A 57,671-nucleotide genomic window follows, 5' to 3' on the forward strand; every position below is an offset into this window, starting at 1 on the left:
TCACGATATCCAATATTTATCGGAAATAAACTGTCGCTTCGTCACACCCTGTCACCTCCTGCATCAATCCCCCCTTGTGGCTGTCGTATCTTTGATATGTAATTAATAATCAATTAAAAATAGCAAAGTTATGGCATTACAGTATCATTTGGTTCTTAGGAAGAACCTCAGTAAGGATGTAGAGGCAGGAAAGGAGAAACTCTACTATGCACAGACCCGAGCAACGGGGACATGTACCTTCGAAGAGTTATGCGCCCTGGTGGCACAGAGTTCCACGGCGTCGAGTGGCGATGTGAAGGTGGTGATCGATCGTGTGATTGAGTTTCTTCTTCTGTTTCTGGCACGCGGTGAAGTGGTTCAGTGCGGCGAGTTCGGTACTTTCCAGTTGGTACAGACCAGTTCGGGAAGTCCCACGACCGAAGATTTCTCTTCTGCCCTGTTGTATCGGGCACGTCTTCGATTTCGTCCCGGCGAGAAGTTGCGTAATCTGATACAGACGACTAAAGGCGAGCGTTTTAAATTGGAGGAAACAAAATCTTCCGGATCGGATAATGAGGACGACCGTCCTGTTATCGAGTAGTGACTCTTTGAAGAGCATGCGCATGGATAAGCAGTCATTTACCCGCAAGTACCTCCCCGCTGCACGGTTGGCGGGTGAGTTGTACGGACTGAATCCGGTGGTCATCCTGGCTCAGTCTGCGATCGAAACCGGCTGGGGCGAGAGTGCCCTGGCTACCCTCTACAATAACTTTTTCGGACTGACGGGCTATGGTGTCACCAATGCTTACTGGCATGGCGGGAAGACGGATCTGGATAAGCCAGACGGACTGCTGTTCCGCCGTTACGACAGTTTCGAAAACAGTTTTCTCGATTTTGCCCGTCTGATAGCGACAGTCTACAAACAGGCGGCAGCCGTGAGCCATTATCCGGCGGCGTATGCCCGCGAGATTGCCTACAGCCGGTATATCAGTGAAGTAAACGGGGACAACCGGGAGGCCTATTGCCGGATGCTGGAAAGCATTTCCCGCTCGTTGGTTCCCATAGTGTATAATCTAAATAATGAAAAGGTATGAGCGAAAAAGAAAACAACAACAAGGTGAGGACGATCCTCCAGTTTATCATGGATTTGTTGGGTTTCCTGTTAGGACGAAAGAAGTAGTGTCGTCGGTAGGGGCGGTTCGCGAACCGCCCTTACAGCAAAGGGCGGGCAAATCCCGCCCCTACAGGCGTTGCCACAATGAAACAGGCCGTTTCCATATCATTTAACATGAATGTTTGGAGTTTTTATGTATATTTGCCTGTCTTTCTTTCAGAAAGAATTAAATCATACAGAAAATACAAATCAAGTAGACTCTCATAAATGAAAAAATGTAATGAACAGCAAGCAGTTTCCCGTACCCTCACTCTTTGTGGCGCAATGGTAGCCTCATTGTTTCTCTGGGGATGCAGCGGAGCAGGTGCAACAGACGAATCATTCGAACGGTCGGATTATTATACCCGTGGCATTGGCCAGTATCCCGGTAACCCGAAGGAGGATTTTTCACCCGAACTGGCTCCGGACCGTACTAACTACAGGAATATTGCCCTCCGGCGTTCGGCGTTCAACTCATCCAGTCACGATTATAACCTGACGGCACAGTTGGCGACAGACGGTATCGTGACCGATCAGCAACCTCAGTATCTGATCCTTTCTTCCCCGTCGGGCGAAGCTCCGCGGCGTGAGCGTGAATGGATGATCGACGAGGGACCGTACTCACGGAACACCTTTGAAGGAGCGGATACCTGGTTTCAGTTCTCGTTGAATAATTACAGCAAATCAGCCGATGCGCTGAAATTGACAGGAACTCTTATTTATGATGACCAGTTGGCGAAAGCCGGCTACGAGATTATCTGTCAGGGTTCCAACGACGGACAGAACTGGACGGAAGTAGGTAAACTGAGTGGCAAAGACCTGCCGGGCGATGCCGTACGTTATCGCGTGCCGGTTACCGACCCGAACAAACAGACCGAACAGATATCCATGCCGGTCCGCAAACTGAATGAAACTATCTCATTCGATAAAGAAGCGAACTATTCCAATTACCGGGTTTTGTTGAAGATGCCGGGTGCCTATAGTTGGGTATTCATGGCTGTCGACTTTTATAATAAAGGCGGTCTGGTGGAAATGAAACCTTCCCAGTTCTTCAACAGTGCCTGGATGAGTGCTACGACAGGCGAAGAGTGGCTGTATGTGGATCTGGGCAGCCGTTCCGAATTTGATAAGGTGATCCTGCATTGGATCAATAAAGCCGTAAAAGGTAAAGTACAGGTTTCTGATGATGCCAAACAGTGGACGGATGTAGCCGAACTGCCCGGCGGTGAGAGCCTGAAAGATGAAATAGCGTTGGGCGGCAGCAAGAAAGGGCGTTACGTACGTATCCTGATGCAACAGCCTGCCAACGACAGCCGTTATATCCTGAGTGAGCTGGAAGTGATGGGTAAGGGCGGATTGGTTCCCCAGCCTGTTGCCGAGCCTACCGCATCGAAAGGAAAGATCAACCTGTCCGGCGGAAACTGGCAATTGCAGCGGGCTTCCGAAGTGACTGTCGCCGGTGAAAAGATATCTACTCCTGACTTCAAGCCGGAAAACTGGATCGTTGCTACCGTGCCGGGTACTGTCCTGAGCAGTTACAAGAATATCGGGGCTATTGCCGATCCGAACTATGCCGACAATCAGTCGATGATTTCGGAATCGTTCTTCAACTCCGACTTCTGGTACCGCGATGAATTTACCGTGCCGGAAAATTTCAAGCAGGAACGTATCTTCCTGAACTTCGACGGCATCAACTGGAAAGCGAACGTCTATGTGAACGGCAAAAAGGCAGGGCGTATCGAGGGTGCCTTTATGCGTGGCAAGTTCGATGTGACGGATTTGGTCGTTCCGGGTAAGAACGTGGTGGCTGTAGAGATCATCAAAAACGAACATATCGGTGCCATCAAGGAAAAGAATGCACAGAGCACGGACTTCAACGGAGGTATCCTGGGGGCTGACAATCCTACTTTCCATGCAACGATCGGCTGGGACTGGATCCCGACGATGCGCGGACGTAATATCGGTATCTGGAACGATGTGTTCCTGACGACTACCGGAAAAGTGACGGTAGCCGATCCGCTCGTGACTTCCGTATTGCCGTTGCCCGACACGACCTCTGCCACACTGACGGCGGAAGTGATCGTGAAGAACCATGACGCGAATGCCGTAAAAGGTATGCTGGAAGGTAAGGTAGGCGATATCACATTCCAACAGCCGGTAGAACTGGCGGCCGGCGAGGAAAAGGCGGTAGTCTTCGATGCAAAGGATTTTGCCCAGCTGAAGATGGAGAATCCGCGTCTGTGGTGGCCGAAAGGTTACGGCGAGCCCAACCTGTATGATGCCAATTTCACATTCAAGATCGACGATAAGGTATCGGATGCGAAAGACTTCAAGGTCGGTATCCGCCAGATGACATTCAATGAAGATAATCATATCCTGAGCATGTTCATCAACGGCCGTCGTTTCATCGGTCGCGGAGGAAACTGGGGATTCAGTGAATCCAACCTGAACTATCGTGCCCGCGAATACGACATCGCCATCGCTTACCATGCCGATATGAACTTTACGATCATGCGTAACTGGGTCGGTATGATCGGCGACGAGGAACTGTATGAAGCATGCGACCGTCACGGTATCATGATCTGGCAGGACTTCTGGCTGGCGAACCCGTCTGACGGACCTGATCCGTATTATCCGGAAATGTTTATCGCCAATGCCGAAGATTATGTGAAACGTATCCGCAGTCATGCGTCTATCGGTATCTATTGCGGACGTAACGAAGGCTTCCCGCCCGAGCAGCTCGACAAGGCTTTACGCCGGATTGTCAAGGAAGAACACGGGGATATCCATTATATTTCCAGCTCTGCCGATGATGTGGTGAGTGGTCACGGTCCGTATCGTATGCTTCCGGCGAAGGAGTATTTCACGCTGAAAACCGGAAATGACAAGTTCCATAGCGAACGCGGTATGCCGAACGTACTGACCTATGAAAGTATGCTCCGTACCTTCTCTCCGGAGGGTATCTGGCCGCAGGACAACCAGTGGGGTATGCACGACTATACCCGCGAAGGTGCACAGGGTGCCACTTCTTTCAACGAGATCATTGCGAAAGGATACGGAGAACCGCAGAGTGCCAAAGAATTTTCCGAACTCGCCCAGTGGGTGAACTACGACGGTCACCGCAGCTTGTTCGAATCCAGAAGTCAGAACCGTAAAGGTCTGCTGATGTGGATGAGCCACTCTTGCTGGCCTTCCATGGTATGGCAGACATACGATTATTATTTCGAACCGACAGCTGCCTACTTCGCCATCAAGAAGGCTTCCGAACCGCTGCATATCCAGTGGAATCCGGCTACCGACGAAGTGGAAGTGGTCAATTACAGTGCCGGTGCGCATAAAGGTCTGACGGCAAAAGTACAGGTGTTGAATATGGATGCTTCCGTAGCCTGGGAAAAAGAGGTGACGATCGACAGCAACGAAGATACGACTAACAAATGTATTCAGCTGGAATTTCCGTCCAACCTGTCGAAGGTTCACTTTATCAAGATGGCTTTGACGGAGAATGGCAAGGTCGTTTCGGATAACTTCTATCACAGAAGCCTGGAAGAGAACAACTATCAGGAGTTGCGTACGCTTCCGGCAGTGGCTTTGAAGTCGGATGTATCTACTGCTAAAGATGCTGACGGCACATGGAACGGTACGGTAGTCATTGAGAATACAACTTCTACTCCGGCTTTGATGATCCGTGTCAATGTAGTTGGCGAGAAAGACGGCGAGCAGTTCCTGCCGATGTTCTATTCCGATAATTACTTTGCCCTGCTTCCGGGAGAAAAGAAGGAAGTGAGCTTCCGTTGGAAAGACGAAGATACTCGCGGCAATGCGCCGAAGGTGGTTGTTTCGGGATATAATGTGAAGTAAAGAAAACGAACTGATACTAAATGGCACGCAGATGACACAGATTAAACAGATGAACACAGATTATTTATTAATTTCAATTTATTAATCTGTGCTCATCTGTCCGATCTGTCTCATCTGCGTGCCATACTTTTGATTTATAATTGATATCTCTTTATCTGCCGTATAGGTGTTTTGCCGAAGGAACGAATATGACATTCAGTTCGGGGTCCGACATATCCGGATCTAACGGGAACATCGGGCGGATGATATTCTTATACGGAAGTTTCTGGAAATCCTGATCCACTCCTCCGCGTGTCAGAGCCATCACCCAGTCCGCTTTCATATTGTACCATTGGTTGACCAGGTATCCCTGTTTTACCATGACGATATCCATTTCACGGGGATCTATTCCGGTACCCTCCAGGTTAGGCGTAGGGGAAGAGGTTCCTACAACTACATAAATGCTTCCTGTCTTGATAATGGCAATATTGTTGCGTCTTCTGTAAGGAGCATTGTCGTTTGTCTGCGTCTCATCCTGTGCAGGACTGACATATACGACCGTACCCGATAGTTTTACAGGCGGTTCGTAGGAGTTGTCCGTCATAGCGCCTACATATCCTTCAGCCTGACCTCCGACACCGGCTTTCCGTGCGGCTTCGACCATCTCGTCTCCCGGAATGGAACAATAAAGCAGGCTTTTGCCGTTGGACGACTGAAGTTCAGGACGTTTCAACACCCGTGCCAATGTCCATGTAACCTCACCTGATCCGCCACCGCCGGGATTGTCGCCCATGTCGCTGATAAAGAAGGGTTTCTTGTCACTGGCTATAGCCACGTCCAGACATTTTTCGAGCGAATATCCGGGAGCTTCCAGCATAAACTGGCGGCGTACATCCCAGAATTTCTGTGCCAGTTTCTTAGCTCCGGCTTCCACCTGTGCCTTGTCGTCGCCGTATACCATCACTACACCCTGATTGCGGCGGTCGTCTCCCCATACATAACCGATCCAGATACCGGCATCGATCACACCCGGCATGGCTTCCACTTCGGGTACCAGGGCATAGAGCGATTTGGCAGGTTCGGCACGCGTGCTCGACCATTCTCCGGAAACTAATACGGGAACAGCTACCCAGGCTTTATATGCCGGACGTCCTTTGCCGGAAGCCAGGCGGTCGAGCAGATTGACTACGCCACGGCGATGCGATTCGCGGGAATCGTCATGGGGAGCCTTGCGGTAGGTCGTGATCAGGTCCGAGTTGAGGGCTACCAGCCAGGAAGCATTGCCGTGGAGGTCCATCGTTGTCGTAACAAGGACATCGTTTCCGATAAGGCTGCGTACTTTTTCCATAAACTCGCCTTCCGGGTCGGCAACACCTTCCACGCTACAGGCTCCGTGATTGTAAAACCAGAAAGCATCGTAAGGCATGTTTGCCTTTATGATTTCGAGTGCTTCGTTGACAAAGGCTTCGTATGATTCACGTGTAACGGGACCTCTGCCACCGCCCCTGCCCATCAGGGAGGGAAGCCATGTCGCGGCTTGTCCCATAGCAGAATCCGGGCTCAGATAATCCGGCAAGGTAAGCGGTCTCCCGACCAGCGGTTGCCTGTTTGGCATAAATACACTGTTCTCGATTTGTATACCGGCAATGCCGATACGTGGTTTTTTTTGCTGTGCAGCGGCATCGTTGGCAAATGACACTACGAACAGGCAAAGACTCAGGAAAAAGAAAACTTTCTTCATGGTGCGTTTATATTTAAATAGTATGACAAAATACAAGATATGTGTTTTTACTGAAAACTGGCTTAAACTTAGTGGAAATATATGAGAAACCACTCAATGTCGGGTGTAAATTATTACCTTGAAGGTTCGAATGCGAATATAACTCCTTTGATAATCGGATTACAAATAATACCTTTGTAACCAAGAAGCAAAAAGATAAAAATATGGCTGATCAAAAAGTAGTGATTAGTAAGGATCTGAAAGCCGACTTGCAGGAGTTCCTTACTTCATTGAATTACGATAAATTGTTTGTTCTTACCGATACGAATACACAGGAAAAGTGTTATCCGCTGGTGCAGGATGTACCGGCATTAAAGGATGCTCCGGTGATAACGGTCGATGCAGGTGATACGCATAAAGGACTGGAAGCCTTGTCTGCTATCTGGATGCGTCTTTCCAATGAAGGAGCTTCCCGCAATTCTCTGCTGGTAAACTTAGGAGGAGGAATGATCACGGATATGGGCGGTTTTGCCGGGGCGACATTCAAACGCGGGCTGAAGACGGTCAATATCCCGACAACGCTGATGGCTTCAGTGGATGCTGCCGTAGGCGGAAAAACGGGTATCAACTTCAATGGCCTGAAGAACGAGATCGGTTCTTTTTATCCGCCCGAATGTGTGTTTATCGACTGTGAGTTCCTGCGTACGCTGGACCGTGACAACCTTTTGTCCGGTTATGCGGAGATGATCAAACATGCACTGATCAGTTCGATGGATACCTATGCGACGGTGATGCTGTTCGATCTCGACCAGAAGATGGATTATGCTTTCCTGAATAAGATGGTGGCGCAGTCTGTTGCCGTGAAGGAACGTATCGTGGCAGAAGACCCGAAAGAACATGGTATCCGTAAGGCATTGAACTTCGGACACACCATCGGGCATGCTTACGAAAGTCTTTCTTTTAAAAAGAACCGTCCGTTGTTGCACGGACATGCGGTAGCTGCCGGTATCATCAGTGAATTGTATCTTTCTCATAAGCTCTGCGGTTTTCCGTCAAGCAATCTGAGCCAGGTCATCCAATATATCAAAGAATATTATCCTCCTTTCATCTTCGATTGCAAAGATTACGAGACCTTGTACGAGCTGATGACTCATGACAAGAAGAATGAGGGGGGGATCATCAATTTTACCCTGCTTTCGAAAATCGGTGAAGTTCAGATAAATCAGCAGGTGACAAAGGAAAAAATACTGGAGTCATTAGATTTTTACCGCGAAAGTTTTGGCGTATAAAGGAAAAATCTTACCTTTGCAGCCGTAAAACAAAACGGGGTGTAGCTCAGCCCGGTTAGAGTACGCGTCTGGGGGGCGTGTGGTCGGAAGTTCGAATCTTCTCACCCCGACATTGCTGAGCAAAAGGAGTTAAACGATAAGTTTAGCTCCTTTTTTTGTGCCCGTTCCTTGAAAATACTTATCTTTGGGAAAATACGAGAGAGTTATGAAAAAAGTTTATCTGTTATCCGCATTCTTGTTGGCATGTTGTCTTTCCTGTTCAAAAGATGATGGTTTGGACCCGGAGCCTCCTGTTGTTGTTCCCGAACCGGAGCCCGATCCTGATCCGGAACCGATTGTCTGGAAAAATTATATATCTTACCTGGATATAGTGAAAGATAGTGTTTGGGCGGATGGGAAAGGTGAGACTTTTCTGGTGAAGAACTCTTCTTTTTCGGCTTATGTAATAAAAGATTCTTACCGGCTGAAGGACGGTATCTATCCGGGGTTGGTGGTCGATGTCAATCCGGATAGAATTCCTACATTGAAACCTGTTCCGGATGTGGAATATAATCCGATAACTTTTGGCAGCTGGCCTTTTGTTGGTGCTGTTACTACAGAGCATCCTGTCGAGTCGATGTGTACTGAAATGAAAGAAAAAGTGTTGGCAAGTAGCGGCCAGATAAATTCGTTTAGTAGCTCTTCAGGGCGCGATTATCATTCAGCAAAGGAATTATATATGCTGTTTGCCGCTGAAGGAATCAGGATGGATAGTATCATGAACGGTCGGAAATATTCAACCCTGGAGATGAAAGAAAAGCATGGGGTACTTTATAACTTTAAATATACGGCATTTACTATCGATATGGATTTGCCTCAGAATGGGCAACTGCTGAAAAAAGATCCGGAGGATTATACGTCCCTGAAATACGTTAACTCGATAAGTTATGGGGTTATAGGATGTATGACGATCGAGTCGGATAGTACATGTAGTTCCATCAAAGCGCTGGTAAACAAGGTGAAGGATGGGGAAGAACTGACGGAAGCCGAAAAGACACTTGTCAGGAACTTACATGTGCGTACGGCTCTCTTTAATGCGGGAGGTGGTAACGGTACTTTCTCGGATGAAATAGGTCCTGTTTTGCAGGCAACCCAGGGGATGATCAGGGAATTTTTTCATCCCGGAGACCTTAGACCGCATATCGGAATGCTCGATATCCATTTTGCAAATTATAATGATCATGGTGTGGATGATGTTATATTGCGTATAGACGCTCCTGTCTCTTCAAAAGAGTAAGGTTTCGGTATAAGTAATTGGAATGGTTTTATTTACCATAGCGGCAGTCGGTCCAGGATCTGTATTTTCATCTCTGCCTCTGAACTGGCACCGACAAAGCCCAGTCCGCCAACCACGTTCTGTGGGACGATGACCGGTTCCATGAACGTATCGTTGTAGTTTTCCGAATCCAGGCAGTTCATAGCACGCATATAGCGGTAGTCCGCTTTGGTAATACTGAGGATATGGACGATGGCATCTGTCTGGATACGGACGGCTTCATATTGGTGGTTGAAGTCGAAGAAGCGAGCGTAGACATTCAAGGTATAGGAACCATTCTCGAAACGGCTGTCGGTGAATATGTTGCGTACATTTTGTACGGTCATGTCCAGGATGCCGAACTCTTCGTCGTCGGCAGTAGTCATGTGGCCATCGGTCAGTACGATGTCTTCCTGGTTGATGATATCTGTTTGCCTTCTGTCGAAAGGGGGGAATGTGTCTCTGATACCGGTCTTTATATCTGCTGTATAGGACTTTTCTTCGATTGCCAGCTGGTAATAGTTCTTTTCGCCGGGCAGGTCATCGAACGTGATCCTGTATCGCATGCATTCTGTCATATAATATCCTACTTTTATTTGGGTAAGAAGCGTATCTATCCGGATGATCTTTTCGATAGGTCGGGGGATTTCCACTTCTGCCCATGCGTTATACTGGCCGTCTTCGGCTGTTGCCTCCAGGCGTACGCGGTCGCCGGGATGGAAAACGGTTTGCAGGCGGCATACTTTCATACTGTCTCCATTTGAACTCCATAGCGTTATTTGGGATTCAGCCACTTCCTTTTTTTCGTTGTTGACATAGACCGTGACGGAGCCATTGCTTACCAATGTCATATTCTCACTGTCGATTATATATAGCTGCACTTCGTTTTCCTCTTTCTCTGCTTCCAGGATGGCATTCATCAGTAATTGCGGTTTCTGGTACTTGTCGTTGAACGGTATTTCGTTCTCGCAAGCGGAGAAGAGCGTGATGCCGAGTATGAATACGATGAATAAATGCTTTTTCATATCCGATGTCTTTTAAAATTTGAATGTATAGGTTACTGCCGGGATACAAGGCAACAGGGTTTGCTTGATCAGTTTGGTGTTGCGGGTCCATTTGGTCTGCATGATGCCATGTTCGTCCATGTAGTCCTGTCCGATAAGTTCTTCTTCTTTATAGACCAGGTTGGGGGTCATGGCATTGTAAGCGTTATAGACCGACAGGCTCCAGGTTTGTGTGCCCCGGCGTAGTTTCTTGTGGAAATTGACACTTAGGTTTAGCCGGTGGCTGACCGGTAAACGGAAATTGTTTCGATGGGCGATATAGTCTATCATGTTTGCCTGCCAGATTGAGGAGAGTATGCCGGTTCGCTGGTCGGCAATGGTAGCGGTCCCGCCGGTGTTGAATATCCAGGTAGCCCCGACATCGATCCGGGCGTTGAACTGGTGGTTCACGCAGAGATTGATGTTGTGGCGACGGTCGTATTTATAAGGGAAACGTTCGCCGTTGTTGATGCTGCCGTCTTTGAACCGGCGATCGCTTTTGGCGATGGTATAGGCCAGCCAGCCGGTCGTTTTCCCCATGGTTTTCTGTGCCATTATTTCTAATCCGAAAGAGCGTCCGCGGCCCATTTCGACCTTCTCCTGCCAGCCTCCTGAGGTGCCGAAAAAAGAGGCACCGTCCTGATACTCCAATACGTTGTGCATATCCTTATAATATCCTTCGAGTGAGAACTCCCAGCCTTTTACTCCGGTATAATAGCTTCCTGCCGCATATTGATAAGAGCGCATCGGGCGGATCTGTTTGGTTACAGGTACCCACAAATCGGTCGGTAATGAAATAGGCGAGGAGCTTAGTAAATGTACGTACTGCTCCATTTGGGTGAACGAGCCTTTTATCGCCCAATCATCGGTGAGACGGTAACGGGCTGACAGGCGGGGTTGGGCGGAGAGATACCCTTTTCCTTGCGTATAGAACAGGGAGAGATGCACGCCTGCATTGAAGCTTAATTTATTGCCGATATTGAAATTGTCTTCTGCATATAACGAGCATTCGTGACCGTGAAGATAACTGTTTGAAGAATCGTTGTAGACAGTATCCTGTGCTGTCGATCCGTTTTCGGCTTCCTTGACACGGGAAGTCGTGACCTCCGGACGGAATGTATGATAGAGGTAAGCTCCGCCGAATTTGATATGGTGGTTCGGTGCCGGCGTATAATCGAAGTCTGTCTGGAAACTGACATCGTGTATGCCGGAGCGATAATCGGAGTTATATACATAGGATTCGTTATGGTCGGGTTTCGTTTCTTCGTGTTCATTCTTGCCGGTGACTTCTCTTTTGTAACTGTCTGCCATCGACATCTGGTAATGGTTGTAAGCCACGGTCGTATTGCTGAATAGTTTATTGTTGAATACATAGTTCCAGCGTCCGGCAGCGATCGTATTGCCCCAGTTGAAATTGATATCACTGTTGTAGAAATACATGCGCGGGCCGCCGTCATATCCGTCGTATTCCTTGTCCTGCTTGTAATCGTAATGGTCTTTTCCTTTGTAGAAACTCAGGAATAAACGGCTGCGATCAGAGAACTTGTGGTTCACTTTGGCATTGATGTCGTAAAAGTAATAATTGTATTTTTTATCGTTCGGCAGGAACGGGCGGGCTATCAGGTCCAGATACGTGCGCCGTCCTGTCAGGCAGAAAGATGTTTTATCTTTCAGTATCGGTCCTTCCAGATGCAGTTTGCTGGTCAGCAGGCCGACACTGACTGTTCCGTGATAGTTCTGCATATCGCCGTCGTTGGTGCGGATGTCAACGATGGATGATAGCCGTCCCCCGTAACGTGCCGGGAAAGATCCTTTGAAGAGAGTGACTTTCTTCATGGCTTCCGGTGTGAAGATAGAGAATACACCCAGCAGATGGTCGGCATTATAAATAGGAATGCCATCCAGCAGGATCAGATTCTGGTCAGGACCGCCACCGCGCACATATAAGCCGCTGAATCCTTCTATACCCGCCTGTACTCCGGGCATTAACTGGATGGTTTTCAATAGATCGGCTTCTCCCAGGATTGCTGGGGTATTGCGTATCTGCTTCATCGGTATATCTATCGCTCCCATGCCTGTGGAATGGATGCCGGCTTCCCTTTTTTCCGACAGGACGACTACCTCCTCCAGTTGATTGTTCGTCTGTAAGCGAATATTCAGTAACGTATCTTTCTCCAGTCGGAACCGGCATGTCTGCTGTTCGTATCCGAGATAAGAGAAAGAGAGTTCCGTTGCCCCTGCCGGTAGTGTGATGCTGTAAAATCCGAAAGGATTGGTGGAGGTTCCTGTCCCCTGGTGTCGTTCGAATATGTTGGTACCGATCAGTGTCTCGGAAGAAATGCCGTCCGTAACGTAACCGCTGATCGTGTATTTTAGATTGGCAGGTGTTCCCCGTTCCTGTAGCAGAATATGTTTTCCGGTTACTTTGAAAGTGACAGCTTCATTCTCGAATGCTTTCCGGAGGATCTCGCTGACGCTTTTCCGGGACATGTTCAATGTGACAGGCTTTTTAAGATGTATATTCTCCCCATAGATAATGGAAAAGCCGGTAGAGGCTTCCAACTGCTTTACGAATGTATCTAAAGAAGCATTCTGAATGCTAAAGTTAAGCCGTTCTTCTTTGGTTTGCGCATAGAGAGAGCTACTTCCCAGCGTTATCCACAGCAAAAGTAGAAGGCTGATGCGGGAGAAAAAGCTATTCGTGAAATGGTTCATAACTTAGTTAAGTTTACTACTGATAATGATCGTATCGTTTGTCTTTGTGTAATTAAAATGGGCAGCCCCTTTCAATAGGCTAAGTATTTCTTCCAGGCTCTCGCCATTGGAGAAGTTCGCCCGTATGCGGAAACTTCTGAGAGCCGGGTCGGTGATCTCTATTTTCAGATTGAATGCGTGCGACAGCTGTCGGGTAATTTCTTGCAAAGGCAGATAGTCGAATTGGAAATGGCCGTTGCGCCAGGTGATTTCGTTGTCACTTTCCTGGTTTACTTCATGAGCTAAACATTGTTTTGCCCGGTCGTAAACGGCACTTTCATTGGGAGAAAGGATAAGTTGCTTGTTTTCGCCCGGAATACTGACTTCAACGGAACCTTCGAGCAAGGTCGTTTTTATCTCCGGATCGCTGGGATAGGCTTCTATATTAAACCGGGTGCCCAGTACCTCTACGTCGATGGCTTCTGCTTTGACGATAAACGGATGTCTTTTATCTTTCTCCACATCGAAATACGCCTCACCGGTCAGTTGTACTTCCCTCTTATCCCCCCTGAAACGGGTAGGAAAGCGAAGTGTGGAATAACGGTTCAGCGTGACCACGGACTGGTCGGGGAGTGTGATCTCCTGTATTTCCGCTAATGTTGAAATCGTTTGCATGGTTGTGGACTGTATATGGTCGTATGTGTACCAGCCTGCTATACCTATAAGCAGGGAGGCTGCCACACTTCCGGCTATCCGGAGAAACTTTCTCCTGCCCGTTACCGGGAAAAGGCGTTTTTCCAGTATTCTCCAACTGTTTCGGGCTGAGAAACGTCCTCTCGGCGATCGGGTGGAAGCAACTAGTTGATCCAGTACTTTGTCAATATCTTTGTTTGCAGATGTCATTCTTTCTTTATTTGATGATCGGTTTCACAAATAAAGACAGGGGAAGGTCGCAAAACTCACTATGCTTGTTTGGTGAAAAGAAGTTAATGTTCTGAATTGTCTTCGTCAGTATTCAAATAACGTGATAGCATATCCCGCAGTCGGGTAACCGCCTTTTGTAATTGTGCATCTACGGTATTGGTGCTGATCTTCAATTCCCCGGCTACCTGGGCGTAGCTCTGTTTTTCTTCCCGTATCCGGATAAATATTTCCCGGCATTTTTCCGGCAAACGGTCCAAAGCCTTGACGTAATGAGCGAAAAGTTCTTCAGAAATAAGGGTTTCCTCCGGTGAATATTCCTGGTCAGGTGGGGTTTCGGATATTTCTTCTGTTATGTTTCTGCGGCGTTGTTCTTTTTCCAGATAGTTCAGGGAGGCATTTTTTACTGTGACAAAGAAGTAATCTTCGAGGTTGGCAATGGTGTGCAGGGATTCCCGTCTTTCCCAAATTTTCATGAACACGTCAAGTACGATTTCCTGGGCCCACTCTTCTGTTTTCAAATAATAGTAAGCGATACGGAAAAAGCGGTCAAAGCACAAATCGTAGAACTTTCTCAGGGCTGTCTGAGAATCTTCTTCCTGCATTTGTCGTAAATATTTTCTGATCTCTTGCTCTGTCATACGATTTTTACTCTGCTCCGTGGCTGCAAAGATACTTTTTAATCAATAAGTATACCCGACTGTGATAAAAAAAGGACTTATTTTGAAATAAGTCCTTTTCTATTTATTATTTATTCATCTTTTCCAATAAAAGAGAGGCACATTTGAAATGTACGATTGTTCGTGGTGTAAGCTGGATTACATCGCCGTTTCTAGGATTTCTTGCCGGACGGCTTGTTTGCAGACGCGGTTTGAATGATCCGAATCCGGGGATGAAAACACGGTCACCGGCTTTTGTCTTTTCTGCGACCATTTCGGTAAAAGCATCAAGTATAGTTGTTATATCCTTTTTGCTTATAGCTGTTTTTTCTGCTAATTCATTAATTAATTGACTTCTGTTCATAGCTTTATTTTATTAGTTATTAGATGTTTGTTCTATTTGTTTTGTTTCGATCATGCTCTTTCTGTACTCTAAGGGAGACATGCCCGTATGTTTACGGAAAAATCTTCCCAAAGACGATTGGTTGGCAAAATTGGTCTTTATTACAATTTGCTGGATGTTTAGCGTCGAATCCCTCAATAATGCTTTAATTTCCAGGATAATATACTCTAATATCCAGTCTTTGGCGGACTTGCCGCTGACTGTCTTAATCACGGTTGTCAGATATTTAGGAGTGATGCACAACTCTTTGGCGTAGAATGCAACTTCCCGGTTTTCTTTGTAATGCTTCATGATCAGATAAAAGAATTTATCTGCAACTTCTTTTTTATGAGCATCCATGGTCGGAATATGCGGAAGTGAATTTATCTTATATGAATTATATAAATCCAAAAAGAGAATCCGGAGTATATGAATGACTGATTCTCTCGGGTACAAATTGGATGGCGATAAAGCTTTCGTATATACCATTTTATAGTAATTCCCAAAGTTGTAACAATCACTATCTGTTAATGGATAATGAAAGTGGCTTCGCATATAAAAGAAGAAGTGAGGCGAAAATCTGTGGATACCGCTCAGTACGTCATTAAATAAGGACTGGGAGATCGAAAACGCACTTACGGTGAAATCATCGCTTATTGCATTAACAGATAAAAGTTGTCCGGGAAGAAAAATGGCCAGTTCATTTTTTCTCAGAACATGTTCATAATTGTGCACTTTGAATGTTGCGTTTCCTTCGGAGCACAATATGACTATTCCGCATTCTGTGTACGATGGATACGGAGTTATAGGAACTTGTTTGACATTCTCATAGATTATTAAATCATTTTTTATAGAATAACTGGTGTCATTATTTCCTACATATAGTTTGTTTTCATTTAAAGACATCACCCTATTTTATTTCGTGTATAAAAATAAAACATCGTTCCTTATGATATTTGGATTGTGGAATTTTGGTATGACAATGAAGAAATATGGCACATATATTGACATTTTTTTATTGATAGTGCCTTGTTGAACAATATAAACCAGTATATATAGGTTTTTGTTCATGTATGATATCCTAAAAAATGTTGTTGTAAGATATGCCTTTTCCAACTCTTTATTCAATGCGGCGGAGTAGGAAGAAAACCGGGTCTTTTGACGAATTTGAAGATTCTATGAAATTAAAGGCTTGAAATTGTATGAAAATAAGAAGATGTTTGTATATTTAAAGCTGTAAAGAAACAGCAGGTACAACTTACTTGTTCGTTCAGTAGTTATTAATAAAAAGCAAGTATAACTTTAAAGTCAAACATCATGGGAAAAAATCTGATTCACAGCAATGAGCTGCATCTTATCGACAAGAAAGAAATTCACAATGCAGCCAAAAAAATGGTAGAGTCTTTAAACCTGGCAGCCGGATCGACTGGTGGTTTTGATATCTATAAAGTAGTTGAAACCTATTTTACCGATTTGGACAAAAGACACGAAATTAATCAGCTGATAGGTATCGGTGAAGACTGTGCTTATTATGGTGCACAAGAACAGGCAGCTGAATGCGAAAAGGCAGAAGCTGCCAATGGGTAAGCGAATGTTTATTTAAAAATAGAAGGAGATACTTTTTAGAAAAGCATCTCCTTTTTTTATGTTGTGTTATAGAGCGTTTACCATGTCAGCGCCGGCAGGAAACTGGAAAGAACCGCTTTGAGTTCTTTGATGTTGATCGGTTTGGTCACGAATCCGTTACTTCCGGCCTGACGTGCCGATTCCATATCATTTTCAAAGGCATAGGCCGATTGCATAATCACGGGGATATCCTGATCGAACTTTCTGATCTCCTTCAGGGCATCTATACCGTTCATTTCCGGCATTTTGATATCCATAAGGATCAGGTCGGCATGTTCTTTCTTATATATCTCCAACAATTCTTTTCCGGTCTTTGCATGAAGAACATTACAATGTTTCTTCAGTATAGTTTTTAGTAATAAGAAATTGCTTTCTTCATCCTCTGCGATGAGAATTGTTATGCCTTTGTCTGTTGTATTTTCTTCCATGATATTTATATTGGAGTAATATCAACAAAGTTCTGTAATTAATTTAAATTACGCAAGCAATAGGTGCTAAATATTATATGAAAATCAACAAATACATGCGTTGGGGACAAAGATGGGCCGTATCGGGTTGGTTATAAAGAAAAAGGAGCTGTTTTTGAAAACAGCTCCTTTTATATTTGTTATCAGTAAGACCTGATTATTTGCCTGAAAGTTTTTCTTTCAAAGCAGCCAGTTCTTCAATGTCACCCAGTGTAGTTTTTTCAACCGGACCAGTTACCATTGCAGAAGACTCTTCGTTCTTGTTGTTGCGTCTTGCAGCCGGCTTTTTGTCACCTGCAGGAGCATCTTTCTTAGCACCCTTCTGTTCATCTTCGAAGATACGGCTATGAGAAAGGATGATACGTTTTGCTTCTTTGTTGAATTCGATTACCTTGAACTGCAGTTTTTCGTCAACAGCAGCCTGAGAACCGTCTTCTTTTACCAGGTGTTTCGGAGTTGCGAAACCTTCTACACCGTAAGGCAGAGAAACTACAGCGCCCTTATCCAGTACTTCAATGATTGTTCCTTCGTGGATTGAACCTACTGTAAAGATAGTTTCAAATACATCCCAAGGATTTTCTTCCAGCTGTTTGTGGCCTAAGCTCAAACGACGGTTTTCCTTGTCGATTTCCAGAACCTGAACTTCGATTTCTGCACCGATCTGAGTAAATTCGCTCGGGTGTTTGATCTTCTTAGTCCAAGAAAGGTCAGAGATGTGGATCAGTCCGTCTACGCCTTCTTCGATTTCTACGAATACACCGAAGTTAGTGAAGTTACGTACTTTTGCTGTGTGGCGTGAACCAACCGGGAAACGAGATTCGATATCTTCCCATGGGTCAGCTTTCAGCTGTTTGATACCCAAAGACATCTTACGTTCGTCACGATCCAAAGTCAGGATAACTGCTTCGATTTCGTCACCAACCTTCATGAAGTCCTGAGCAGAACGCAGGTGCTGAGTCCAGCTCATTTCTGATACGTGGATCAAACCTTCTACGCCCGGAGCGATTTCGATGAATGCACCGTAGTCAGCCATAACAACTACTTTACCTTTTACCTTGTCACCAACCTTCAAGTTAGGATCCAAAGCATCCCAAGGATGCGGAGTCAGTTGTTTCAAGCCCAAAGCGATACGTTTCTTTTCATCGTCGAAGTCAAGGATAACAACGTTGATCTTCTGATCAAGCTGAACGATTTCTTCCGGATGAGAAACACGGCCCCAAGAAAGGTCTGTGATGTGGATCAAACCGTCTACGCCACCCAGGTCGATGAATACACCGTAAGAAGTGATGTTCTTAACAGTTCCTTCCAGTACCTGTCCTTTTTCCAGTTTAGAGATAATGTCTTTCTTCTGTGCTTCAAGCTCTGCTTCGATAAGAGCCTTGTGAGATACAACAACGTTTTTGAATTCCTGGTTGATCTTCACGATCTTGAATTCCATTGTCTTTCCTACGAATACATCATAATCGCGGATCGGTTTAACGTCGATCTGAGAACCCGGTAAGAATGCTTCGATACCGAATACGTCAACGATCATACCGCCCTTCGTGCGACATTTGATGTAACCTTTAATAATTTCGTCTTTTTCAAGAGCTTCGTTAACACGATCCCAAGAACGTGTAGCGCGAGCTTTCTTGTGAGAAAGGATCAGCTGTCCTTTTTTGTCTTCCTGGTTTTCGATGTATACTTCTACTTCGTCACCAATTTTCAGATCCGGATTGTAACGGAATTCCGCCATTGATACAACACCGTCTGATTTGAAACCGATGTTCACTACAACTTCACGTTTGTTCATTGCAGTAACGGTTCCCATAACGACTTCCTTATCCTTTACAGTGTTCAGGGTTTCGTCATACGTTTTTACAAGGTCGTCCTTGCTTACGTCACCGTAAGTTTCCCCTTTTTCATAGGAGTCCCAGTTGAAATCTTCAACCGGCTGAATGTTCTTTAAATTTTCCATTCTCTAATTGTTAATACTTAAGTTTGTTTTAATTAGTAAGTTAGACATTATGTTGTCATATCTCAAAAATCGGGGCAAAGGTAACGCTTTTTTTCTGATAGACAATAGTTTTACTCCTGAAAATACGTTTCCCTTATCTGTTATTTCTCTTTACGGAATGCCTTCCTGAATTTATAATCGAGGAACAGGAGTAACAATGCCAATATACCGATATAGAAATAGAAACCAAAGGCGGAGATATCAATTTTCGGCCAGTTCATCTGCATCCCGGTCGTTTCCGGTAGCCCTATATAATAAAGAATAGAAATGACAGCCATCCCCAGCATCCCCAGCGAAGCAGCAATGACTGCCGCCAGCCCGAATCGTTCGTTACGTTTCCTGGCTTTAACCGTTTCGCCGGCTATCTGTTGCATAATTTTCAGACGGAAGGAAGCCGGCAGTTCTTCTTCCGGCATTTGCCTGAACAGTTTCTCCAGTATATCCGGGTTCTTTTTATGATTGTCCATCTTTATTTTTCCTCCATTCCTTTGATTAATAAAAATAACTTTTTCCGTATGCGGTGCAGTTTCACTTTGATGTTGGATGCACTGAAACCGGTAATGACGGTTAATTCTTCCACCGTCTTTTCTTTCATATAAAAAAGTAGTATCAATGCTCTTTCGTCCGGTGGGAGCAGGGTCAGGGCTGCTTCCAGCCGGTCGAGTTGTTCGGTCGGTGATACGCTCCCCAGCAGTTCGCTGACAGCCTCTTCCGATACGTTGCTGATCTGTGGCTCTTCGATGGCAACGAATTCCTGCTTCTTCCTGCGGAGTTCCGATATAGCCGTATTGTAAGCTATACGGTAGATCCAGGTGGAGAAGCTGCAATCGGCTTTAAACGACGGCAAGTTACGAAATACTTTCATAAATACATCCTGCGCCAGTTCTTCCGCATCCTCCTTATTACGTACCATTTTAAGGATTAACGAATGAACCGGACGGCTGTATTTATCCAGAAGGCAGGCAAAGCAACCTGTATCTCCCGCAACTATTCTTTCTATGTAATATGCGTCGCTATACAACTCCATCCTACCTAATGGACGCAAGTTCGGCAATTTGGTTACAACTTACAACAATAAAAATATTAAAATCACCATTCATTATTCATTTTTGTGATTTATCTTTCTGATAATAAGAAGATTCATGGTATGGGTCCCAAAGAAAATTAAGGAAATGGATAGTCTTTCACTGATTGCCGGTTATGGACCTTTAAAATGGGAAACATTCATTCGATAAAGGATTGAAATATTGTTTGTTATCCTATCGAATGAATGTTATAAATGATTTTTCTGCTTAAACTTTTATTTTTTCTCTTTGACGATCAGTAACCAGCCTTTTTTGCTGCCGACCGGAATACTTTCATTGATACCGAACGTATGTTCTTGCTGGAAGTCTGCTATTTCAGGAGCATATAGTATGGCTTTTGACGGATCGATACCCAATGTTATCCAGTTGTAATCCAGCTTGATGGTCTGATCTTTCGTATCAAAATTACCAATAGCCAGTAATGTTTCCTGAGGTTTTACATATACCGTGACTTTAACGTCCGGATGGTTAGAGCGTACCGGGCAATCATTGTCCCAATAGCCGAGCATATTTGCTTCGGTGATACCGAAGGATTTCCATAAAGCCCATACCGGCGCAGGTGAGAACTGACCGTATGAATGGCGGGCTGTTGTGCCGTAAACCATACCGAGATACCGGTTGCCTCCATCTTGTAACATTTCGCTCATTTGTCCGAAAGGAATACCGGAGAAAGTTACGAACCATTCGTCGGGGCGCATCTGGTTGTATTTGAAGCTCTCGCCAAACCAAAGACGATCCACATACGGGAAGAAGTCTGTGTACTGGTTGGCTGGTCCGATTGAATAACCGGTATTTGAGTGGAGGTCTATCAATGCATTAGGACGATATTGTGCCATGATCTTTTTCATTCGTTTCATTACAGTACGGTCGAAGGACACATCATCCATATAGATTCCGTCTATCTGATAGTTTTCGAACATCCAGCGCAATCCTTCCAGATAATAATTTATCCAGCGGGAGAAACCATTTAATACGAGGGCAGCATCCGAGTGTTGTCCGGGCAGTTCCGTATACCAGGCAGCCTTGTAGTCGTCGATCAGATGTTCGCAATGCCAGGGGAGGCCGTAACCGACTCCTGCAACGAATATTTCGTGGTTCAGGCTTTTTAATGCATATATTTCGGTAGCATAATTAGTCAGTTCCCGGATCGTGTAGTAAAGTTTCACTTTCCGATTTGCTTTATGCTGCTCATTAATATATTCTATAAGGGAGTCGCGGACAATGAACGGATAGTTAATTACCGGGTTCAGGTTCTGCGAGTGGTGGATGTTGGCAACGTTGGCTCCTTCGGTGGCAGCCTGTGCGAAACCGTTCGGGTTGGCATGATAATACCTTTCGGAGAAATGTTTGGACGGGTTGACGGGCTTGACCGGAGTGACCAGTAATGCGAACTCAAAGTCTTTTGGAACCGAGCCGAGCGTATCTTTTCCAGTCTGTGCGATGACTGTTGTTCCGTTGACGAGAATATGCCCGTTCCCGTTGTTTGACCATACCGGGGTAGCTGCCGGTTTATAGTCGTTGATCAGCGGACCGTGGTAAGTGCCGCCTCGGAATTCTACATGTAGTCCGGACTTTGGACCTCCCATCCAATAACTATCCCACGGACCTTTCCAGTCCCATGTATAATGTTCCGGGTGTTTTCCGCCACTATAACCGGTTCCCATGAAATATTCCGAAGAAACGGAGGCATAATCGGTTATCAGTTTGATGTTGTTTACGATCATTTCGTGTGCGGCAGAGACTTTCAGGTGGTAACGGATGTATCCGTCGTATTCCATATAAGCCTTACAATCGAAGCTGATATCGTTCTGAGTGGAGGATGCAGTCCATGAAACCAAGCCATCTGCTTCTTTTTTTAGGCGGATGTTTTCACTGTTAAAGGTAACGGGACCTTGTGATGTCTCGACGATGAAACTGAATGGTTTTCTTATGATCGGTCGGTTATTTATTTCGATTGCTTCCGGCAGTCCGTTCCCGTCTATTGTCAGATATTTATCAGTAGCGGTGATTCGGTTGTCGGTTACCTGCATTGCTGTGTAAGGTGTTACCGGCAGATTGTCGGTTCCGATCGTGGAGTTCAGCCATCTGAGGCGTGAATGACGCCAGAGTTCTCCATCTCCTTTGTCAGTCAGGAAATCATTAGTTACTTGAAGGTTTATCCGGATTGTCTGGGGGGCTGCATTATCGGAGGTCAGGGTTACTGTACCCTGATAATTCCCTGGACTGGCATTTTCCGGTATTTGTAGTCCGCACCATAGTGCTTGTATATGACCGGCGGGAATATTTACCGTGAATCGGATCGGATTACCGTCCCAGTTGATGCCTTCCTGGTTGAAACAGGTTGCTTCCGATGCCCGGATGATATGGCTGCCGGAAGCGAAATCACTGAAGGAAAGCCGGATATTGTTCAGCTCTTTTTGTGCTGCCCAAACACCAATTTGCCAGGTATAGTATTCGTTTTTGATTGCCATACCGGAGAATTCGGAAGAAGAACCTTTTTCTATCCATCGTACCGGAAGCCTTTTGGACAGGCGGATCGGAAATGCTCTGTCTTCCGGAAAGATAAGGAAGCCGTCCTGAGCTTGTTTTGCTAAGACTTGTTCCTCTTCGCTGGTAGCGATGAGTCCCATCGGGGTGAAAAAATCGAATTCCGAACGGCTTTCGAATTGTTTGACTTTAACCTGCGGGAGGGTTGATTGGTTTTTATTGACATTTGCTTTCCAGTCGGCATCGGCAATCTCTTCCGGTGGCAAATAATCGTTCCAGGGTTTACCATAACGGGCATCGTCAGATCCTTTCCTGAATTTATAAGGCAGATAATAGATATAGTATTCGCCTGCTTCCCGAGGTTGAAAAGCTATTTTCCCTGTTTCCGGAGTGAGTTCCAGTACGGTAACGTTCCGGATGTTTTCTCCTGTCCGGGCATTGGTGACAATAATCCGTTTGGTTTCCGGCCGCATATCCGGTCGCCGCCAGGGGAGGGTTGCAATGACAGCGTCGGCTTGTATGTCACTGACCAAAACGACGGCGCGATGGTTTCCGGATCCATCCACATCCCAGGGTGTTTGTGTGATGACAAAAGGAATACCGTCTGGCGAAAATTCCTGGTACTGGCTTTTCCCATCCGGGAAGGATGCCCGATTCGAGCATCCTCCCAGTGTGGTGATCAATGTGATCAATAAAAGAGTTTTTTTCATAGGATTTATTATTAAGTGCATAGATCTACCAGAGATGATAGGTATTAATATCTTTCAGAAAATCGATGTTGAAGAGTTCTTTCTTTGCTACTTTTACATCTGATTTCTTCATATGTTCGATCAGTATATCCCGGGTGGTGTACGCTTTATCTATTTTGTTGTCTTTGATGACGACATTCCGGCAACCATCCAGCAAGAAAGCGGATTGTTGCCAAGCGTAGGGCTTGTAAGTATATGTCTTTATGATTTCATTGCCGGTGAATGAAAGATTTCTTACGGAACGAGCACGTACGAGCGGTGCGTCGAAGACCTTAAAGACATTATCCCGGATGTAAATGTTCTTATGATACGGTTCGGCTTGGGCATCTTGCGGCTTATGGGAAGGTGTGATGGTAATAACCGCTTCCCCCCATTCGCCACGGCTTCCGTGAGCATTTCCGGAAGTGAGGCAGTCTTCGAATACATTGTTTCGTATCTGCATATTGTTGTTTGCTCCCGATTCGTACCAATAATCCATGTCACCTTCAATAAGAATAGCTGTTCCTGCACTGCGGAAGTAGTTGTTCTCTATAATGACTTCTTTCGGTGTCGTTACGAGAATCCCTCTTGCCCGGTGTCGTTTTAGTATTTTGCAGTTCCTTAACTCCAGACCTGCTACCCAGGTTTTATTCTCCGTGAAGTCACCAACCTGGATACCTTTCGGAATAGGTTGGGTAAACGAAATCTGAAAGCCGGTGACTTTACCGTCTTCTTTGATCGGGGTGATGGATTCTACGATACGGACTTCTTCCCGTTGGGCTGTTTCGTGTTTAATAAACCACATCTCATCGTTCGGGGTGGTATATCGTCCGTCTGTTTTTACTTCGATTGTCTTTTCATCCGGAATGTTCATGATAATGACACTACGGCCATGCACGTTGATAAAGTCGTCTCCCTGCCCGGTATGTGCACAATTCTCCACTTTAATAACTCCCTTACAGTTGACGAAGTGTGAAGCGTCAGCAATAATGCTGAATACACGACCTTTGGCATCGTTTACCATCATGGAGGCATTATCCATTGTAATATTTTCCGTCCGTTCTCCCAATACGCCGTGGCTCAGACAATGATAAATCTGAAGGTCTTTCAAGACAATGTCCCGGCTGTTCCGAATATGGAATCCGACGATGGCGTAACGGGCATGAAACAGGGAAACGAAGGTACCACTTTCGGGTTTCATAGGTGTTTTCCCGTGAAAGCGTACGATTCCTCCCCCCAGTTCTTCGGCTTCCTGTTCGAATATATTACCAAGCGGGCTATCCCAACTATTGTAGACGATCTCTTTGTTTGTTTTGTCGTATAGATTATTGTATACGTTCAGAACCGGAAGCTTCCAGCCTTCGCCGAGGAAAAGAATTTTTTTGTTCTCGATCACATAAGGATAGCTTTTTCGGTCTATTTTTACATCCAGATATGTATCTGTCGACTTAGTAATTTCCGCTTGGGATATCAGTGGCCTGTCCCAGTCGACCGAGAAGTTTTTGAATAGGATATTGAAACAGGAGTCGACATGGGCTATTTCCATCCAGCCGTGGAATATGAACTCTGAACCATTCCCGTCTATTGTCAGGTCATTCATCTTTTGCAGGTCGAATCCGATACTGTCAGTCTTGTCTGCATAGCGGGTAGGCCAGAAATCATAGCGTCCTTCGGGAAAGCTGATGACTATGTCTGATTTATCTTTACAGTATTCCAACGCCTGTTTTACGGCAGGCATTACATCGGTCTGTGAGTTTGGTATCGCACCGAAACGAGTGATTGGTATTACTTCCTGTGCTGATGCCGGGATGGTGGCCAGACTGATCAGGAGGAACCATAAGAATTTGAGTTTCATGATCGTAAGTTTAATGAATTTAGCAAAGAAGTTGCCTTAAAGGTAGTTATGTTTCTACAGAATAAGGCAACTTCCGGTGTGATATTAGAATTTTATCAGAAAGAAACCGATATTGTCCAGGTCTGTTTAGTAGTACGGTTTCCGGCTATGAGCGTGTAGCTTACCGGACTGGAAAAATCTGTGTAGGTTCCCATGATCGGCTCGATCACAACACCTTCTGAAACGGCGGCGCGAGGAACGAGCCTGTTTAGGCTTGTTCCCGGAGTTGCCTTGACGGTGATGGTACCGGTTTCGCTGTCTATTTTACTTTCTATGACTACGTTTTCCCCTTTTTCATTCAATAAACTGAAAGCGGTGATATCAGTCTTGTTACTGTCGCTGGAAGGATATGCATACAAATCTGTTTTGTCGCATGACGTGCCCACGACAATAAGGAATAGCATGATTATATACTTGAAGATTTTCATAATTCTAAGATTTAAATTACCAACCTGTATTCTGTGTCATATTCTTGTTATTCCGTAATTCGACTGCGGGGATCGGCCACAGGTAATATTGCGGATAAGTAAGATATTTTGTCTGCATTAGGATCGATTCCTGTCCGAATGTTTCACGGCGATATCCGTAAAATTCAGCACCATACGGCATTGTCCGCTCATATTCATGCCAGCGTTTGTAATCCCATACCAGTACATGTTCGGCCATCAGCTCGATTTTCCGCTCATGCTTGATGATCTCCAGCATCTCGTTTTTATCGGAGCAGGCGATAGCAGGCATGTCGACTCTTTCTCTGACCATATTGACATATTTGACGGCTTCAGCCGTTTTGCCGGTTTCATTCAGTGCTTCGGCATATAGCAGGAGCATGTCGGAATAGCGTACGAGCGGGTAGTTGTTGTCGCTGTTTCCGTAATAGTAAACCGGGTTGAAATTTGTCGGGTCTACCAGCTTTTTAAAGAAATAACAGTCGTTTTCCCAGTCGGGAGCAAAGCTACGGTTGGCAGCTGCCCAATATTCACCGGGCTTTTGTAAAACCCCGTTATCGTCTTTATAGATATTGGCATTGAAGAAAGTCGCATTGAGGCGCGGATCTCTGTCCTTAAATTCCTGTTGAGGGTCATAGTCCGGACATTTACCTTCCAGCGGACTTCTCTGCATTTTGGTATTCCTGTATTCGTTCATCTCCTTGAAACTGATACCATGTGCCTGGAAGCCATGTTTACATTCATACATATCGATGTAATTCTGTTGTGCCTGCTGACCTTTCCAGCCAGGTCCGGCAAATGAGGTACTGATATTGTTGGGATGTTTGTCTTTCATGAACTGGTAAGAGAAAATGACTTCCTTGTTATCCGTTCCTTCATTGGCTGCCCAAAATATTTGGGTAAAGTTCTCTACCGGGTCCGCATCTTTCTTGAAAAGTTCGTATTTACCGCTTTTAACAATTTCCTTTAAAGCATCGGCGGCAACCTGATAATAGTCTTGCTTTCCATAAAATCCGGCGTAATGCATGGCGGCTCTGGCTTTATAGGCGTAGGCAACATATTTATCAATACGTCCGTGGGCTCCGTCCGACTGTTCTTCCGGTAATTCGCTGATAGCCTTGTCCAGTTCATTGATGATAAACTCCATGATCTGGTCGGTTGCATCCCGTGCCGGCCATTCGTCGGCAGAAAGTGTTTGGGTGATCAGCGGGACATCGCCGAAACCTTGTACGAGACGAAGATACAGGAATGCACGTATGACGCGTGCCTGACCACAATAATCGTTGTATGTCTTCTCTGCCAGCTGGTCTTTTACTTTTTCTACATTCTCAAAGAAGAAGTTGCAGTTACGGATGAATTTGTATTTCTTTTTCCAAAAATCGGCCACCCAACCATTGTCAGCTGTCAGTGTTCCGGTATTGAATGCATTAAAGCCGAACTCCCAGGGAGCTTTCAAGTACATCAGATCCGTACATAAATCCATGTAGGGAGCACCTCCGGGTTTAAATTCCCCGCTTCCGTCAAGCTCATAAAAGCATTCGTATAAACCATTTACGGCATATTCGGCATCACTTCCTTTTTGCCAGTAAGATGATTCAGACAAAGTAGTAAGAGGCCCTTTGTTCAGAAAATCGTCGCAGGAAGCCAGCAATATAACGAAGAAGAATAAAAATAATCTTTTCATGACTTGTACCAATTAGAAATTAACATTAAGTCCTATCGAATAAACTCTCAGAGTCGGATAGATATCCGGTTTCATATCTCCTTCCGGATCGTATCCGTCTAGAAAATCGGGAGCAATGGTAAACAGGTTGGTACCTGATACATACAGGCGCAATGTCTTTACCCGTATTTTAGAGGTGAAAGATTGCGGGAAGTTATATCCGATCTGTAAGTTTTTCAACTTTATATAAGATGCACTCTTTACCCAAAAGCTTGACATCGGATCGGTGTTGTGGCTGTATTCTTTCCGTAAACGAGGGTACAGGGCATCTGCATTCCGATTCTCTTCCGTCCAGCGATCCAGCTGGTTGGCATCAGGCGACCAGAAATTGTGGAAAGAGGTTCGGGTATTGCCGGATATCTGTTTATCCACATTAAAGGCTCCCTGGAAGAATACTTGCAGGTCGAATCCTTTATAGCCGAGTCCAAGATTCAAACCGAAACTGTTCTTTGTATTCCAGTTGCCTAGTTTTACGTTATCCAGGTAATCCAGTCGACCGTCTCCGTTCTGATCTTTATACATCAGGTCTCCAAGGGCTATCTGCGGAGCTACGTTTTCCAGTTTTTTGTATTCGTCCAGTGTTTTTTCGTCGTTGATGATACCGAGACACTCGTATCCGTAATAGTTACCGAGTTCCTCGCCTGGACGATATTCCGTACTGAATGCGGTTGCACGGTCTTTCAGGTCGATCACCCAGCTGTTCCAGCCTGTCAGTGAGAAGCGGGCGCTGTAGGTGAGGTCTTTCGTGAAATTACCGTTTGTTCCGACTGATAAATCAAATCCGTGACTGCCTATCTTGCCGGCGTTGACCGTTAGGTTAGCATCCGGTGCACCGATCGTTGTGGAAATAGGGACTGTTAGTAATACATCGTCTGTATTTTTCTTCCATAAGTCGATTTCAAACGTATATTTACCGTTTAGGAAGCTACCGTCCAAGCCTAGATTGTAGGAAGTGGTCGTTTCCCAGGTCAAATCTTTGTTGGCAAATTTTGCTGGTCGGGTTCCAAATACCAGTTTATCGTCGAAATTGTAATAAGCTCCGGATTCAACGCCAGGGAACCATAGGTACAGTCCTACTTTCTCTGCGTTACCTAACTGTCCCCATGAAAGACGGACTTTCAGATTGTCGATAAAGTCGTATTTACTCAGGAAACTTTCCTTACTGATATTCCATCCTAGAGAGAAAGAAGGGAATAATCCCCATTGTTTGCCTGGTGCGAAACGGGAAGAACCGTCGTAACGCAGGTTCGCTTCGAACAGATATTTGTTCATAAAAGTATAATTGGCACGACCGAAGAAAGAGACGAACGACCATTGGTCGGCTCCACCTTCATTGGTCTGGGTAGAAGCGTCGCCGGCATTCAGTTCCCATAGAGAATCATTGATAAAATTCTTTCTATAGCCTTTTATAAAGTCGCTGCGCAAGTTCTCCTGTGAGTAACCTCCCAGTATTTTGAAGAAATGGTCATGAATCGTCTTTTCATACGTTGCTGTTAATTGCAGATCGTATTTCATTTCTTTATCCCAGTTCTCCTGTAAAGAGGCTGGTCCTGACTGGGCTATCTCCTGTTTTAACGGGTCCCAAGAGGTCCAGCTACGGCTGTAGCTCTGGCTGTCCGACCATGAATAGCGGTAACTTCCCATCGCTTTGAGCGTCAGACCGCTTATGGGCTGGTATTGCAGGCTGGCCATTGTGTTCAATGTGTTCCAGTAGGTTTCTACCGGACCATATTCATTGATACTTTTTACCGGGTTACCGGTATCCCAAAGGTAACGTCCGTCTGCAAAGATCATGCTTCCCCAATTTCCGTCGGAATATTTTTCCTGTGCTGTGCTGGATGCAGCCAATACATTTGAAAATGTTCCCGACAGACCTCCGTTATCTTTATGGGTACGGATATAGTTCGACATGAACTGGAATTGTATTTTCTTGGTAATGTCGCTGGTGATGTTGGCACGCAGGTTCATACGGTCGTAATTGTCTATTTTACGGACCATCCCTTTTTGATCGACATATTCGCCGGAGACATAATAACGACCTAGTTTTCCGTTACCACTAACACTTAGATGGTTGGTAAAGATCGGGGCAACTTTCAGTAAAGTACGGTCTTTCCAGTTTGTATTCCCGTGGAAGTCGTCTGTCTGTCCATTCTTGAACATTTCCAGGTCTGTGTCACTATAGACATTACTTTTACCGTCATTCCGGTGTACTTCATTGACCAGGGTGGCGTATTCGTAAGCACTCAGTGTCTTTGGAAATTGTGCCAGTGTTTGGAGACCGACGTAACTGTCGAACTGGATCATCGGCTTGTCATCATCGATACGTCCTTGTTTGGTGGTTACCAGAATAACACCGTTGGCAGCTCTGGCTCCATAGATGGCAGAAGCAGCTGCATCCTTCAACACGGAGATTGACTCGATATCGAAAGTCGACAGATGCGACAGGGTTCCTGATGGGCTGCCGTCTATAAGAATTAGAGGTTCGGTTCCTCCATCGATTGTTCCCAATCCGCGGATCAACAGAGAGGCTGCCTTATCCGGTTCACCGGAACTTTCATTGATGGTCAAACCCGCAACTCGTCCTTGTAGTGCTGAATAGATACTTGGGCGCGGAATATTTTGCAATTCCTTGGTATTGACATTGGTCACAGCGGCAGTCATACTGGATTTTCGTTGGGTTCCATAACCTACAACGATAACTTCATCAAGCTTACCCATGCTTTCCTGCAGTTGAATAGAGACTGATGTTTGGTTGCCGATGGGGACTTCCTGCGATGTATATCCGATATAGGAGATTAGAAGTGTTGCGTTAGCTGGTAGGGAAAGAGAGAATTTACCGTCCAGGTCTGTTATTGTCCCGTTAGTAGTACCTTTTTCTACGACATTTGCTCCGATAATCGGATCACCGTTCGGATCGCTGACGGTTCCTGTTATTTTCTTTTGGGATTGCTGCAGAATTGAGGGTTGCGTTCCTTTACTCTGTTTCGACAAGATGATGTAGTTGTTTTCAAATTCATATTTTACATCTGTATTTTTAAAAACATTACTTAAAAGCTCTGTGACTTTACTGGTCCCGGCTTTTATATTTGCGACTCTCTCTGTTTCGATTTCCCGGTTGCTGTATACAACCAGGTACTCAGTCTGTTCTTCTATCGCTTTCAGAAATTGTCCGACGGTGATATTCCCTGATGCAATCTTTATTGTAACATTTTGTGCATTAGAGTTTATGGACATAAGCTGAAATGTACAGACAAATAATAGAAATAAGGAAATTTTCATGATTTTAGACCATTTGTTATGGTTTATTCTAAATAACAATAGTGCTAACAAAGGATTTCTTTTCATATCTTTGCTCTGTTAAGTGAATACTAAAATTAAAACTCGTGTTTGCTTTTCGCAACCGGCGGGTGCTGCTACACTTGCCAGTTTTTCATTTGTCATTTCTTCATAGGCATTCTTTTTAATTGTTTATACTATTTACTTGTCACCTGGAAATTATAATTGTATTCTTTTCCGGTTCTTTCTTTATTTTGAATTTATGTATTTTTTGGATGATTCGTAGAATCTCATCGACTCCGTCCAGCTGACGGAATTTACCGGTATATTCCCTGGCTTCCAAAGAAGTGTCGCTGACTATGATGTTTATGTCGTAATACAGTTCCAATCTTTTTGCTATGTCTCCGAAAGGTTCGTTTTCAAAATTGTATATTCCATCTTTCCAGAGAAAGTCTGACGGGTTCTTTATTTTTTGAACCCGCATGACACCATTTTGGTAATAGACCTGTTCATTTGGATTTAATCTGATATTTTGTGTTTCTTTTTCCGGTTCATAAACAAGAATGGAGCCTTCTATTAAACTAGCACACACATAATTTGTTTTCGGATAACAGTAGACATTGAATTTAGTCCCTACAGCCTTGATGTCTATCCCTTTTGTAGATACTATGAATGGCTTGTCCCTATCTTTGGCGATATCAAAGAATGCTTCTCCTATAAGAGTGACTCTTCTTTCTTTCCCTTTGAATTCAGCCGGGTACAGAAGGGTTGATCCGGCATTTAACCAGACATCTGTCCCGTCATTCAATGTGACACAAGCCCTTTGTCCTGAAGGTACATATAATTTATTGGGATTGACGGAGGATAGCGATTCATTGTAGTAGTAGGAACCGAACCAGCTTCCAGTAAGCATACATATAATTACGGCGGCGTAGCTGGCATACCGTAAAATTGTTTTTCGTATTATATGTTTTTTCTTATAATGTCGGAATTTCTTGTAGAAGCTGATGCCTGCTTTTTCGTCATCTTTTTGGGGTGTGATACTGAACAATGCGTGTAAGTTCTGCAGTTGGATAAAATCTTTTTTTAGTGATTCATTCTCTTTTACCGCACGCAAAAGCTCTAACCGTTCATACGAAGTCAGTTCTCCCTGGAAATATTTCTTTATTTGTTCGTTCATTTTCTGCTGATATATAAGAAAACGGGCGAGCTAAATATTTCCGCTAAAAGAAAATTTGATTTTTTGTTATTTCCTGATTACAACTTTATAAACTGCAAAGAAAAAGTAGTAAGGGAAAGTAGTCTTTCAACTCTTCCCGTAACTTTTTATAAGCGATGCCGATTTGAGTTTCAACAGTGTTGACAGAAATGTTTAATTCCAGGGCAACCTCTTTCTGCTTTTTCCCTTCAATCTTGCTTTTGATAAAGATTTCCCGACATCTTTCCGGCAGTGAAAGAATGGCATTATTCAGAATGGTTTCGATATCTTTTTCATTAAACATATTATGGTCAAATATTTCCAATGAGTCGAACTTCATCTGCATGGTCAGCCGATATTCTTCTTTGAGCTGGTCTGAAGTTTCTCTTACGACTATTTTATGGCGCAGATAATCGATACACTTGTTTTTTATTGCAGTGAAAAGAAATGCCAGAATATTTATGTGATAGGAAAGGACCTCTCTGTGTTCCCAAGCCTCCATAAAAACATCATGGACAATGTTTTCCGCATCTTCTTCCGATTGAATATATTCCAGGGCAAATCGTTTCATTTTTGGGGAATAGGTGATGTATAGCTGCTCAAAGTTCAATTGATTTTCCATTTTTATCGTATTATCTGCTTTTCCGTATGCAAATTTAAATAAATATCTTTATGAATATGTATTTCTTTTTTCTTCTCAGACTGTAACCTTTTTTTCTTTACTGCGTCAAACTAGTAAACGAAATTAATTAACAACTAAAAAATTACAGTTATGATGAATTTTATAATGATTCCGCTTATTATCGGAATAATTTGTGCCGGTATTTATGGTTTGTTTGAATTGTTTGTACGGAAGAAAGAACGTTTGGCTATTATTGAGAAGATAGGAGATAAGCTGGAACCTTCTGCCTTTGATGCTAAAATAGGTTTGCCCCGTTTGAGTACTAATTTATCTTTTAGCTCGTTAAAAGCTGGCTGCCTGTTGGTTGGAATCGGCTTGGGTATATTGTTCGGATTCTTCTTGTCGATATCTACGGTGGCATGTGATAATTATGAAATGCGAAGTGCTGTGTATGGAGCATCGGTCCTGCTATTTGGCGGTCTCGGACTAATTGTTGCTTTTATTTTAGAAATGAAACTTTCGAAGGACAAAGATAAATAATTTAGGGAGTTGCAATCAATTGTTTACTTTTGATAAATTATTCATCCTTGATCTGAGTGATTATGAAGAAATAGTAGAGAATAACATTTATCTGCTATTCTCTACTATTTCTTATTTGATAATCATAGTCTCTTTTATAAGTAAATCTCCCCGAAAAACTCCGGACGATGGAAATTCGGTGCCGAAACATCGATCGGACTCCAACTTACGAAATGCGGAAATTCTGTATCGTCTGCGCATTTATAGAAGTTACCCAGTATTTTTTCCGGCAGGTTATTCGGATCGAGCCCCATCAGCTGGAATGGGATGGCAACTACCAGTTCCCAGGAGTATACCCCTTTCTTCTCGGCAAACGGTTTGTGCTCCAATGTGGAATATCTGCGGATGGATGCATACTCGTCGGAGTTCAGCGATCTTTTGATATCGCGTGATTGGCGGCGTGCTGCATCACAGGTGCCGATACAATTGAATTCAAAATTCATATAGTTGTGATCTTCTATGGTTTTCATAAAAAACTCTACACAACTATCGGTATAAACAGGTGATCCGTCTGTGCTGTGTACAGCTTTCAGGGAATTGCCTTTTACAAAATAACGAATATATAAATTCGTGTCTGTTCGAGCAATATCAAAGGCTACAATTGGTTTGTAAGGATATTCTTCCCAATTGATCACATCGATATACTCTCGCTGGGCCTTACTCTCCAGCAGATATCCTGCGGATGATAAATCCAGTACATCCAGCGTCACTAAATACGGTACTTTAAGCTTCTTCATGTTAATTATAGATTTGGAGCAACGGCAAATGGAAATATGAGGTGAGGAGCACGGATAATACTCCTACAATAGCCAAAACAATGATGATTGTCCCTACAATCCGATTCAATAACCATATTCCTCGTACATTAAACCATTTTTTCAATTTGGCAACTATATATGTGATTCCGAACCACCATAAGACGGCACCTACACCAATGCATGCAATCCCCCCCAATAACATCCAAACGGAATGATCTGGTAGCACAAATCCAAAGCGTGCAAACAAGCCTATATATAGAAGCACGATTAAAACGTTGCTAAAGGTAAGAAGAAAAGCTGTAATAAAATCCTGTGTGAACGATAACTTTTTTTCACGTTGCTTTTTTAAGTTTTTTACAGGATTGGATTGGTATATATAGTAACCGAAAAGTCCTAAGACAATACTGCCCATTAGCTGGAGAGGAGCCTGGTTGGCTTCTACGAAGTTAACGACAACTCCCATGCCCAAACAGGTAAGAGTTGCGTATATGACATCTGATAGGGCTGCTCCCAGACCGGTAACGAATCCGTGCCAGCGTCCTTTATTCAATGTTCTTTGTATACACAGCATTCCGATCGGACCCATAGGGGCTGATACGAGTATGCCTATCACAATTCCTTTACTAATAAGTCCCAGCATTATCTTTTATTTTCTGCCCAATTGACTGCAAAGATAGTGTCTATTCGTTGATAAAAAAAGGTAAAAACATAAAAATGGTCTGGAACAAAAGTCCCAGACCATTGATTTATAATTTGACCGGGTTATCCGGATTATTTAGGTTTGACAGTATTGTTACGTACTCCTTTCAGAATTCCCTGCAGTTGATAAACGATTTCCGGACGTTTTTCTGCCAGATTATCCTGTTCGCCGACCTGAGTCATGTCGTATAGCTGAGGGGCTTTCGAGTAACCAGTCTCGATCTTTGGTCCCCAGGGTACCATTTTCGGTCCGTCGCTGGTTTCAATATACTTCCAGTCTTTCGTACGGACTGATAAAGTATGGTCGGATGCCTGTTCGATAACCCATGGGCGATCGGCATTGTCCGTTCCCAGCAAGGTTCCCAAATAATTGTAACTGTCAGGAGCAGCGCCTTTAGGAAGTACAGAACCTGTCAATGCGGCGAGTGAAGCGAACCAGTCTACCTGTGACATTAAAGCATCTGATACTTTCCCTTTTTTTACTTCTTTCGGCCAGCTGACGATTGCGGGAATACGTGTTCCGGCTTCGAATGCGCTGTATTTTCCTCCGCGTAACGGACCACCTGGTTTGTGGTCACCCAACAGTTCTTCCGCCTGGTCTGCATAACCGTCATCTACAACCGGACCATTGTCGCTGGAGAGGATAATCAATGTATTTTCCCTTAACCCTAATCTTTCCAGTTCGTCCAGTATTTGTCCGACACTCCAGTCGAACTGTACGATGGCGTCGCCTCTGAGTCCCATTGGATTTTTTCCTCTGAAACGTTCATGAGGGAAACGGGGTACGTGTACGTCATTTGTGGCGAAGTACATGAAGAATGGTTTGTCTTTATTCGCCTTGATGAAGTCGAGGGCGTGGGTAGTGATGGAGTCTGCCAGGTTTTCATCTTTCCACAATGCCTTGCCTCCGCCTTTCATATAACCGATACGTCCGATTCCGTTGACGATTGCCATATCGTGACCATGACTGTGTTTCAGATTATAAAGCAGTTCCGGATGGTCTTTACCCAACGGCTCGCCTTCAAAAGGTTTCTGATAGCTGACTTCGATAGGTGCAGACGGGTCGTAGTTGGCTACTTTTCCGTTTTCTATGAATACACAAGGAACACGGTCGGCTGTAGCAGCCATGATATAGGAATAATCGAATCCAAGATCAGCCAATGCGGCAGGCAGAGGGGCATTCCAGTCCTGTTCGCCTGTTTTATCTCCCAGTCCCAAATGCCATTTGCCTAAGGCAGCAGTCGTATAGCCTGCGCTTTTGAACATATCGGCAATGGTATACCGTTCCGGACGGATGATCATTCCGGCATTTCCGGCAGCAATGTCTGTTCCCGGCCTGCGCCATGCATATTCTCCGGTAAGCAGCGAGTAACGCGAAGGCGTGCTGGTAGCCGCTGTTGCGTGAGTGTTCGTAAAGCGGATGCCACTGTTTGCCAGTTTGTTGACATTGGGTGTTTGTACGCGGGTCGCGCCGTAACATTCCAGGTCGCCATAACCCAGGTCGTCAGCGTAGATGAAAATGACATTCGGAGTTTTTGTCTCTTTTGCCTTTTGAGCATGGGAGGTGGTCGGGGAGACAAGGAATGCTCCCAGTCCGAAACCGATTAGTACGTTTGATTTCATGATATTTTTAGTCTATGTAAGTTGTCTTTTTTTGTTTAGCTCATAAATATCTGCATTTTTTTAATAATAGCCTTACTATCTTTTGCTTTTTTACGGATATAGTCTATTTATTTAAAATGGCAGACTGGATTTCCTGCTGAATTTTAGGATGCTTTATCCTTGGATCATTGTATTTTTCTCCATACTTATTTAATTGGGAGGCTAATTCTGAGACAACCTTTCTATATGCCGGATCCCGATAATGATTGATCAATTCATCCGGGTCTTTTTTCAGATCGGTCAGCCAGGGAACATCCTGTTCGTTCTCGGAATAAGTTAGTTTATAGTCGGGAGTTACAGCCGATATCCATAAACTACGGTTGCTGGTAGCCGGATCATCCCAGTCTCCTTTTATAACCTGCGTAGTCGAACGCATGAAAACAATATCTTCAACTTGCTTTGGAAGATTTTCTCCTTTCCATAATGGGGAGAGATCCCGTCCTTCAAGTTTAGCCGGTGAATGTATTCCACAGAAAGATAAAATACTGGGGGTGAAGTCGACTACGGACATGACATGGTCTATTTTATGATTTATTTTTACTCCTTTCGGATAACGTACGACGAAAGGTACACGGGAAGAGCCGTCAAGTGGAACGCCTTTGTTTATCAATCCATGTTCTCCGCACATGTCTCCATGGTCGGATGTAAATATGACGATTGTTTTTTCCAGGATGCCTGAATCGGAAAGTGTTTGGATAAGTTTACCTATATTATCATCGATACATTTGATCATACCGAAGTACTGTGCCATATCTTCCATCCGGTCTTGGGGCAGGTTGGCTCCGTGTGACCATGCGGGTAGGTTGGTCGTATCTTTTTGCGCTGTTCGAGGTTGTTGGAATGTAAAATGTTTGTACATCGTATCATAAGGTGACCTGACCAGATTCGCGCTATGGGGATCCGGCAAACTTAATACACAGCAGAAGGTTGTATCTTTGTGTTGCTGTATATAATCGATTGCTTTGCCGGTCAGATAATCGGTTGGGAAATTTGTCGAATCGGTCTCGGACATATCCGCTTTAGTGATAAACTCTGGTCCGTTTTCGGTCTCTATGATCTTTTTCCAGTGTCCCCGGTTATACATAAACCGGTTATCGTTGAAGCCATAATCTTTGTGAGGATGCCATTCCGGACGTCCTTTGCCGTTTAAATGTAGTTTGCCTATATAACCGGTGTCATATCCGTGTTCTCTCAATATGTCAGCGAAGGTCGGTACGTTAAGAATCATGTCGTTTGTTAATACTCCGTTATTCTGAGGAAAATATCCGCTGAGGAATGATCCCCGACTGGGGGAACTGACTGGCGTAGTGGCATAACAGCGCATGAAAAGAACCCCGTTGGATGCCATGGCATCTATATTTGGTGTTTCTACCGCAACCTCTTTTCCCCATGGGAAAGCCTGGTCTTCGGATAAATATTGCCTGTAACAACCTAGTGTACGGAAATTTTGTTCGTCCGTATGGATAATTAAAATATTGGGTTTCTCCTGAGCCGCAATATTTATCGCTCCTGTTATTAAGAGCGGAGATATGAAGGATAATTTTCTGATATTTTTCATACTTGCTTATGTATAAAAGAAGGTGTTACAAAATACGGCCTGTTCCCGTGATAACCAGGGAACGTATTGGGGTAGGTCATATTCTTTTTGCAACACCTTCATAAATTGATTATCTTAAATTCGGATTGATGTCTTGTTCTGATTGAGGAATAGGCCATCTATAATCCTGATTGTTGCGGAAGGCACGTGTGTTGACATACCATCTTCCATATTTGTCTACTTCCCCGTTTTTGTTCGGGCTTGTCCTAATGGAACCGGGGAATGGTGCTCCATAGATATCACCTTTTAAAACTTCATGGGCAATACCCCAGCGAAGCAAATCCCAGTATCTGATTCCTTCCATTGCCAGTTCGATCCGACGTTCATTGCGTAATATCGGGCGGAGTCTATCCGGATTTGTTTCCGTGACCGGAGGCATGTTTACTGAAGCTCTCCCTCTAATCTGGTTGATAGTTGCATCCAGAAGGGACTGGCTGATCGCTTCGCCAGCTTCCAGCTTAGCTTCCAGATAACTGAGCAATACCTCTGCATAACGTATGATAGGCAGATCTCCACCATAACTAAGTACATTCCCGGTGTAGGTTTCATCCATATATTTTCTCATCAGGAAACCGGTTTGCGTAGTTTGCCCGCTGCCGATACGATCGGATCCTAATTCAGAATCAGGGTGACAGTTGTAGATGCCTCCCCTGAAAGGTGCACCGTTATACAATATCGTGTAATCCAGTCTGGGATCGCGGTTCTCTCCCAAATTATCAGGGTTGTATAGCGGGCTGTCATAACTGAATGGTGTGCCATCTTTAAAAGGATAAGCTTCAAACAGATCGGCTGTGATATTGATCAGGCACCAACCTCCTTCTGTCCGGGAGAAGGCATGCTGCGGCAGTGCACTTCCTGCCATATCCTGTAAGTACTGCATAGAAAAGATATTTTCCGAGCTTCTTTCATTGGACTGAAGGAAAATGGATTGATAATCCGGGTCGATTTTATTATCCCCGTATGAGATGATCTCTTCGTATGCCTTTGCCGCTTCCGGATATTCTTTTGTAGCCAGGAAAGTTCTACCCAGAAAGGCTAAAGCAGCCTGCTTGCTTGCACGTCCGGCCTCGTCCGATTTCAAATCTTTAAAACGGGGCAGATCGGCGGCGGCTTCTTTAAATTCCTGTGTAATAAAAGAAAGGATATCTCTTTGGGAAGTTTTTTCTACAATATTCGCTTCATCACGTGTCAGCACTTTGGTAACTAAAGGTACATCTCTAAAGAATTGTGACAGGTAGAAATATTGGGTCGCCCGTAAAAAGCGTGCTTCGGCTTTGAATCTGGCTACGATTTCCGGGGCGGAGTTCAGGTTATCTATTCCTTCCAGAAAATAGTTGCAACGGGTGATTTTGGAATATGAGTTACTCCAGTAGTTTTTGATAAAAGCATTATTAGGCATAAGGGTTCCATCTGTCATTTTATGAAAATTGGAACTGGAGCCGCGTCTGTCGTATGCATTATCAGTCGGAAATTCAAAAAAGAGCAAACCGCCGTAAGACCACCAGTCGCCGGGACTATACTCAGCAGCATTGAAACTGATACTTCCCCGATATAGTCCGGTGAGAGCCAGTTGAGCATTTTCTTCATCTGTCCAGAATGCGTTCTCTGCATATTTATCTAACGGATTTCTTTCCAGATCGCAGGAAGTCAGTAAAGAGAATACTGCTATTACATGTAAAATTATATATTGTATGCGTTTCATATCTATTAGAAATTAAAGTTTACACCAAATGTATAAGTCGCCAGGATCGGGTAATATTGACCTCCGGTATTGATTTCCGGGTCCCATCCTTTTCTGTATTTATTCCATGTTAATGGATTTTCAGCCTGTACATAGATTCGTAATCCTCCGAGTTTTGCCGCTTGCATGAGTTTCTTTGGCAACGAATAGCCCAATTGGATATTTTTTAACCGGATATAGGAAGCATCTAATATCCAGAAATCGGATGTTTGGATATTCGGACCGATCGTATTACTTAACTCTTCCAATCGCGGGTAAGCCGGATAACGTGTCGGATTAGCCGGATCGAAACGTCCTTCGGCCTGCCATACCTGAACATTTCCGTTCTGTCTGAAAGCATAACCTGCATAATTTTCCAGCAATCCTTTTACGCCGGCTACTCCCTGGATCAGTACTGAAATATCAAAACCTTTGTATTCTGCTCCTAGATTCAGGCCGAATGTGAATTTAGGAATACGTGAACCTAATGGAACACGGTCGTAATTCGGATCGATCACGCCGTCGGGAACTCCGTCCGGTCCGCTTATATCCTTATAACGGATATCGCCTGGTTGAGGTTTCGGAGTTACTTTACTCTGATCATACCACGCATCAATATCTGCCTGGTCGAGGAATACACCGTCAGTCAAATATCCGTAATACATTTGTATAGGCTGACCTATAAATAAATTACTACCGTTACCGACCATACCATTCAACTGTTCGACGTTACCTACGCCAAGGGTTAACAATTTGTTCTTAATGACTGTCAGGTTTGCATTGACATTATAGGATACTTCACCGATCTTGTTTCGGTGGCCTATTTCAAACTCCCACCCCTGGTTTTTTAGTTTACCGGTATTCATCTCCGAAATCTCAAGTCCCAGGATAGAAGAAACACTTCCGCTGGGTTTATATAGGATATCATATGTCTTTCTGTAAAAATAGGATACGTTGAAACTTAATAAACCATTCCAAAAGATACTTTCAAATCCACCGTCGATCGTCTCAGTCTCTTCCCATTTGATGGTTGGATCAGTAGCTGTTTTAATAGCAGCACCCTGGCTGAAACTTTCACCGAACGGAAAATTCTGTCCTAACTCATAAACAGACTGGTACGGATAGTTGCCGATATTCTGGTTTCCTAACCGTCCCCACGACACTTTCAGTTTCAGATTGGAAATCCAGTCGAGTGATTCATGGTCTTTCATAAAATTTTCTTCAGAAATTCTCCAGCCTCCGGCTATGGAAGGGAAGAAGCCATATTTTTGATTTTTAGGGAATCTGGAAGAACCATCATAACGTAATGTCGATTCTATTAGGTATCGTTCATCAAAATTGTATTTAACACGACCAAATATAGACTGTATAGCCCAAGCGTTACCTCCACCAGATGATTTTTGATTATCCGGTGAGCCTGCATTTAGGTATGGTAGGTCGTTTCCTGGAAACTTGTCTCTTGATCCTTGTAAATCAGTGTAATCCTGTTGTTCCCATGAATAACCTGCTAAAACTCCAAAACTGTGTTTATTGATTGTTTTATTATAGTCAGCAGTTGCCTGAAATGTTTTATAGATGGTTTTTGTCATTTTATGTGTCAGCATAGAAGGACTAACTGATAAATCATCTGCAAGTTTCATTGTAGAACGATAGGTTCTCTCTTCTCCGTTTGTATATGTGTAGGCTCCTATAGCTGATACTTTTAAATCGTTTATCGGTGTATAATCGAGCCGGATGTTGGCATTGACTGAAAACTTAGGATTTGTGTAGAAAGATGAACTTTTGATCCAGCCGGGAGGTGTTCCGTTCAGGTCACGTCCAACCCCGAATGTGCCGTCTGATAAGACGCTAGGCCAAATGCCCGGATGACGAAGGGCAAATTCTATAATTTTCATCATATTATCTGTTCCGTCTGTTCCGGGTCCTGTCGGCTCATTTCTTTCTCCGTACACTCCGGATAGACGGGTAGTCAGTTTCAAACGGGGGATGATCTCATTGATCAGATTGACGCGTGCATTGTATCTACTATAATCATTTTTTTCTACAAGTCCATTCTGACGCATGTAGCCGAAAGAAACCATATATTTATTTTGTGCATTCCCTCCGTTTAAAGTCAGGTCATGCCCAGTCTGAAAACCTTTTCTGGAAAAGACTTCATCCAGATATCTGCTGTTTGAATAATGGTCCGGATCACTTCCGTCTTTTAATTTCTGTATTTCGCTGGCAGTGTAGACTTCTCTTCCTGTCGCTTCATTGTATAATGTCGCATATTGCCAGGTGTCGATAAATTCCGGTAATTCAGTTGCCGTATTGAAACCGGCATATCCGTTGTAGCTAACTGATATTTTACCTTCTTTACCTGTTTTTGTCGTAACAAGAATAACGCCGTTGGCAGCTCTTGAACCATAAATGGCAGCAGTCGAGGCATCTTTCAATACGGATATGCTTTCCACATCTTCCGTATTAATGTCATTCAGTGAACCGGGTATTCCGTCGATCAGGACCAGCGCATCCGATTTGTTGTCTTCTCCTCCGAAAGAGCCTACGCCACGTACACGGATTTCTCCGCCACCTTGGCCGGGACGTCCCGAGCGTTGGATAACAGTGACACCTGACATTTGCCCGGTCAGTGCATTGGAAAGCATCGGACTTGAACGATTCTGCAATTTTTCACCGTTGATCTGGGCGATGGAACCGATTACATTTACTTTCTTTTCAGTGCCGTATCCAACAACAACGACCTCGTCCAATGCTTGTGAATCTTCGTTTAACTGGACTGTCAGGTTGGTTTTGTTACCATCAACTGTTATTTCTTTTGTTTGATAGCCTATATAAGAGATTTGCAGTCTGCTTCCCGGAGGAACTTCCAGTGTGAAAGAACCGTTCAGGTCTGATATAACCCCGTTCGTGCTTCCTTTGACAATGACATTGGCACCGATGATAGGCTGGCCTGTTTCATCCAGAACAATACCTGATATCTTTTTAGATTCATTTTTAGAGGAAGTCGCGGCAGATGTGATGATGATATAGTTTCCTTCAATCCGGTAAGTAAAATTCGTACCTTTTAAAATGTCAGCCATGACGGATGACAGATTTTGATTGTCGAAATTCTGCCCAATTTTCCTATTGACATCTAATTTTGTTTGATTGTAGGAAATACTCAAGCCACTTTGTTTCTCTATCTCCCCGAATACATTTAATAATGTTTTGTTATTTCCGGAAATCGTGATTTTCTGATTCTGCCCAATACATATCATTGTAGTAGAGAAGGTTAACAAGGCTAAAAGGAATACTCTACGGAATTTTGTGAGCATTTTATAACTCTTTTGATTGTTTATTTTCATACATTTGTAAATTAATCAATGAATATTAAATTTAAGATCCCTAAGATTTTAAGTGTTGAGTTCTTGATTTCGGGGGTCCGGGAATGGTGTCGCAATTATTCTCCGGTCCCTTTTTTTGCATCTTATTTTGCTCCTTTCTTCTTTAGTGAATTGATAGTGATTATATTGTCTTCTATATGATAGTTCAATCCGTCCACAGTCAGAGTTAGAATCTTCATAACCGTATTAATATCTTCATTCTGACGGAACTTTATGGTGTATAGATCCTGGGTAAACAGATGTGGATTGATCACGAAATCTATCGCATAATTTCGTTGGATACTGGCCAGTATCTCTTTAAGTGGCTGATTGATAAAAACTAGTTCTCCTTTTATCCAACTGGAATAATGAGTGGCATCGATATGTCTTTTTTCAAACATGTCTGTTTTACTGTTATATTCCAATTGTTCATCAGGGGATAAAAAGAATGCATTTTCTGTGTTATCAATTTTATTGACCTTAACAGCCCCGTTTTCAAGAGTCGTTGTAATCCTGTCACTTTCAGAGTAAGCCTGTATATTGAATTTTGTACCGAGAGCTTGTACTCTCAGGTAACTTGTACTGACAATGAAAGGATGTTTGGGATCTTTTTTTACAGTGAAGTTCGCTTCACCTATTAGAAAGAGAGTACGAGTATCTCCTTTAAACTCTTTCGGATAGATAAGGATACTTCCCGAATTAATATTTACTTTTGAACCGTCGGGGAGTGTCAGTTCCTGCTTTTCCCCTTCCGGTACAAAGCATTGGATCAGTTCCTGATCTGATTTGTTGTGCTGGATATACAGGTATGAACCGACCATGGATAATAATGGAATGATCAGGATTGCGGCAATTCTCAATAGTTTATATGACAGACTATACTGTTTCTGTGGAGACTTCTTTAATCCTATTTTTTCTTGTGTCGCTTTCAGTGAGCGGTAAGTTTCTGCCGTAGCTTCCGTCGGATATTCTTCCCAAATAGAAAAAAGTACTTCTTCCTTTTCTTTCTTTTTGGAAGGAGCGATCAACCAGTGCCATACCTTATTCCGGAGTTCCGGATCGAAAGTGTGATTGACCAGATTATGTAATATTTTATATGTTTTCGACATGTGTGTATGCTTTCCGTTTACTATAGGATACGTGAAGCGGGAAACACACACGGTCAAAAAGAAACTTTTTTCAAAATAATTTTAGATGATATTTCCCCAATAAGTGATTATAAAGAAACCGATAAGCTTGCGGATGTCGGCCAGTGCCAGCGTGAGGTGATTTTCGACAGTCCGTTTACTGATTACGAGCCGTTCTGCTATTTCTTCGTTGGATAATCCTTCCATACGGCTCATTTGGTAAATCCGTTTTCGTTGAGACGGCATTTTTTCAACAGCAATAGAAATGAGGTATTCCAGCTCCTTTGCATATATTTCTTCTTCAATGCTGTCATTATTAGTAGGGAATAATAAGGAACGCTCGGTCTGCTGTTCCTGATAGTCTTTAAATAACAGACTACGTTCGATATGGCGGAAAACGGTATTTTTTGCTATGCGGAACAGATAAGCGTTCAGGTTATCGATACAGGTTAACCGCTCCCTGTTTTGCCACATGGATACAAAGATATCCTGCGAAATATCCTCAGCCTCTTCTCCGTTTTGCAGGATTCCGCTGATGAATCCTTTTATTCGTGGAAAGTAATGCAGGAACAATGCTTTGAATGCTTGTTCATCGCCCTTGCTGACAGCTTCTATGTATCCTTTTTCGGTGGCAGAATCCATTATGATGTTTGTGATTTCTTTCTTGTGACAAATATACGATAAATATTGGTAAGGCAACTTTATATTTTTTTTAGGAATTTGTTTTGTGATTGAATAATAAGGTGTACTTTCGTGGATAACTATAATATTATGGATAAAGACTTCAATTACGATTTACTGCCGCATGATTTTGCACATTGTCTGAATAACACGTGTAAACTGGCCAATGAGTGTCTTCGTTGTAGAGCAACACAGTATATACCGGCGGAACGCAGAACGGTTACTATCATTAATCCGGCGCAAACTAATCCTGCAAGTGAAGAATGTCCCTTCTTCAAGCTCGACCAGGTACAGCAATTTGCTTTGGGTATGACCAATTTGTTGGCACATATACCCCATAACGATGCGGTTGTTATCAAACAGCAGATGCTGGCTTATTTCGGACGGACACATTTTTACCGCCTTTGGCGTAAAGAACGTTTTTTCACTCTCGAACAACAGGAATATGTTCGCCAACTATTCCTTAAACGAGGTCTTCAGGAGGCTCCGGTGTTTGATGAATATGTTGGACAGTACGAGTGGTAAAAACTAGATGCTTAAAAGTGTTTCACCCTAATGGAACAACTGTTTCTTCGTAATGAAACAAGTGTTTCACTAGGGTGAAACAAAAAGGTAGTGTAGTTTAACGATTTTAGTTGACTACTTTCTGTCCAATCTATAAAAAGGGTTGACTCGGTTTATAGTTAGTAATAAAAAGGGTTGTTCCTTTGGCTGTAATAGTATTTTCCTTTCTTGAATAATGAGCATGAATGATGAATCTTAAATAGAGAAAAGATACGGATGTAACATACGACAGAGTTCTCTAAGAACTGTGTCGTATGTATATTTACCATTATACTGTTTCTCTGTCACTTATAATGACTGCTCAATAACAACAAACCTGTTTTTGACTAAATTTTCATTTAGTTTGCACAATCTTTTATTATGCGTAAGTTAACATATATTGTATCGACAAGTAGGGATTAAATGCTGTATTTGTATTTAAATTGTTAAAATATTAGCTTTTTATTGCTTTTTTGACGTAAAATAACGATATATAATAAAATATTAATACTTTTGTCGAAAGTGTTTAGTAATAGAGTTCTTAGAGAACTATGTCTAAAGATTTAAGAAACGCCAAATTCTAAGGAACTTTTACTAAGCTTTGTATTAGAAAGAGTGTAGATTAATTTAATTTTTGTGTGTTTATGGTGAAAAAATCAAAAATGGCAAAAGTTCTGCTGCTTTCCGTTTTGTTTGGAACGACGGGATTAGCCAGTGCAGCAGTAAATCCATTTATTTCTGCTTCGACGATAGCACAGCAGAATGGAAAACTAACAGGAGTTGTGAAAGACGACATGGGACCCGTTGTTGGTGCATCCATCGTTGTTAAAGGTACTACAAATGGTACAATCACAGATATGGATGGTAAATTCTCTCTCGATGGTGTGTCTAAAGGTACTGTGTTGGAGGTCTCTTTTGTAGGTATGGCTACGCAGACAATCACTTGGGATGGTCATAGTGCGTTGAACATACAGTTGAAGAGTGACACTCAAGATCTGGATGAGGTTGTTGTTGTTGCTTATGGTACAGCAAAAAAGTCTTCATTTACAGGTTCCGCATCAGTTGTCAAGGCCGAGCAGTTGGAAAAGATTTCCGGTTCCGGCTTTGTTGAGTCGTTGCAGGGTATGAGTGCTGGTGTAAATGTGTCTAATAATGCAGGAACCCCAGGTGCCGATCCGCGAATCCAAATCAGAGGTATCGGTTCTATGTCCGGTAAGACAGTGCCTTTGTATGTTGTTGACGGTATGCCCTATGATGGCGCATTGAATTCGATTAACCCTTCAGATATTGAATCTATGACCGTGCTGAAGGATGCTGCCGCTTCTTCCCTTTACGGTTCACGTGCTGCAAACGGTGTAGTTGTTATCACTACGAAGAAGGGGAAACAGGGAAAGCCGACAATCAGTTTCCGTGGATCCTGGGGTACTTCCGACCTGGCTGTGCCGCATCCAACCAAGGCTGATCCTTATCAGCAGATGACTACTGTTTGGAGATCTATTTATAACGACCAATATTATAAATATGGTAAGAGCATGCAGGAAGCAGGAGATTTTGCTTCTCAGACTATGCTTTCGCGCCACGTCGTACCCCGTATAAATTCAAAAGGAGAGACTGTTTATGTCACACCGTTTAAATGGATAGGTGATGTTTCCAAATACGTGTTGCATGATGGTCAGGGTAATTGCTGGGCCAATCCTGATTTGGAGATGGTTTGGGACGAAAAGGACTACGATTGGTATGATGCTGTTTTCGATAAGAAACTTCGCCAGGAATATGGCTTGGATTTAAGCGGGTCAAGTCAGAATGGCAAAACGCAGTATTTTACTTCTCTTGGTTTCCTGGATGACAAGGGATATGCGAATAATGACTTTTATAAACGTTATTCATTCCGTGCGAATGTAACTTCAGAAGTCAACAGCTGGCTGTCGATGGGAGGAAACGTAGCCTACTCGTATGCCCGTAAGAATACGAGGGGATACGGACGTGCTTTGGTATTCTCCAATACGATGAACTCTCCTTGGTTGCGTAATGCAGACAACACAGCTTGGTGTGTTTCAGAGAAAACAGGTGAACGCATGTATGACTATGCTAATAATAACGCATATTTCTTTGGAGAGAATCCGGTAGGTCGAGGTGATTACTGGAATAATTCGAATGATGAAAGTTTTAACAGCAGCGAGTTCTCAACGGTGTCTGCTAAATATTTTGCAGAAGTAAAACTTCCATTTGACTTGAAGTTTCGTACAGGTGTTAATTTGGATGATAACACAATGAATGAATATGGATATGATTCTGCTATTCATGGTGACGGCGGACAGCTTGCCCCTTATGGCGTGACAGTCAAGACAAACGGTGGTTCGGCTACGCGTAAAACAACAAAGACAACTTCCATAACATGGAATAACCTGTTGACTTGGGATAAGACATTCGGCGATCACAATCTTAATGCGATGCTTGGCCATGAGTATTACCACTTCAATCAGCAGTATACGGAAGCTTACGGTGAAGGCATCATGCAATTGGGACAATATGAATTGGCTTCAACCACAATGAACTGGAGCAATACTTCAAACCGCATACGTTATGCATTGCTGTCATTCTTCGGTAAACTTGATTATAACTATGCGAATCGTTATTATCTGTCTGCTTCTTACCGTCGCGACGGTTCTTCCCGATTCAGCAAGGATAGTCGTTGGGGTGACTTCTTCTCTGTTGGTGGTTCCTGGCGTATCTCCAAAGAAGCGTTTATGGAAGGAACGAATGACTGGTTGGATAACTTAGCGTTGCGAGCAAGTTACGGTACTACCGGTAATGATAAATTGTATAGTAGTGGCAATGAGATTTGGTATGCTTATCAGGCTTATTTTACAAGTGACAACCTGTATGGTATGCCTGGCTACAAGCCATCGACGATTGCTACTCCTAATTTGAAGTGGGAAAGAAACAAGCAATTCAATGTTGCCGTCGACTTCAGTTTCTTGAGTCGTTTGAGCGGTACCGTTGAGTTCTACACTCGTAATTCTGCCGACTTGCTTTATTATAAAGAATTGCCTCTTTCTGCTCAGGTAGGTGATGCAAATGGTATCAATACTAATTTGGGCAATGTTAGGAATCAAGGCGTTGAAATTACCTTGAACGCTACTGCAATAAAGAATCGTGACTTCGAATGGACAATCGATTTCAACTTCTCAACTTTGAGCAATAAGGTTACTTATTTGCCAAGCGGTCCTTACAATTATTCATCCCGTGCGGGTTATCGTATGGAAGAGGGTAAATCATTGTATGAATTTTATATGCCGAAAAATGCAGGTGTCAATCCGGAGAATGGTAATATGCGTTATTGGATCAGAGATGGCAAGGACGGCTGGAAAACAACCGAGAATTTCTCTGATGTGACTACTGACGATTATCAATGGTTGGGCTCTTCCATTCCTAAAGCTTTCGGATCTATCACCAATAACTTTAAATGGAAGGACTTCGATGCTTCCATGATGTGGTATGCTTCTTTCGGAGGAAAGATTTTCGACTATGGATGGTTAGAGGGAACAACTGTTCGTAATGGTTGCGGTCTTTTCTGGGATCAAGTCGAAGGCAAGGTTTGGGAGAAACCGGGTGACGAAGCATTGTTCCCCCGTTGGTCAGGAGATGATTATTCAAGCACACGTAAAACAACGGATTTTTATCTGTTCAAAAACAACTTCTTCCGTTTGCGTAACCTGACTGTCGGTTATACTCTTCCAAAAGCATTGACTGAAAAATTACATTTGTCTCATTGCCGTTTGTATTTGACGGGCGATAATTTATTTACATTAGGTTCTGCGGCTAAACGTCATACGGATCCTGAAACAGAAATAGATGGAGACAACTACAATGGTAACTCAGGCGGTATACAAACAGCAAGACGTGTATTCATGGGTGGTATTCAAGTTTCATTTTAATTAAAGTAAGATTTCGATATGAAAAAGATATATAAAACATTAGGGGTTCTTCCTTTAGCCTTCTTGATGTTGTCGTTAGGTAGTTGTAACGATCAACTTACGACGGATGATGCTCAGAGAGTTTCTTCAGAAACTGTACTTTCAAGTACGACAGGATTGAATATGGTGTTAAGGTCGGGGTATTACGGACTATTGTTGGGTGGTAGTTCTTATTACGACCAGGTGACAGCTAACTATACAGGTATGCCTGGTTTGGCTATGCATTATGATGTAGGCGGTTCGGACATTCTTTGTACTGGTAATTATGGCGGTGCTCCGGATGCATCTTATAAATATCTTCAGGATCGTACACTGGCTACAGGTCATGCTCACTATTTGTGGAGTAAAATGTATAAGATCATCAATGAGGTGAACCAAATACTTGATGCGCTTCCTGACGCTACAGGCAGCGAAGAGGAAAAGAACAAGATTGAGGGACAGGCGTTGGCTATGCGTGGTATCAGCTATTTTAACTTGATTGTCAATTACCAGCAGACATATGCTATTGCTAAAGACAAGCGAGGGGTTATTTTGCGTACTTCAGCCAGTGATCCGGATGAAATGGGATTTTCCACCGTGCAAGCATGTTATGATCAGATCGTAAGTGACTTGAGCGGGGCTAAGGCTGCTTTGTCAGGTTTTAAGCGCAGTGAAAAATGGGAAATTGATGCAAATGTGGTTTCCGGTATCCTGGCACGCGTTTATCAGGTTATGGGAAATTGGCAAAATGCGCTTGCCGAAGCTTCGTCGGTTTATCAAAACTATGGTACACTTATGACGAAAGAGGAATGGTATGGCGGCTTCGACGACTTGGTGGCTAATAATTGCCAGGAGTTGGTTTGGGGCGTTAAGTTCACCAACTTGAGTAACTTGTCTACTTGTACATCATTCAATTTCTGGTATAATCAAGACCCCAGTTATGGTGAAGGTATGCAAGACGGTCCGATCTACAACTTTATAAATTTGCTGGTAGACCAGAAATATGTGGATCTGTTTGATGAAACAGATTACCGTGGAGCACGTTGTGACAAGACGGCTGGTGTAACAGATGAAGATGAAAAGGCTGTGATGTTTTGGCATCGCACAGGTAATGCCGATCCTGAAATAAATACAAAATGGGCTTACAATAAAATAAAGTCTTATGGTGATGGCGGTGGTGCAAAACAATCGCATTCATACGATATTGATTTTCCATTGATGCGCGGTTCGGAAATGTTGCTTATCATGGCTGAGGCAGAAGCCAACTTGGGTAATACGGGACAGGCTTTGACTTATCTGAATACGCTTCAGGCAGCTCGTGAAGCCAAACTGACTACTGCTGCCGACAAGCAAACATTACTAAATTCTATCTATGTGGAGCGTAGAAAAGAGTTACTGGGTGAAGGTTTGACCGGTATATACGACCTGCTTCGCTTGCAACAGCCTTTGGTTCGTTATGGTTCTTCTGCTTCTAATCCGGGAGGACACTTCGCTTCCGGTTTGGGTAATTTGGATGGTTATAATGGCTCCGATGTGGAACCGAAAGGTACATTGCCTTCAAACGATTATCGTTTTATCATACAAATTCCTCATAAGGAGTTTTCTAACAATTCCGTAATCAGTGAGGCTGATCAAAACCCGTTCAGTGGGCAATAAAGTACATGGCAAATAGCATGCTCGCTAACTAATATAAAAGGACTGTCTATGAAATATTGGGCGGTCCTTTTACTTTAAAAATATCCGGAGAACAAGTATTGACTCATTTCCTCTCTGATTTTGGATAGAGGAGTCCAACTTATTTCGTATCTTTGTGCTCTGTTAGCGAGAGGGTAACTTCTCCGCGAATTATAGGACGGAAATCCGTCGCGACACAAAGAATACTTAAATAAATCGACGATATGATTCTATTCTTTCAATCTCCAACAAAGACGGTGCTGGCTGTTGAGGCGGCACATGCTTTCTCTCCTGAAGATGTTCAAAAGCTCGTTTGGTTGTTTAGTGAAGCAACTCCCGTTCAATCGGAAACATTGGATGGCTGGTATGTTGGTCCCCGCCGGGAAATGATCACCCCGTGGAGTACTAATGCCGTGGAAATCACCCAGAACATGGGATTGAGCGGTATCTCACGTATCGAAGAATACTTCCCTGTATCTTCCGGTGAGGCAGACCACGACCCGATGCTGCAACGCATTTACAACGGACTGAACCAGGATATCTTCACGATCAGTAAACAACCGGATCCGATTGTTTATATCGAAGATATTGCAGCTTACAACCAACAGGAAGGGCTGGCGCTGAGTGCTGAAGAGGTGTCTTACCTGAACGAAGTAAGCCAGAAGCTGGAACGTAAGCTGACCGACAGCGAAGTGTACGGTTTTGCACAGGTAAACTCGGAACACTGCCGTCACAAGATCTTCGGCGGTACATTCGTTATCGACGGAGAAGAGAAAGAAAGCTCTCTCTTTAACCTGATTAAGAAAACATCGGCAGAAAACCCGAACAAACTGGTTTCTGCTTATAAAGATAATGTGGCTTTCAACGAAGGTCCGGTGATCGAACAGTTTGCTCCGGCAAGCGGCGATCAGCCTGATTTCTATGAAACAAAGGAAATTAAATCGGTTATTTCCCTGAAAGCTGAAACACATAACTTCCCGACAACGGTTGAACCGTTCAACGGTGCTGCTACCGGTTCGGGTGGTGAGATCCGTGACCGTCTGGGCGGAGGTAAAGCTTCATTGCCTATCGCTGGTACAGCCGTTTACATGACTGCTTATCCGCGTACGGAAGGTGCCCGTGAATGGGAAAAGATACTGGACCCGCGCCCTTGGTTGTATCAGACACCGGAGCAGATCCTGATCAAGGCTTCCAACGGTGCTTCCGATTTCGGTAACAAGTTCGGTCAGCCACTGATCTGCGGTTCGGTACTGACTTTCGAACATGAAGAGAACAATAAGAAATATGGGTACGATAAAGTGATCATGTTGGCAGGCGGTGTTGGTTATGCCAATATGCGCGATGCTTTGAAGGGTGATCCTCAGCCGGGTGAAAAGGTCGTACTGCTGGGTGGTGATAACTACCGTATCGGTATGGGCGGTGGTGCCGTATCTTCTGTAAATACAGGACAGTACACCAGCGGTATCGAGTTGAACGCCGTACAGCGTGCCAACCCGGAAATGCAGAAACGTGTATCGAACGTGATCCGTGCGATTGCCGAATCTGACAACAATCCGGTAATCTCTATTCACGACCACGGTGCAGGCGGTCACCTGAACTGTCTGTCTGAGTTGGTGGAAGCTACCGGCGGACATATCGATATGAGCCAGTTGCCTGTTGGCGACCCGACGCTTTCTGCTAAGGAAATCGTAGGAAACGAGAGCCAGGAACGTATGGGCTTACTGATGAAGGAAGAAGACGTTGCCCGCGTACGCCGCATTGCCGACCGCGAACGCTCTCCGATGTATGTAGTAGGTGAAACGACCAACGATATGAAATTCGTATTCGAGCAGGCCGACGGTGTGAAACCGATCGACATTAAGCTGGAATATATGTTCGGTAAACCGCCTAGAACAATCATGACAGACCATACAGTGAGCGAAACTTATGCTCCTGTGGTTTACAAAGATTCAGAAATACATCATTACCTGGAAAACGTACTTCAGCTCGAAGCTGTTGCATGTAAAGACTGGTTGACCAACAAGGTAGACCGTTCCGTAACAGGTAAGATCGCCCGTCAGCAGTGTCAGGGTGAATTGCAGTTGCCGTTGAGCGACCTGGGTGCCGTAGCATTGGATTACCGCGGAAAGGCAGGTATCGCTACTTCCATCGGTCATGCTCCGCAGGTGGCCATGGTCGATCCGGCTGCCGGTTCGGTAATGGCTATTGCCGAGTCGTTGACCAATATCGTATTTGCTCCGCTGGCCGATAAGTTGGCCGGTGTTTCTCTGAGTGCCAACTGGATGTGGCCGTGCCGCAACGAAGGGGAAGACGCTCGTCTGTACACGGCTGTTCAGGCTGCTTCTGATTTTGCCTGCGAACTGGGTATCAATATCCCGACAGGTAAAGACTCTCTGTCGATGACACAGAAGTATGGCGACGATAAGGTGATCGCTCCGGGTACGGTAATTATCTCGGCAGGTGCTGAGGTAAGCGATATCCGCAAGATCGTTTCTCCGGTATTGGCTCACGAAAAGAATTCTTACATATATTATATAGACTTCTCGTTCGATACGATGAAGCTGGGCGGTTCTGCTTTTGCACAGGCTTTGAACAAGCTGGGTAATGAAGTGCCGACCGTGAAGGATAGCGAATATTTCGCAGATGCGTTCAACGCCGTACAGGATGCGATCGAGAAAGGTCTGATCCTTGCCGGACACGATATTTCTGCCGGTGGTATGATCACTACCATGCTTGAAATGTGTTTCGCAAACGTAGAAGGCGGTCTGGAAGTCAATCTGGATAAGCTGTCTGAAACAGACATCGTGAAAATCCTGTTCGCTGAAAACCCGGGTATCCTGGTACAGGTGAAGGACAAGAAGGCGTTCGAAAAGCTGATGGAAGAAGCCGGTGTCGGTTTCGCTATCATCGCCAAGCCGACTGCCGAGCGTCATATCCTGGTGGAAAAAGAAGGTGTTCAGTATCACTTCGGCATCGACTATATGCGTGACGTATGGTACGAATCGTCTTACAAGTTGGATATCAAGCAGAGCGGTAGCGTATGTGCAGGTAACCGTTTCGAAAACTATAAGATGCAGCCGCTGGAATTCAAATACGGCAAGAACTTCACCGGTAAGCTGGCTGACTACGGCCTGACTGCCGACCGCAAAGGTAAGAGCGGTATCCGTGCTGCTGTGATCCGTGAAAAGGGTTGCCAGTGCGAACGTGAAACATCTTACGCATTGTATCTGGCCGGTTTCGACGTGAAAGACGTTCACATGACCGACCTGGCTTCGGGACGCGAAACACTGGAAGATGTGAATATGATCGTTTTCTGCGGTGGTTTCTCCAACTCCGACGTTTTAGGTTCTGCCAAGGGATGGGCCGGTGGTTTCTTGTATAACGAAAAGGCTAAGAAAGCATTGGATAACTTCTATGCACGTCCCGATACGTTGAGTCTGGGTATCTGTAACGGTTGCCAGTTGATGGCTGAACTGGGTGTGGTTTATCCGGAACACGAAAAGAAACATAAGATGTTGCATAACGACTCTCACAAACTGGAGTCTAACTTTATCTCTGTAGAGATTCCGAAGAACCATTCGGTGATGTTCGGTCCGATGAGCGGACAGAAGCTGGGTATCTGGATCACACACGGAGAAGGAAAGTTCAGCTTCCCGTACGAAGAGAAAGAATATCATATTGCTCTTAAATACAACTATGAAGGCTATCCTGCCAACCCGAACGGTTCGCCCTGGTCGGTTGCCGGTGTCTGCTCACACGACGGACGCCACATGGCTATGATGCCTCACCTGGAACGTGCTTTGTTCCCATGGCAGTGCGGTTATTATCCTGCTGACCGTAAAGGTGACGAAGTAACTCCGTGGATCGAAGGTTTCGTAAATGCACGCAAGTGGATTGAAGAAAACAAGAAGTAAGAAAAAGATATACTTCATAATAAGAATGAGAGAGTGGATTCCGGTTAGAGGAGTTCACTCTCTTCGTTTTTAACTGGTAATGAATTTACTCAGAGCATCAGTCCTATCCTCCCGGGCTTGTCCCGGGACAAAAAAAGGTGAAACCTTATTCTATAACTTTTCTATCTCTTCTACCGGCAGACCTGTACATTTTGCGATATCGGCAGGCCCTATTCCCATACGTTTCATGTTAGCCGCCGCTTGGCGTAGAGCTTCGACCTTTCTGGCTTCCCCTTCGGCAAGTCCTTTAGCCTCACCCTCTGCAAAACCTTTAGCAAGACCTTCAGCTTTCCCCTCAGCGAGGCCTTCCATGCGGCCTTCCCATTTGGCTGTGTCGAGGACGTCGTTCTGGATCATGATTGTGTCCAGATGTTTATCGTAGGCATGACGTTCTTGTGTAGACATGGAATAGTATTTCAGTTTCTCTCGCGCTTCACGAAGGCCGGGCGCCGTCGTGTCGGGACGGATCGTACCATCCTTCAGGTACGTGATCCATTCGTCGAGCGGCGTGGTGGCCACTTTGTCGAACTCGTTCACCCGAACCAGAATGTATTCGGGGAAGATCTCAGCAGGCAGGCGGGTAACGACGGCGTCGCGGTCGCGGGTGTTGATACGCAAGCGGTCGCCGGTATGCACGCCGATGAAATGGTTCTGGCCATGGTAGATATAGTCCGATCCCACACCCAGGTCAAAATAGAGGATGCTGATGGAGTAGACTTTCTTTACTTTCTGATAGCCTTCACCCAGCGAGATATGCTCGGTAATGGCTTTGGCTACGCCGTAGAGGATACGTTCGAGGTAATGCACTTCGCGGGTATTCTGGATCTCGACGATGATAATTTCGCCTTTACTGTTCAACGCTTTGATATCGACACGATTGAACTTGTCGTCGGCACTCTCCTGATTGCCTTCGCTTTCGAGTATTTCGAGGATCTTCACCTCTTCCCGCAGCATGACGGTCAGGAAACCGTTGAGCACACCGAAGTTAGCCTTTTGGCGCAATAAACGCTTTACGGCCCAGTCAAATCGAATATATCGATCTTGCAACTCTTGTTTTTCAGTCTCTGCCATAGCTTTTGAATCTAATTCTTTCATAATTAAGTGTTTTATGTTAGTAACTTTGCAAATATACATAATTAATATAGGAATATACATCGTTAGTTCACTATTTATCAGATTTGAATATTACTTTTCCATCAAGGGAAAAGTAGGTTCAAAACTTTCTACTTCCGAGCGCGAAGCCCAATTGTCAATTAAAATAATCTCCTTTCTTTTTTGTCCGACAGAAATATTCTTTATCTTTGTCGCACCGCCTGTTATTGGGCGGCAGCCAAAATATATAAGCTATGGGGAAATTTATCAATCCCTTCACCGATTTCGGTTTTCACCGGATTTTCGGGCAGGAGGTACACAAAGAGTTATTAATCGATTTCTTAAATCAGCTGCTGGAAGGCGAACGCCATATCACCGATATCACCTTTCAAAACCCGATCCTCCAACCGGAAACGATCGAAGATCGGGGAGTGATATTCGATATTCATTGCAAGGATGACAAAGGCGGTTGGTTTGTAGTCGAAATGCAGAACGGAGCCCAATCCTATTTTTACGACCGGGGTATCTACTACTTATCGCGGGCAATCAGTAACCAGGGGGAGAAGGGTAAAGACTGGAAGTTTAACCTGTGCCCGGTATACGGAATCTTCCTGTTAAACTATAAGATGGGAATGAACTCCAAATTCCGGACAGATGTTATATTGGCAGACCGTGATACCGGACAGATGTTTAGCGACAAGATCCGGCAGGTATATTTGGAGTTACCCTGGTTCACGAAAGAAGCTGATGATTGCGAAACAGATTTTGAACGTTGGTTATATTTATTAAAGCATATGGATACATTAGACAGAATGCCTTTCAAGGCACAAAAGGCCGTATTCGACAAACTGCTCGAAGTGGCGGATGTGGCTAATCTGAGCAAGGACGAGCGTGTCTTGTATGACGAAGCCCTGAAGCGTTACCGCGACTATAAGAATACGATCGACTATGCCGAGGAGAGAGGGATAGAAAAAGGACGTAAAGAAGGACGCAAAGAAGGTATCGAGATAGGAATAACCAAAGGACGCAAGGAAGGCGTCTATTCCGTGGCAAAAGCTATGAAAGAGAAAGGTCTTTCTCTCTTGACAATTGCAGAGGTAACCGGCCTCAGCGAGGCGGAGATAAAAGCATTATAATATTCATAATAAATAGGTTACTAAATAAGGCTGCTTCATTCGAGGCAGCCTTGTTTACGTTAGAAATCGGTTCAATTCTTTCTAATCTTGATGCATATTAATCCGCCAACGGGAATATAGTAAAGTCTTGTATGTGGAAATGAACGACACTCATCGGACACTTTCCCTGGAAGGCTTCCATTTTATAGGCTGCTGTGTATCTTGTCGTGTTTATCCCCAAAATCGGGGAATATGTTGCATAAATAGTGCTGTTTTGTTCTATAACCCATGTATTTTGGAAAATTATAAGCGTTTTCTCTTGTCGATTCGAAAAACCTCTTTACCTTTGCAACAGATTCCGTGGCGGGCAGCGGCTCGCAATATGCGGATTCGATTACATATTGTAAGCATTTTACGAAGATTATTTCTACTCTGAAAATCTGGAAAATTTTTGAGTCTAGTGGGATAATGGACAGTAAATGCTTGCGCCGACTACGTATAAATGTTTCTACCATTTTGTATGGGAGGATTGTATTATATAGTATAAGCGCGAGCAGTTGTTCTATCATTACTAGACGGGCTATTCCAGATGCCTCAGAGTAAATGATAGACAACGCTCGCGCTTTTATTATGT

General features: G+C 44.0%; 38 protein-coding genes, 1 tRNA gene and 1 pseudogene. 13 read left to right on the top strand and 27 right to left on the bottom strand.

The window, feature by feature from the left end; all coding sequences use genetic code 11:
• Positions 1-130: 130 nt before the first annotated feature.
• The 3 genes from DXD68_RS22515 to DXD68_RS22525 all read left to right on the top strand — a co-directional run bounded on the left by DXD68_RS22515 (position 131) and on the right by DXD68_RS22525 (position 4,990).
• The gene (locus DXD68_RS22515; RefSeq protein WP_122363703.1) at positions 131-580 is read left to right on the top strand and encodes an HU family DNA-binding protein; all 450 of its coding nucleotides are present in this window, start codon (positions 131-133) and stop codon (positions 578-580) included.
• Positions 581-602: 22 nt separating this feature from the next.
• Complete coding sequence (locus DXD68_RS22520) at positions 603-1,073, top strand: glucosaminidase domain-containing protein (RefSeq protein ID WP_122363793.1); 471 nt, start codon at positions 603-605, stop codon at positions 1,071-1,073.
• 287 nt (positions 1,074-1,360) lie between these two features.
• The gene (locus DXD68_RS22525) at positions 1,361-4,990 is read left to right on the top strand and encodes a glycosyl hydrolase 2 galactose-binding domain-containing protein (protein ID WP_122363704.1); all 3,630 of its coding nucleotides are present in this window, start codon (positions 1,361-1,363) and stop codon (positions 4,988-4,990) included.
• A 151-nt stretch (positions 4,991-5,141) separates the two neighbouring features.
• On the opposite strand, the gene DXD68_RS22530 is transcribed toward DXD68_RS22525, so the two are convergent.
• Positions 5,142-6,710 (bottom strand): M81 family metallopeptidase, encoded by a 1,569-nt coding sequence (locus DXD68_RS22530; protein ID WP_122363705.1) that lies wholly within the window; start codon positions 6,708-6,710, stop codon positions 5,142-5,144.
• A 203-nt stretch (positions 6,711-6,913) separates the two neighbouring features.
• Between DXD68_RS22530 and aroB the strand changes: the two genes are divergently transcribed.
• The 3 genes from aroB (at position 6,914) to DXD68_RS22545 (ending at position 9,254) form a co-directional block, all read left to right on the top strand.
• Positions 6,914-7,978, top strand: coding sequence for a 3-dehydroquinate synthase (gene aroB, locus DXD68_RS22535; protein ID WP_122363706.1), 1,065 nt, complete (start codon positions 6,914-6,916; stop codon positions 7,976-7,978).
• A 35-nt stretch (positions 7,979-8,013) separates the two neighbouring features.
• A tRNA-Pro gene (locus tag DXD68_RS22540) sits at positions 8,014-8,088 on the top strand.
• A 95-nt stretch (positions 8,089-8,183) separates the two neighbouring features.
• Positions 8,184-9,254, top strand: coding sequence for a hypothetical protein (locus DXD68_RS22545; RefSeq protein ID WP_122363707.1), 1,071 nt, complete (start codon positions 8,184-8,186; stop codon positions 9,252-9,254).
• 32 nt (positions 9,255-9,286) lie between these two features.
• Here DXD68_RS22545 and DXD68_RS22550 read toward each other — a convergent pair whose 3' ends face one another.
• The 6 genes from DXD68_RS22550 to DXD68_RS24770 form a co-directional block, all read right to left on the bottom strand.
• Positions 9,287-10,297, bottom strand: a complete 1,011-nt coding sequence (locus DXD68_RS22550) for a DUF4249 domain-containing protein (protein ID WP_122363708.1) — start codon at positions 10,295-10,297, stop codon at positions 9,287-9,289.
• Positions 10,298-10,309: 12 nt separating this feature from the next.
• Positions 10,310-13,030 carry a TonB-dependent receptor gene (locus tag DXD68_RS22555; RefSeq protein WP_122363709.1) on the bottom strand — a complete coding sequence of 907 codons (2,721 nt, stop codon included), beginning with the start codon at positions 13,028-13,030 and terminating at the stop codon, positions 10,310-10,312.
• A 3-nt stretch (positions 13,031-13,033) separates the two neighbouring features.
• A complete protein-coding gene (locus DXD68_RS22560) occupies positions 13,034-13,912 on the bottom strand; it encodes a FecR family protein (RefSeq protein ID WP_122363710.1) in 879 nt (292 codons plus the stop codon).
• Between the two features lie 83 nt (positions 13,913-13,995).
• Positions 13,996-14,571 carry an RNA polymerase sigma-70 factor gene (locus DXD68_RS22565; protein ID WP_122363711.1) on the bottom strand — a complete coding sequence of 192 codons (576 nt, stop codon included), beginning with the start codon at positions 14,569-14,571 and terminating at the stop codon, positions 13,996-13,998.
• 106 nt (positions 14,572-14,677) lie between these two features.
• On the bottom strand, positions 14,678-14,953 hold the full coding sequence (locus tag DXD68_RS22570) for an HU family DNA-binding protein (RefSeq protein WP_122363712.1): 276 nt from the start codon (positions 14,951-14,953) through the stop codon (positions 14,678-14,680).
• A 12-nt stretch (positions 14,954-14,965) separates the two neighbouring features.
• Positions 14,966-15,877 (bottom strand): helix-turn-helix domain-containing protein, encoded by a 912-nt coding sequence (locus tag DXD68_RS24770; protein WP_122363713.1) that lies wholly within the window; start codon positions 15,875-15,877, stop codon positions 14,966-14,968.
• A gap of 411 nt (positions 15,878-16,288) precedes the next feature.
• On the opposite strand from DXD68_RS24770, the gene DXD68_RS22580 reads away from it, so the two are divergent.
• Positions 16,289-16,558 (top strand): hypothetical protein, encoded by a 270-nt coding sequence (locus DXD68_RS22580; RefSeq protein ID WP_122363714.1) that lies wholly within the window; start codon positions 16,289-16,291, stop codon positions 16,556-16,558.
• 77 nt (positions 16,559-16,635) lie between these two features.
• On the opposite strand, the gene DXD68_RS22585 is transcribed toward DXD68_RS22580, so the two are convergent.
• The 11 genes from DXD68_RS22585 to DXD68_RS22635 form a co-directional block, all read right to left on the bottom strand.
• Positions 16,636-17,025, bottom strand: a complete 390-nt coding sequence (locus DXD68_RS22585) for a response regulator (RefSeq protein ID WP_122363715.1) — start codon at positions 17,023-17,025, stop codon at positions 16,636-16,638.
• Positions 17,026-17,221: 196 nt separating this feature from the next.
• A complete protein-coding gene (gene rpsA / locus DXD68_RS22590) occupies positions 17,222-19,021 on the bottom strand; it encodes a 30S ribosomal protein S1 (protein ID WP_122363716.1) in 1,800 nt (599 codons plus the stop codon).
• Positions 19,022-19,161: 140 nt separating this feature from the next.
• Positions 19,162-19,527 (bottom strand): hypothetical protein, encoded by a 366-nt coding sequence (locus DXD68_RS22595; protein ID WP_122363717.1) that lies wholly within the window; start codon positions 19,525-19,527, stop codon positions 19,162-19,164.
• A gap of 2 nt (positions 19,528-19,529) precedes the next feature.
• A complete protein-coding gene (locus tag DXD68_RS22600) occupies positions 19,530-20,087 on the bottom strand; it encodes an RNA polymerase sigma factor (protein ID WP_122363718.1) in 558 nt (185 codons plus the stop codon).
• 273 nt (positions 20,088-20,360) lie between these two features.
• Entirely contained in the window at positions 20,361-23,342 is a 2,982-nt protein-coding gene (locus DXD68_RS22605) for a glycoside hydrolase domain-containing protein (protein ID WP_122363719.1), read from the bottom strand.
• A 25-nt stretch (positions 23,343-23,367) separates the two neighbouring features.
• Positions 23,368-25,215 carry a right-handed parallel beta-helix repeat-containing protein gene (locus tag DXD68_RS22610; RefSeq protein ID WP_122363720.1) on the bottom strand — a complete coding sequence of 616 codons (1,848 nt, stop codon included), beginning with the start codon at positions 25,213-25,215 and terminating at the stop codon, positions 23,368-23,370.
• 95 nt (positions 25,216-25,310) lie between these two features.
• On the bottom strand, positions 25,311-25,682 hold the full coding sequence (locus tag DXD68_RS22615; protein ID WP_147383023.1) for a DUF5018-related domain-containing protein: 372 nt from the start codon (positions 25,680-25,682) through the stop codon (positions 25,311-25,313).
• 16 nt (positions 25,683-25,698) lie between these two features.
• Positions 25,699-27,384: a RagB/SusD family nutrient uptake outer membrane protein gene (locus DXD68_RS22620; protein WP_122363722.1), complete on the bottom strand. Its 1,686-nt coding sequence runs from the start codon at positions 27,382-27,384 to the stop codon at positions 25,699-25,701.
• Positions 27,385-27,396: 12 nt separating this feature from the next.
• Complete coding sequence (locus DXD68_RS22625; RefSeq protein ID WP_158585926.1) at positions 27,397-30,657, bottom strand: TonB-dependent receptor; 3,261 nt, start codon at positions 30,655-30,657, stop codon at positions 27,397-27,399.
• A 250-nt stretch (positions 30,658-30,907) separates the two neighbouring features.
• Positions 30,908-31,879, bottom strand: a complete 972-nt coding sequence (locus tag DXD68_RS22630; RefSeq protein WP_122363724.1) for a FecR family protein — start codon at positions 31,877-31,879, stop codon at positions 30,908-30,910.
• 85 nt (positions 31,880-31,964) lie between these two features.
• Positions 31,965-32,519, bottom strand: coding sequence for an RNA polymerase sigma-70 factor (locus tag DXD68_RS22635; RefSeq protein WP_122363725.1), 555 nt, complete (start codon positions 32,517-32,519; stop codon positions 31,965-31,967).
• A gap of 150 nt (positions 32,520-32,669) precedes the next feature.
• On the opposite strand from DXD68_RS22635, the gene DXD68_RS22640 reads away from it, so the two are divergent.
• The gene (locus DXD68_RS22640; protein ID WP_122363726.1) at positions 32,670-33,059 is read left to right on the top strand and encodes a DUF6249 domain-containing protein; all 390 of its coding nucleotides are present in this window, start codon (positions 32,670-32,672) and stop codon (positions 33,057-33,059) included.
• A gap of 134 nt (positions 33,060-33,193) precedes the next feature.
• On the opposite strand, the gene DXD68_RS22645 is transcribed toward DXD68_RS22640, so the two are convergent.
• The 8 genes and pseudogenes from DXD68_RS22645 to DXD68_RS22680 form a co-directional block, all read right to left on the bottom strand.
• Positions 33,194-33,835, bottom strand: coding sequence for a carbohydrate-binding family 9-like protein (locus DXD68_RS22645; RefSeq protein WP_122363727.1), 642 nt, complete (start codon positions 33,833-33,835; stop codon positions 33,194-33,196).
• Position 33,836: 1 nt separating this feature from the next.
• Positions 33,837-34,496, bottom strand: a complete 660-nt coding sequence (locus tag DXD68_RS22650; RefSeq protein ID WP_122363728.1) for a LysE family translocator — start codon at positions 34,494-34,496, stop codon at positions 33,837-33,839.
• Positions 34,497-34,627: 131 nt separating this feature from the next.
• Positions 34,628-36,088 (bottom strand): annotated as a pseudogene (locus tag DXD68_RS22655) (sulfatase family protein); the annotation flags it as partial.
• 193 nt (positions 36,089-36,281) lie between these two features.
• On the bottom strand, positions 36,282-37,775 hold the full coding sequence (locus tag DXD68_RS22660; RefSeq protein ID WP_122363730.1) for a sulfatase-like hydrolase/transferase: 1,494 nt from the start codon (positions 37,773-37,775) through the stop codon (positions 36,282-36,284).
• A gap of 109 nt (positions 37,776-37,884) precedes the next feature.
• Positions 37,885-39,516, bottom strand: a complete 1,632-nt coding sequence (locus DXD68_RS22665; RefSeq protein ID WP_122363731.1) for a RagB/SusD family nutrient uptake outer membrane protein — start codon at positions 39,514-39,516, stop codon at positions 37,885-37,887.
• A 5-nt stretch (positions 39,517-39,521) separates the two neighbouring features.
• The gene (locus DXD68_RS22670) at positions 39,522-42,878 is read right to left on the bottom strand and encodes a TonB-dependent receptor (RefSeq protein ID WP_122363732.1); all 3,357 of its coding nucleotides are present in this window, start codon (positions 42,876-42,878) and stop codon (positions 39,522-39,524) included.
• A gap of 122 nt (positions 42,879-43,000) precedes the next feature.
• Entirely contained in the window at positions 43,001-44,005 is a 1,005-nt protein-coding gene (locus DXD68_RS22675) for a FecR family protein (protein ID WP_122363733.1), read from the bottom strand.
• Between the two features lie 81 nt (positions 44,006-44,086).
• On the bottom strand, positions 44,087-44,665 hold the full coding sequence (locus DXD68_RS22680; protein ID WP_122363734.1) for an RNA polymerase sigma-70 factor: 579 nt from the start codon (positions 44,663-44,665) through the stop codon (positions 44,087-44,089).
• Between the two features lie 111 nt (positions 44,666-44,776).
• On the opposite strand from DXD68_RS22680, the gene DXD68_RS22685 reads away from it, so the two are divergent.
• From DXD68_RS22685 to purL, 4 genes are all read left to right on the top strand, one after another.
• Complete coding sequence (locus tag DXD68_RS22685) at positions 44,777-45,229, top strand: DUF6078 family protein (RefSeq protein WP_233577281.1); 453 nt, start codon at positions 44,777-44,779, stop codon at positions 45,227-45,229.
• A gap of 680 nt (positions 45,230-45,909) precedes the next feature.
• Positions 45,910-49,185, top strand: a complete 3,276-nt coding sequence (locus DXD68_RS22690; protein WP_233577283.1) for a SusC/RagA family TonB-linked outer membrane protein — start codon at positions 45,910-45,912, stop codon at positions 49,183-49,185.
• 18 nt (positions 49,186-49,203) lie between these two features.
• Positions 49,204-50,859: a RagB/SusD family nutrient uptake outer membrane protein gene (locus tag DXD68_RS22695; RefSeq protein ID WP_122363737.1), complete on the top strand. Its 1,656-nt coding sequence runs from the start codon at positions 49,204-49,206 to the stop codon at positions 50,857-50,859.
• 242 nt (positions 50,860-51,101) lie between these two features.
• On the top strand, positions 51,102-54,791 hold the full coding sequence (gene purL, locus DXD68_RS22700) for a phosphoribosylformylglycinamidine synthase (protein ID WP_122363738.1): 3,690 nt from the start codon (positions 51,102-51,104) through the stop codon (positions 54,789-54,791).
• Positions 54,792-54,941: 150 nt separating this feature from the next.
• Here purL and DXD68_RS22705 read toward each other — a convergent pair whose 3' ends face one another.
• Complete coding sequence (locus tag DXD68_RS22705) at positions 54,942-55,925, bottom strand: Rpn family recombination-promoting nuclease/putative transposase (RefSeq protein ID WP_122363739.1); 984 nt, start codon at positions 55,923-55,925, stop codon at positions 54,942-54,944.
• Between the two features lie 251 nt (positions 55,926-56,176).
• Here DXD68_RS22705 and DXD68_RS22710 point away from each other — a divergent pair, with 251 nt between their 5' ends.
• Entirely contained in the window at positions 56,177-57,058 is an 882-nt protein-coding gene (locus DXD68_RS22710) for an Rpn family recombination-promoting nuclease/putative transposase (protein ID WP_122363740.1), read from the top strand.
• Positions 57,059-57,671 lie beyond the last annotated feature (613 nt).

The organism is Parabacteroides sp. TM07-1AC (assembly GCF_003480915.1).
Lineage (GTDB): Bacteria > Bacteroidota > Bacteroidia > Bacteroidales > Tannerellaceae > Parabacteroides > Parabacteroides chongii.

Excerpts from the sequence above, each read along its gene's own strand:
- DXD68_RS22515 (WP_122363703.1), top strand. The coding sequence starts at position 131 with ATGGCATTACAGTATCATTTGGTTCTTAGGAAGAACCTCAGTAAGGAT.
- DXD68_RS22520 (WP_122363793.1), top strand. The coding sequence starts at position 603 with ATGGATAAGCAGTCATTTACCCGCAAGTACCTCCCCGCTGCACGGTTG.
- DXD68_RS22525 (WP_122363704.1), top strand. The coding sequence starts at position 1,361 with ATGAAAAAATGTAATGAACAGCAAGCAGTTTCCCGTACCCTCACTCTT.
- DXD68_RS22530 (WP_122363705.1), bottom strand. The coding sequence starts at position 6,710 with ATGAAGAAAGTTTTCTTTTTCCTGAGTCTTTGCCTGTTCGTAGTGTCA.
- aroB (WP_122363706.1), top strand. The coding sequence starts at position 6,914 with ATGGCTGATCAAAAAGTAGTGATTAGTAAGGATCTGAAAGCCGACTTG.
- DXD68_RS22545 (WP_122363707.1), top strand. The coding sequence starts at position 8,184 with ATGAAAAAAGTTTATCTGTTATCCGCATTCTTGTTGGCATGTTGTCTT.
- DXD68_RS22550 (WP_122363708.1), bottom strand. The coding sequence starts at position 10,297 with ATGAAAAAGCATTTATTCATCGTATTCATACTCGGCATCACGCTCTTC.
- DXD68_RS22555 (WP_122363709.1), bottom strand. The coding sequence starts at position 13,030 with ATGAACCATTTCACGAATAGCTTTTTCTCCCGCATCAGCCTTCTACTT.
- DXD68_RS22560 (WP_122363710.1), bottom strand. The coding sequence starts at position 13,912 with ATGACATCTGCAAACAAAGATATTGACAAAGTACTGGATCAACTAGTT.
- DXD68_RS22565 (WP_122363711.1), bottom strand. The coding sequence starts at position 14,571 with ATGACAGAGCAAGAGATCAGAAAATATTTACGACAAATGCAGGAAGAA.
- DXD68_RS22570 (WP_122363712.1), bottom strand. The coding sequence starts at position 14,953 with ATGAACAGAAGTCAATTAATTAATGAATTAGCAGAAAAAACAGCTATA.
- DXD68_RS24770 (WP_122363713.1), bottom strand. The coding sequence starts at position 15,877 with ATGTCTTTAAATGAAAACAAACTATATGTAGGAAATAATGACACCAGT.
- DXD68_RS22580 (WP_122363714.1), top strand. The coding sequence starts at position 16,289 with ATGGGAAAAAATCTGATTCACAGCAATGAGCTGCATCTTATCGACAAG.
- DXD68_RS22585 (WP_122363715.1), bottom strand. The coding sequence starts at position 17,025 with ATGGAAGAAAATACAACAGACAAAGGCATAACAATTCTCATCGCAGAG.
- rpsA (WP_122363716.1), bottom strand. The coding sequence starts at position 19,021 with ATGGAAAATTTAAAGAACATTCAGCCGGTTGAAGATTTCAACTGGGAC.
- DXD68_RS22595 (WP_122363717.1), bottom strand. The coding sequence starts at position 19,527 with ATGGACAATCATAAAAAGAACCCGGATATACTGGAGAAACTGTTCAGG.
- DXD68_RS22600 (WP_122363718.1), bottom strand. The coding sequence starts at position 20,087 with ATGGAGTTGTATAGCGACGCATATTACATAGAAAGAATAGTTGCGGGA.
- DXD68_RS22605 (WP_122363719.1), bottom strand. The coding sequence starts at position 23,342 with ATGAAAAAAACTCTTTTATTGATCACATTGATCACCACACTGGGAGGA.
- DXD68_RS22610 (WP_122363720.1), bottom strand. The coding sequence starts at position 25,215 with ATGAAACTCAAATTCTTATGGTTCCTCCTGATCAGTCTGGCCACCATC.
- DXD68_RS22615 (WP_147383023.1), bottom strand. The coding sequence starts at position 25,682 with ATGAAAATCTTCAAGTATATAATCATGCTATTCCTTATTGTCGTGGGC.
- DXD68_RS22620 (WP_122363722.1), bottom strand. The coding sequence starts at position 27,384 with ATGAAAAGATTATTTTTATTCTTCTTCGTTATATTGCTGGCTTCCTGC.
- DXD68_RS22625 (WP_158585926.1), bottom strand. The coding sequence starts at position 30,657 with ATGTCCATAAACTCTAATGCACAAAATGTTACAATAAAGATTGCATCA.
- DXD68_RS22630 (WP_122363724.1), bottom strand. The coding sequence starts at position 31,879 with ATGAACGAACAAATAAAGAAATATTTCCAGGGAGAACTGACTTCGTAT.
- DXD68_RS22635 (WP_122363725.1), bottom strand. The coding sequence starts at position 32,519 with ATGGAAAATCAATTGAACTTTGAGCAGCTATACATCACCTATTCCCCA.
- DXD68_RS22640 (WP_122363726.1), top strand. The coding sequence starts at position 32,670 with ATGATGAATTTTATAATGATTCCGCTTATTATCGGAATAATTTGTGCC.
- DXD68_RS22645 (WP_122363727.1), bottom strand. The coding sequence starts at position 33,835 with ATGAAGAAGCTTAAAGTACCGTATTTAGTGACGCTGGATGTACTGGAT.
- DXD68_RS22650 (WP_122363728.1), bottom strand. The coding sequence starts at position 34,496 with ATGCTGGGACTTATTAGTAAAGGAATTGTGATAGGCATACTCGTATCA.
- DXD68_RS22660 (WP_122363730.1), bottom strand. The coding sequence starts at position 37,775 with ATGAAAAATATCAGAAAATTATCCTTCATATCTCCGCTCTTAATAACA.
- DXD68_RS22665 (WP_122363731.1), bottom strand. The coding sequence starts at position 39,516 with ATGAAACGCATACAATATATAATTTTACATGTAATAGCAGTATTCTCT.
- DXD68_RS22670 (WP_122363732.1), bottom strand. The coding sequence starts at position 42,878 with ATGAAAATAAACAATCAAAAGAGTTATAAAATGCTCACAAAATTCCGT.
- DXD68_RS22675 (WP_122363733.1), bottom strand. The coding sequence starts at position 44,005 with ATGTCGAAAACATATAAAATATTACATAATCTGGTCAATCACACTTTC.
- DXD68_RS22680 (WP_122363734.1), bottom strand. The coding sequence starts at position 44,665 with ATGGATTCTGCCACCGAAAAAGGATACATAGAAGCTGTCAGCAAGGGC.
- DXD68_RS22690 (WP_233577283.1), top strand. The coding sequence starts at position 45,910 with ATGGCAAAAGTTCTGCTGCTTTCCGTTTTGTTTGGAACGACGGGATTA.
- DXD68_RS22695 (WP_122363737.1), top strand. The coding sequence starts at position 49,204 with ATGAAAAAGATATATAAAACATTAGGGGTTCTTCCTTTAGCCTTCTTG.
- purL (WP_122363738.1), top strand. The coding sequence starts at position 51,102 with ATGATTCTATTCTTTCAATCTCCAACAAAGACGGTGCTGGCTGTTGAG.
- DXD68_RS22705 (WP_122363739.1), bottom strand. The coding sequence starts at position 55,925 with ATGAAAGAATTAGATTCAAAAGCTATGGCAGAGACTGAAAAACAAGAG.
- DXD68_RS22710 (WP_122363740.1), top strand. The coding sequence starts at position 56,177 with ATGGGGAAATTTATCAATCCCTTCACCGATTTCGGTTTTCACCGGATT.